The sequence below is a fragment of the Agrobacterium sp. O3.4 genome (genome assembly GCF_041414895.1).
Lineage (GTDB): Bacteria > Pseudomonadota > Alphaproteobacteria > Rhizobiales > Rhizobiaceae > Agrobacterium > Agrobacterium cucumeris.
The window spans coordinates 847884-904622 of sequence record NZ_JALPZP010000001.1; the positions used below are offsets into that span (position 1 = coordinate 847884).

Below are 56739 nucleotides of genomic sequence, written 5' to 3' on the forward strand. Positions count from 1 at the left end.
AAGCGGGGTGCTGGCTGGTTTTGGCGGCTTCCGCGAGGCGAATCTGCAGGCGGGCAGGGGCGTTGGCGCCGAGCCATTCACCGGCGGCTTCCAGTTTCAGGCTGTTGAGGAAGCGGGCATTGGCCTGCTGGTCGAGATATAGATTGAGGCCGGCCAGCAGGTTTTCATCCTGCAAGGCGTTTTCCATCAGCAACGACACCCATGCCTTGTCCTCGCTTGCAAGCGACGTCAGTTTCGAAGCGACCGTTTCGCGATCGGGAAAAGAGGATGCCTGCTGCATGGAGTGAGTCCCGTTGTCGTTATCCGTCGTCGTTAAAGCAGAGGTGTTGTGCTTTCAAGGCGCGGCGACCGCGGAATAAATTCGACTTTGCCGTGCCGGCGACCAAGGTTTTCAACAGGTGTTTGTACGAAAGCTTTAAATAACGGTTACACTTTAGCCTAAATTGAGGCGAAGGCCGAAATGCCGGTTTTGAAAGCCGCGCTCTAACACCTTGTTTTTTCATGCACCTATGCGCGGGGCGAATGGCAGCCCATCGAAAAAGCCTTCATTTAGCCGCTTTTTGCATTTGCGTTCGTCGCCGGATTTTAATAAATGCTTCTTCCAACGGGCCGGGTCTTGAAGATCCCCCGGAGAGTGAATAGCTGGAGTAATCATGGAAGAAACCGCTCAGAAATCTTGCTGGGGCGTTACCTTGCGCGCACTTGCAGGCTTTGCCGCTTTTCTCGCATTGACGTACATTTTTGGCAGCCCATAAGCACTTCTCCTGAATTGACGGGTTTTGAAAACGGCGCGGTTTCCTCTGGAAACCGTGCTGTTTTCGTTTCAGCGACCTGCATGTCGCAGCCGCAAAAGCCGGTGACGCTCTTCGTTCTTGCCGAAGCGCCGGATTTCTCCGAAAATCCCGACAGATTTTGCATCCGACGCTGTGGTGGCGATCCGTCGCGGCTTTGGATATGATGGTGGTGGAATCCATCAGTCAGGAAAAACTTCATGTTTCTTTCGGTCTTTGACGTCTTCAAGATCGGTATTGGTCCTTCAAGTTCCCACACGATGGGTCCGATGACGGCGGCCAACCGCTTTCTGGCGCTGATCCTCAGCGATGAGTGGCCGCGCCCGGCCGGTGCCAGCGTTTCGCGGCTGAAGGTCAGCCTGCATGGTTCGCTCGCCTTTACTGGCATTGGCCACGGCACCGGGCGTGCCGTCATTCTCGGCCTGACCGGCGAGCGGCCGGACCTTGTTGATCCCGACGCCATGGATGCGATCATCGAGACGGTGGAAAAGGCTGGCACGGTTACGCCGCCCGGACACCCGACCTACGAATTCCGGGCTGCCGAGGATTTGGTGTTCGACAAGAAGAACCCGCTGCCGGGCCATGCCAATGGCATGACCTTTTCCGCCTTCGACAATCAGGGCAGGCTGCTGGTCAAGCGCATCTATTATTCGGTCGGTGGCGGTTTCGTCGTGACCGATACCGAGTTGGAGGCAATCAAGCAGCGCGGCAAGACCATCGATAATGGTCCGCGCGTGCCCTATCCCTTCGCCTCGGCAAAAGAAATGCTGGAAATGGCGACCCGTTCCGGCCGCACCATCGCCCAGATGAAACGGGCGAATGAGGAGACGGTGGTTTCCCGCGACGAGTTGAACGACAGGCTCGACCAGATCTGGGAAGCGATGGACGGCTGTATCGAGCGCGGGCTGAAAGTCGACGGTATCATGCCAGGCGGCCTGAAGGTGCGCCGTCGTGCCCGTTCCATTTACGAAAAGCTGAATGCGGAATGGCGCAGCAACCGGTTCAATCCCGTCATGGCAAATGACTGGCTGAGCGTCTATGCCATGGCCGTCAACGAGGAAAATGCCGCCGGTGGCCGGGTGGTCACCGCGCCGACCAATGGTGCGGCGGGCGTCGTGCCGGCCACTGTCCGATATTTCCGGCATTTCCATGAGGATGCAACGGTTGACGACGTGCGTGACTTCCTGCTGACGGCGGCGGCAATTGGCGGCATCATCAAGCACAATGCCTCGATTTCCGGCGCGGAAGTGGGCTGTCAGGGCGAAGTTGGATCGGCGGCGGCCATGGCGGCGGCAGGTCTGGCGGCGGTCATGGGCGGCTCGCCCGAACAAATCGAAAATGCCGCTGAAATTGCGCTCGAACATCATCTCGGCATGACCTGTGACCCGATTGCCGGGCTGGTGCAGGTGCCCTGCATCGAGCGTAATGCGCTGGGGGCCGTGAAAGCTGTAACGGCGGCGTCGCTGGCGCTGAAGGGTGACGGCCAGCATTTCGTGCCGCTCGACGCCTGCATCGAAACCATGCGTCAGACCGGCAACGACATGAGCGAGAAATACAAGGAAACCTCCACCGGTGGCCTTGCCGTCAACGTTGTGGAGTGCTGAGCGGGCAGGGCGGCCGGCATCGTCCAGATGCTTGACGCCTGCCGTAAAAAGGCATTGATAGGGATATGCCTTTACATCTCATCAAACTTTGCGTTGGCGCGGATTCACTCCAGGATTTGAGGGACTGGGTCGCGCAGCGCTCGCTGACCGCGATGGCCGCAGGTCTGGAACCGCACAGCGTGCACACCACCCGCATGATCCCCAAAAGGGCCGAGGAATTGCTGGAAGGCGGCTCGCTCTACTGGGTCATCAAGGGGCAGGTGCAGGCGCGGCAGAAGCTTCTCGATCTCCGTTCCTTCAAGGGGGAAGACGGGATTACCCGCTGCGATCTCATTCTTGGCCCCGAAGTGATTGAGACGTCACCCGCGCCGAAGCGGCCGTTTCAGGGCTGGCGTTATCTCAAGGACGATGAAGCGCCCCGTGATCTCGGTGGCGGTGGTTTCGGCGGTGAGGACATGCCATCCGATCTGAGGCGCGAACTTGCCGAGCTTGGACTGCTCTGACACTTGTAGCTCTTTACGACAATGAAAAAGCCGGCCTCCTTGCGGAGCCGGCTTTTTCATTTGGGGAGACTTTAGTGGGGTAGCTGGTGTTAGCGGATGCCGCCAACCGCATTGGTGGCGCGGCCATCCTGAATTTTCACCCAGCGACCCGGATTGGCGGTGTCCTGACGCTTCAGGTAGGTATATTCGGTTTCCGACCAGTTCATGACCTTGTTGCGCATGTTGTCGAGTACGAAATCGCCGCGATCGGTACGAACGGTCAGAACGGCATGGCCTTCGCCATTCGGCTGCAGAACGACGGTGATAAGCAGGTTGGAAGCCGAGAAGCCCTTGTTCATCAGCATCTTGCGCTTCAGAAGCACGAAATCTTCGCAATCGCCAACCGTGGTGGGGTATGCCCAGCGCTCTTCAACGCCGTAGATTTCCATGTCGGTCATCGGCGTGATCGTGGTGTTGGCGGTGTAGTTGACGTCGAGCATCGCCTTCCAGCGCTCTTCGGTCAGCTTCATCGGGCCGGTGTCAACCGAGGTCGCCTGGCACTCGCTCTGATAGGTCTGGCAGAATTCATAGTGGCCGATCGGCGGATTGGCCTTGCCGATGACGCGCATGACGGCAGCCGGCGAAGCGCTGGCCTGCTGGGCGAAGGCGCTGACGATGAATGCGATCAGGACGAAAACGATACGGTTGTTGTTCATTGCTTGTCTCCCCGTGTTGAGGAGACATTCGCAGGTATATTTTGATCCGGCGGAAATTTGCGAGAGGCAATTTGAGTTTAAATTTCAGCAAATTAGCCGCTGTTTTGAACTGTATTTGAATCAAATTTTACGGGTATTCGAAGCAAATTTTATTACAATTTTACGGATCGCGGCCTTAGGTTTTTGGTAGCCATTTATGCCGCTGTATTGACAGCGATTTTCTGGGCGGGGCGATTTTCACAGCCGCGTGAAGTCTTCAGGAGAAGCCGGGCGGGGGAGCGGATTTCCCGTTTTGGGATGGATGTTTCAGGTTGGGACGCCATGAAAAAGCGGCGAAAAAAACTTCAAAAAAACTGCTTTTTTTGCGGAAAAATGTTTTGAGCGAGCGCTTTGCGTTTCGATCTGCGCCATTGCCGAGCCGGAATTGAAGAGTTTGGTGTGCCACCACCGCGCATCCAAAGGGATGGGAAGTAGGGCTGGGACGGCATCCCGCGCTGAAGTGTTTCAATTTTGCGGTGTCGTCCTTGCATCGGAAGCCCGTCAAAACGGATAGACGCGACGGGGCGACTTCTGAGATCAAGGGTTTGGCTGGCTGGATTCTGGCGGAAGGTCGCACGGCGGAAAAGAAAAGCTGCAACAGATGCCCGTCAATACCGGGCGTACAGCCGTCACACATTTCAGCGATACGGAAGTGAGTTTGCCAGGAATGTTGGGCATTCCTGACGTCATGGATTTTCGGCTGTTAATGGTTGCCCAGGTGCCGAGGCGGCGATTTAGAGAAATTCGATCAGCGCGTCGGGAGACTGGACGCGGTCGAATTCGACTGCGACGCCTTCCATGAAGTGGCGCACGATCTTGCCGCTCATGTTCTTGCCGAGCTGGACCCGGCTGCCGAGCGGCGGACGGTTTTCGACTTCGATGGCTGCACCGGACAGGGAAAGGTCGATCAGCCGGCAGGAGACGAGCACGCCATCTTCCAGAACCAGATGCGCCTTGGCATTGCGCGGCGTCAGTCGGTCGTGGCGGCGGTCTTCCGGCAGGCCGAGAAGCTGGCGCTTGGCGATCCATGCCAGCTGGGCGGCGAGCTTTTCCCGCTTGCGCTCCGGCGCATTGATGCTGATGACGAAGCCGGAGGCGGTGAGTGACGTTACCGAGCCTTCGATCCGGCCGATATGCTGGAGATAAGCGATGACGCGGTCACCATTGCGGGCCATGCCCGAGCAGGTGAACTGCGCTCTTTCAGCGGTCATCTCGGTTGCGGTGCAGTCATATTCTTCATGGTCGGGCAACATGAGGCGGCCGGAAAAGGACACGGCGACGGCGTCGTCAAGCGGAACCTCTTCAACCGGACGCAGGATTTGGGCAGTGTTGACCGAACGAGATGAAAACATGGACAGCGCAATTGTAACGGATGATGATGACAAATCTCTACTCTGCGCGGGTTAACAGACTGTATTACTTGATATCTACAATTCTTACGATCGGCGATATCGTTACAGCTTTGACCTATTTTCGGCAAAGATTCCGGGTTGCAGGGCGCCATCCGTCCTCACATTGAAGGTGGAACGGGGGCCGTCAACAGCTCCCCGCGAATGGTGTGAAAGCCGTATGCGCCTTTGCCGAATATTGCGTCTGCGCGATATCCATCTGCAGCAGGCGGCTGCTCTTCATCCAAAGGCAATTGATGGGGGTGGCGAATTCGTGACGCGGATGTGCCGGAAGCAAGGCGCCGAGCAGCCGTGGGGCGGTACCTTCGTCCGGACGCAGCGGCAGCAGCAGCATTTCGAATGCCAGCGGTGCTGCGCCATAGTCATCCTCCGCCTCGACATCGAAGACGACGGGTAATTGATGTTGCAGGATACCGCGCGCGACGCGGCAGGGGAAAACGGCCTTTGCCGCCGGCCATAGTTCCGAAAACGGGCGGTCGCGCAGTTCCCGGCCAAACAGGTCACAGATGCGCGTGCCGGCGAGGCGGAAGAAAGGCGCTTCCTCTCCCTTTTCCGTCAGGATGAAGAGATCACCGAGATGATGTTTCAACTTTGCGGGATCGATGTCTTCGCGACGGGGTGCGGGCCTGTTGCCGCGCAACTCGTCCCAATAGTTATATATGTCCAGTCCGGCCATGCTTTTCATAGCGCCGTTCTCCATGTTCGCTTTTGGGACATCATGTCCATTCGAACGCCTGTATGGGGAGGTGTAGCGATTTTCATGCCAGCCGGTTTTGTTAAGGTTAACAAAGAGTTGATATTGCGCGGCGACGAAGCCCGTGGCATCGGTGCGGCCATGTCGGGGACAAACTCCGGTCAGAGCACAATTGATGGCAGCGCCCGTGATTTTTCGGCGTGGCCGCAAGCCGGACTGCCTTTGGCGGCGGCGCTTGAACCGGCCCCGGTTTTGGCGTCAGCTGCGGGAAAGGCAGGACGGCTTTTTTTTCGTCCGGGCTTCCTATATTGCTCGGAAGATAGAAATTTCGACAAGACAGGGATGCGATCATGTCCTACGGGGACGGCGAACAGCAGCCGGTTTCGGAAACGCCGGAGCCGAAAGACGACACGAACAATCCCGTCTTCAACCTGCCGCCGCTTCTCGTCGGCATATTGGCGGCGCTCCTGGTTGCCTATGTGGTTCCTGCCTATCTCCTGTCGGAGGATGGCAACGGCTGGTTCATCTTCACCTTCGGCTTCATTCCGCTGCGTTATGCCGTGCCTTTCTCCCAGCAGGGGCTGGAATGGCTCTGGACGCCGGTCAGTTATTCTTTCCTGCATGGCGGCATCGAACATATTCTGTTTAATGGATTGTGGCTGATGGCCTTTGGCGCACCGGTTCTGCGCCGGATCGGAACATTGCGCTTCGTGCTGTTATGGTGCATTTCCGCCGCCGTTTCGGCCTTCGGCCATGCGGCGTTGAACTGGGGCGATGTCACGGTGCTGATTGGCGCGTCCGGCGTTGTTTCGGCATTGATGGGAGCAGCCTGCCGTTTCGTTTTCCCCGCCCGTGGTGGCTACAACGCCTCTTTCGGCCATCTGATGCCGCGGCAGGGCATTCTGGAGGCGCTTTCCAACCGCACCGTGCTGATCTTCACGCTGATGTGGCTGTTCGGCAATGTGCTGATCGCAGTCGGCATACCGCTGTTCGGCGATGTCGGTGGTGAAATCGCCTGGGACGCGCATGTTTTCGGCTTTCTGCTGGGCTTCCTGTTCTTCGGCCTGTTTGATCGCCCGCTGCGCTAAAGCGGGCCCGGCAGAGGCGCGCCGCGGTTTGTGGCGGCGCATCGAAGCGATCACGCTCCTTGTCGACCATGGCGCAAATTTGCTTGGGCGCGTCCCATCCGGGATTGCATTCACACGGGCCTCAGCGCACCATGCTTCATGATTTGCAACCGCCGGGGGAGACTGCGGCGTGCTGTGATCGCTGAAAAGAGGAGGAAGGCATGCCAACATTCGTAAAGGATCTTCTCGACCGCAAGGGCCGGGATGTCGTGACCGTGGGGCCGGAGGTCAGCATCGGCGAGGCAGCGGGAACGCTGCATGCGCACAAGATCGGTTCGGTCGTCGTGACGGATGCCGATGGTGTCGTTCTCGGCATTTTCACGGAACGTGATCTGGTGAAGGCCGTGGCGGGCCAGGGCGCCGCTTCCCTGCTGCAATCCGTCTCCGTGGCCATGACCAAAAACGTCATCCGCTGTCATCACAATTCTACCACCGACGAGCTGATGGAAATCATGACCGGTGGGCGTTTCCGCCATATTCCGGTCGAGGAAAACGGCCGCCTTGCCGGTATTATCTCCATCGGTGACGTGGTGAAGGCGCGGATCGGCGAGATCGAGGCCGAGGCGGAACACATCAAGGCCTATATTGCCGGCTGAAGCTTTGCGCAGGGGGCAGGGCATTTCCGGTAAAAGTGCGTATCGGTTTTATGTCGGGATAACGGCTAAAACGAAGAGATGGAGCACTCCGAACGATTCCGTTCAGACGGGGCGTGCCCTATGCCGGGTCAACAAAGTTCTGCTCCCAATGCGACTCGTGGCGTCAAGGGGAACACTGTGACGACACTTAGAATTTACGATCTCAAACAGCACGTCCTTGCTCTTGGTCTGAGGGACTTGCTGCGGCTTTTGGCACCTGGCTCGTTCGAAGCAAATTGGGTTGTTTCGACCGTCAAGTCGTCCAAATCCGGGCACGAATGGTTTGAGGCCACAGGTGAAGGTGGCGAGCAGTTGGAAGAATTAGCGCGGCACAATGCCCAGCTTTTGGGCTCTGAATTAGCAGCCTTGGCAGAGAATACGCGGCAGGTTATCTGGGGTGAGTTTGTCGGTTCGGAACCAACGCAGTCGGACAAGACTTGGGTTACAATCCGAGCCATCGACAGTACGTTTTACGAGATCGATACAGACGATGAAGCGGTGCTGAGTAAAATCAATTCAATTTACAAAGACGTACGAACCGGAGAGGCTCCGGGTACGTAGGACTTTCCTTAGCGCCGGAACGCCTGCTGCATGCGCTCCAGTTCGGGAATGCGCGCACGCGTTTCCTGATATCCCCTGTCGATGGCTTCGCTGGCGCGATGGAATTCCGACAGGCCGATATCGTTGATGCGCGGATGCAACATGAGGTCGGGCGGATCGCCGGCGAGGCGCGAGCGTGAAATCCGGTCCTGAATGATGTTGAAGGCCTGTACCATGACGCCCGGCAGGCCGGGACGCGGGGTGCTTTCCACGGCCGGAGCGGAACCTGCATGTGGCGAGGCTGCATGCTTGACCACGGCGGAACGGCCAAACAGATCGTAATTGAGATTGACGGCAACGACCAGCGCCTGCTCATAAGCCCGGCAAACCGAAACCGGCACGGGATTGACCAGCGCGCCATCGATCAAAGTGCGGCCGTTGCATTGCACCGGTTCGAAAATTCCCGGCAGCGCATAGGATGAGCGAAGCGCCGTGACGAGATCACCCTGATGGATCCAGACCTCATGGCCGGTGCGCAGTTCCGTGGCGACGGCGATGAAGGGATGTTCGAGGTTCTCGACGCGCAGGCCTTCCAGATGTTCCTGCATGCGTTTGGTCAGCCGCATGCCGCCAAACAGGCCGCCGCCGCCGATCGTCAGGTCCAGCAGGCCGGCAATGCGGCGCATGGTCAGCGAACGGGCGAATTCTTCCAGCTCATCGAGCTTGCCGGCCAGATAACACCCGCCGACCAGAGCGCCGATCGAGGTGCCGGCAATCATGCCGATCTTCACGCCTGCCTCGTCCAGCGCCCGCAGGACGCCGATATGGGCCCAGCCGCGTGCCGCCCCGCCACCGAGCGCCAGCGCGATGCGGCGCGTATCAACGCGCTCGCTGACGATGGGCGGCTCCATGTCTTCGGGGTTTCCAGCCGCGAGCTGATTGCGACGATTTCCCCATCCCAACATGATCGCACTCCCTGCCAGTTCCGTGAGGCTCCGTCCTATCCCCGGAACCTGCTATATTGGTAGCAAATTGGTGCGGCCGATGGAAGCCGGGCCGTTTAGGTGCCGGAATAGGTGGTCGCCGGATCAAAATGACGGGTATCGTCGGTGATTTTGGTCACGGCTTCGCCATCAGACATTTCCACGGTGCGATAAAAGCAGGAGCGGCGGCCGGTATGGCAGGTGGCATCATGGCCAGCGACGGAGACTTTCAGCCACACGGCGTCCTGATCACAATCGGTGCGGAATTCCTTCACCGTCTGCAGGTTGCCGGATGTTTCGCCCTTCTTCCAGATCTTGTCGCGAGAGCGGCTGTAATAGTGGGCGATGCCCGTTTCCAGCGTCAGCGACAGGGCTTCGGCATTCATATGGGCGACCATCAGCAATTCACCGTCGCGAGCGTCGGTGACCACGGCGGTAACGAGGCCGTTGGCATCGAATTTTGGCGAAAAAAGGCCTGCGTTTTCGAGCACTTCCTTATCCGCTGGCGCGGATGGAAAGGGAATGGACATGGTAACCCCGGAAACTGAACTGGCGGAACGATCAGAGCGGCGAAAGAACGGAATCGATTCCGCCACTCCAGGTCTTATCTGATCACCGGATTTCCCGAAAACCGCGCTGTGCGATTCGGTCCGATGCCTAGCGGTTCCGCACCATGGTCATGAAGCGGACCTGCTCGGCCGGGTCGTTCTTGAACGAGCCGGTGAAGCTGGTGGTCAGCGTTGTCGACCCCTGCTTGTTGACGCCGCGCATGGACATGCACATATGTTCGGCGTCGATCATGACGGCCACGCCACGCGGTTTCAGCGTTTCTTCGATGGATCTGGCGATCTGCGCGGTCATGTTTTCCTGCGTCTGCAGGCGGCGGCCGAAGATTTCGACAACGCGGGCAATCTTCGACAGGCCAAGCACGCGGCCAGCCGGAAGATAGGCGACATGCGCCTTGCCGACGATCGGCACCATATGGTGTTCGCAATGGGAGAAGAACGGGATGTCGCGCACCAGCACCACATCGTCATAACCGCCGACTTCCTCGAAGGTCGTGCCGAGCACGTCCTGAACATTCAGCTCATAACCGGCGAAGAGTTCGCGATAGGCCTTGGCGACACGCTTCGGCGTATCCAGAAGTCCTTCACGGGCAGGATTTTCTCCCGCCCAGCGCAGAAGAACGCGTACTGCTTCTTCAGCTTCCGCCTGGCTTGGGCGAGCCTCGGCCACGTCGGGTTTTGTGCCAGCGCCGGGGAAATTCTTCACGATCGCATCCATTTCGTCTCTCCCGATGCGGGTAAAGGCCGCACCTGAACTCGTTTTTCATCGCGAACTCATGTTCGCAGTTGCTGCTATCTGGTTGTTTTACAGCATTTTGGCAAGGCCGCTGCTGATAATTCGGTATCGAAGCCGTTAATTTCATCATGGCTTGATGTCCAGAAAGCTCGTTAGCATATAATGAGAATGAAGGGCAGGAAAGCTTCACTGCGACAAACGCTGTGTTTGAAAAATCTGACCTGTCCCGTTTTGGGCATTTTGAGCGCGCCGGACACCTGACGATGGATGACATCTACAATAACCGCATTCTGGACTTTGCCGGGAATATTCCGCTGATCGGTGTTCTTGAGGATGCCGATGCCAGCGCCGAAAAACACTCCCGGCTATGCGGCTCGAAGCTCAAGGTCTATCTGAAGGTGAAAGACGGCATCGTGACCGGATTTTCGCACGAGGTTCGTGCCTGCGCGCTTGGTCAGGCGTCTTCTTCCATCATGGCGCATCATGTCATCGGCGCTTCCAGCGGTGAAATCCGCCAGGCGCGGGAAGATATGCTGGCCATGCTGAAACAGGGCGGCGAGGGGCCGACGGGCCGTTTTGAGGATATGCGGGTGCTTTCCCCCGTCCGGGATTTCAAGGCGCGCCACGCCTCCACCATGCTGACTTTCGAAGCGGTGGTCGATGCGCTCGACCAGATCGAAGGCCGGCCGGTTCTGAACGCTGCGGGTTAGACGATGTGCGGCGAACCGGGCTGCCGGCACCAGCAGACAGCGGTGAAAGCGGGACGATCCCGCAACTGGGCTGGCGCTTTCGCCAAAACACCGGGACGGCTTTTCGGCGTCGGTTTTATCAGGCTTTATCAGCTCACACTTTCCGGTTTCATTGGCAATTCCTGCCGCCATATCCCCACCTGTTCCGAATATGGTTATGAGGCGATTGCCCGCCACGGGCTCTGGGCAGGCGGCTGGATGACGCTGTTTCGCGTGGCGCGCTGCGGCCCGGGCGGCACCAGCGGGCTCGACCCGGTGCCGGAAACGCTCGGTGAAAAGCGACGCTGGTGGGCACCCTGGCGTTACTGGAGCCTGCGCCGATGAGTGAGTATGTGGCGCTGCTGCACAGCATCGTTCTTGGCGCCGGCAAGCGGCTGGTGATGGCCGATCTGCGGGCGATGGCCGGGGAACTGGGATTTCAGGACTGCAGAACGCTGGTTGCCACCGGAAATCTGGTCTTTCGTGGTGAGGCAGCTCCCGTTTACGAGATCGAGGACAGGCTCGAGCGCGCTTTTGAGGCGCGGTTCGGCAAACATGTCGATATACTCGTTCGCGCGGGCGGCGACTGGCTGAGGCTGGCGTCAGACAATCCGTTTCCGCATGGCAATTCTCCTGACGTCTGCATTCGGGTGATGCGGGAGCCGCTTGGCGAGGACGTTCTTGGATCACTCGAGAAATATCGTCAGCAGGAAAAGATTGCCGTGGTCGGCGGCGACCTTTGGATCGATTTTCAAGGCAAGCCGAGCGAGAGCCGGTTGCTGTCAGTCCTGACCACGAAAAGGCTTGGCATAGGCACGACCCGTAATGCCAATACCGTCAACGGGCTGGCGAAAATGCTCGGCTGAAATGCCCTTCACCTTTGACTGGAATGGCAAAAGCCTTTATCAGCCTGCCTGTTCGCTTATCGCGGGCAAATCATTATTCCAACACCACCCGCATTCGTTGGCGGGACTGGACAGGAGCACTAGACGATGTCTGAAGCCATTTCCCTTACATTTCCCGATGGATCCGTGCGCAGCTACCCCGCCGGTACGACCGGCCGTGAGGTCGCCGAATCCATTTCCAAATCGCTTGCCAAGAAGGCTGTCGCCATTGCGCTTGATGGCACCGTGCGCGATTTGTCCGAGACCATCACCGATGGCAAAATCGAGATCGTCACGCGTGAAGACGGGCGTGCGCTGGAGCTCATCCGCCACGATGCCGCGCACGTGATGGCTGAGGCCGTGCAGGAGCTGTGGCCCGGCACGCAGGTGACGATCGGTCCGGTGATCGAAAACGGCTTTTATTACGACTTCGCCAAGAACGAACCTTTCACGCCGGAAGATCTGCCGAAGATCGAAAAGCGGATGAAGGAAATCATCCAGCGCAACAAGTCGTTTACCCGCGAAATCTGGTCGCGCGAAAAGGCCAAGGAAGTTTTTGCCGCCAAGGGCGAGAACTACAAGGTCGAGCTGGTTGATGCCATTCCAGAAGGCCAGGACCTGAAGATCTATTATCAGGGCGACTGGTTCGATCTTTGCCGTGGCCCGCATATGGCCTCCACGGGGCAGATCGGTACGGCCTTCAAGCTGATGAAGGTGGCCGGCGCCTATTGGCGCGGTGACAGCAACAATGCGATGCTGTCGCGTATCTATGGCACCGCCTGGGCGACGCAGGAAGAGCTGGACAATTATCTCCACATTCTGGCCGAAGCTGAAAAGCGTGATCACCGCCGCCTCGGCCGCGAAATGGACCTGTTCCATTTCCAGGAGGAGGGCCCGGGCGTCGTGTTCTGGCACGGCAAGGGCTGGCGCATGTTCCAGACGCTGACGGCCTATATGCGCCGCCGGCTCGCCAATACCTATCAGGAAGTCAACGCGCCACAGGTGCTGGACAAATCGCTGTGGGAAACCTCCGGTCACTGGGGCTGGTATCAGGAAAACATGTTCGCGGTGAAATCCGCCCATGCCTTTACCCATCCCGATGACGAGGAAGCCGATCAGCGCGTCTTCGCATTGAAGCCGATGAACTGCCCCGGTCACGTTCAGATCTTCAAGCATGGCTTGAAGTCTTACCGCGAAATGCCGGTTCGCCTTGCGGAATTCGGCAATGTCCATCGCTACGAGGCATCGGGCGCGCTGCATGGCCTGATGCGCGTGCGTGGCTTCACACAGGACGATGCGCATGTCTTCTGCACGGAAGAGCAGATGGCGGCGGAATGCCTGCGCATCAACGACCTGATCCTCTCGGTTTACGAGGATTTCGGTTTCAGCGAGATTGTCGTCAAGCTGTCTACGCGCCCGGAAAAGCGCGTCGGTTCCGACGATCTGTGGGACCGCGCCGAAAGCGTGATGACGGATGTTCTGCATACCATCGAGGAACAGTCCGGCGGTCGCATCAAAACCGGTATCCTGCCGGGCGAGGGCGCTTTCTACGGGCCGAAGTTCGAATATACGCTGAAGGACGCCATCGGCCGTGAATGGCAGTGCGGCACGACGCAGGTGGACTTCAACCTGCCGGAACGCTTCGGCGCCTTCTATATCGACCAGAATTCCGAAAAGACGCAGCCGGTGATGATCCATCGCGCCATCTGCGGTTCGATGGAGCGCTTCCTCGGTATCCTGATCGAGAATTTCGCCGGCCATATGCCGCTGTGGTTCGCACCGCTTCAGGTGGTTGTCGCCACCATCACCTCGGATGCCGACGATTACGGCCGCGAGGTTGCTGAGGCGCTGCGCGAGGCTGGCATGGTGGTGGAGACCGATTTCCGCAACGAGAAGATCAACTACAAGGTCCGTGAGCATTCGGTGACCAAGGTTCCGGTCATCATCGTCTGCGGCCGCAAGGAAGCGGAAGAGCGCACCGTCAACATCCGCCGCCTCGGTTCGCAGAACCAGACGCCGATGTCGCTGGAAGACGCGATTACCAGCCTCGTGGACGAGGCGACTCCGCCGGATGTGAAGCGCAAGCTTGCGGCGAAGAAGCAGGTTGCCTGATGAAGATGACGGCCCCTTCGGGGGCCGTTTTCGTTTGTGGGGGAGGGGCGCTAAAAGCTCTCTGCACGTCATCCTCGGGCTTGACCCGAGGATCCATTCTCACCGCCGAACTGTGGATCCTCGGGTCAAGCCCGAGGATGACGCGGAGTGTGATGGGATTTCAAGGCACTTCGTCTCTGAACAGGCAGCGAAACCTACTCAAAATCCCCGGTCATATCTTCCGGCGCCTGATCCTTCATCAGCACTTCCACATCGGAATCCCGACCGGACGTAACCTTGAAGTTGCGCTGGAAGACCTTGTCCTTGTTGCGGGCGATGGCGGTATATTCGCCTTCCGCCAGCACCATGGTTGAGAAAGCGCTCACACTTTCATTCACCACGTCGCCGCCGCCGTTCAGCACCGACCAGGCCGTATCGGCGATCGCTTCGCCGCCTTCTTCAGAGACGAGCTTGAGGGTAATCTGCGCTGCCTGATGCTGCAGGGTCGCTTCGGTGAGCTTGCCGGCTTCCACCTGGATATCGGCGCGCACCACTGCATTGACGTTGCCGTATTCGGAAACGACGTGATAGGTGCCGGCGTTGAGGCGAACGACGGTATTGGGCTTGATGTCGGCCATCACCAGGCCGCGCTCGCCATCCGGGCGGGCATCGGAGGAGTAGACCGAGAATTTCAGCTGGTTGCCGGAGATCTGCTTGTCGGACCCCGCAACTGCATTCAGCACGAAACCGCCGGCATCGAGAATCAGCACCTGCTTCTGGACGTTGCCTGATGTCGGAATATTGAGTTTCTTGGTGACGCCGGCGCGGCCGAAGGCGACGTTGACGAAATATTCGCCGGGCACCAGATGGAATTGCGCCGAGCCGCCCTCCGAGCTTGCCAACATCGGCAATTTGCCATCGGCACCTGGAATGGGGCTGAAGACGCGCCAGGACAGGCCTTCCTTCACCGCTTCACCGCCGCTCGTCAGCTTGGCTTCCATGGCGATATCGCGGGCGGTGCTTTCCGGGGCATTGGGTGCTGTTGGGGCAGTGAAAGCGTTGAGCTTCGGCATTTTCGGCGTGCCGCCGAGCTGCTTGAAGTCTTTAAAGGCGTCCTGCGAAAAAGCGGCTTGTGATAAAACGCCGAGCGCGGCGCACGCAATGGCCAGACGTGTCGCGAATTTCGCCGCGAATTTGATTGCCGACATTTTCGATACCGATTGACTTCTTGATTTTCCCGGATCACTTCAAAACCAATGCCATGGCTATTTCAAGGCCCATAATTTCGCGATGACAGCAGAATGGAAGATTTTTGATCATGACTAGCGATATCAAGCTCCTCGACTACCTCAAGGTTCGCCGCTCCACGCCCGCTATGCAGCTTGCCGAGCCGGGGCCTTCCAAGGGGCAAATCGAGGAAATCCTGCGCCTTGCCGTGCGCGTGCCCGACCATGGCAAACTCGCCCCCTGGCGTTTCGTGGTTTATCGCGGTGAAGATCGTGTGCGTCTCGGTGAGACCGCGCTCAGGATCGCGCTTGAGAAAAACCCGGAACTGGACCTGCAGCAGCAGGATGCCGAGCGCACCCGCTTTACCCGCGCGCCTGTCGTCATTGCTGTCATCAGCACCGCCAAGCCGCATTTCAAGATCCCGGAATGGGAACAGGTCATGTCGGCCGGCGCTGTCTGCCTCAATGTCATCTTCGCCGCCAATGCCAACGGTTTTGCCGCGAACTGGCTGACGGAATGGCTTGCCTTCGATCCGGCCTTTCTGGCGGAAATCGGTGTCAGCGCCGAAGAGAAGGTGGCGGGTTATATCCATATCGGCTCGACGACATTCCCGCCGGTGGAGCGGCCGCGTCCGGAGCTTGCCGATATCGTCACCTGGGTTGGGGACGTCTGATGTTCTACACCACCGACACCAACCGGCATGGCCTGCCGCATGACCCGTTCAAGGCCATCGTTGCGCCGCGGCCAATCGGCTGGATCGGCTCGAAGGGCAGGGAGGGCGTGCTGAACCTCTCGCCCTATTCCTTCTTCAACGCGATTTCGGATCGGCCGAAGCTTGTGATGTTTTCCTCCAGCGGCCGGAAGGACAGCCTGCGCAATGTTGAGGAGACCGGTGTTTTCACCGCCAACCTCGTCAGCCGCCATTTGATCGACCGGATGAATGCCTCTTCTGCAGCGGTTGCTTACGATGTCGATGAATTCGCCCTTGCCGGGTTGACTGCCGTTGATGGGAAGGTGGTGGATGCGCCCTTTGTGGGCGAGGCGCTGGCGGCACTGGAATGCCGCGTGACCCAGATTCAGCAATTGAATGATATCGATGGAAAGCCGTCGGAGTCGTGGATGGTGATCGGTCAGGTCATGGCGATCCATATTGATGATGCGATCATTCGCGATGGCCGCATCGACATGGGGCTTGCGCGCCCCGTGGCGCGCATGGGTTATATGGACTACTGCGATGGCGGCAGCGATGTATTCCAGCTGCAGCGTCCCTCTACTGCGCCGTAAATATATTCCTTCGCCGGCAAGGGTTAAATTTTATGGTGAACCAAACGTAAACCATTTGCGCCTAGAGTTTTATACATGGTGGCGGCGATGATGCCGTCATCCATTGTTGCGAATGTGTTTCGAGGCTCAGGTGATCGTACAGGCATTTCTTCGCTGGTCTGAAAAGGCTGGATCGACCGAGCGGGCGAAAGCCGCCAATGCTCTTGGCCGTGCCTATCTGCATTCCGACATGGCGCGGGAAAACCGCGACGCTGCCTATATGGCGATGACCTATCTGCTCGACGACCCGTCGCCGCGTGTGCGGCTGGCGCTTGCCGAGGCGCTGGCGGATGCCGATGACGCGCCGCGTGCCATTCTCGTTTCCCTTGCCGAAGACCAGCCGGAAATCGCCTGCACGGTGATTGCCCGTTCGCCCGTCCTCACCGAAGCCGATCTGGTTGATCTTGCCGGGCGCGGCGAAAGCCTGACGCGCGCCCTCATCGCCGCAAGGCCGGGCCTGCCGCGCGGGGTTTGCGCGGCGCTTGCCGAAGTCGGCGATCTCCCGGAAACCATCATTCTTCTCGAGAATAACGACGCCTTCATCACGCCGTTCTCGCTGCGGCGCATTGCCGAGCGTCATGGCTGCGACGCCGATATTCGCGATCTCTTGCTTTGCCGTGAGGCGCTGCCTGCTGATGCGCGGCATCTGTTGATGGCGCGTGTCAGCGAAGCTCTGGCGGGCTCGGCGCTGGTTCATGCGCTCATCGCACGCAACCGCGCCGACAGTATCTTCCGCGAGGCGGAGGATTCCGCCACCATCCTCATTGCGGCAGCCGTTTCGTCGCCCGAACTGCCGGCGCTGGTGGAGCATCTGCGCCAGAGGCTGGAATTGACCCCGGCGCTGCTCATCCACGCCGTCTGCTCGGGCCGGCTGGAATTCTTCACGGCGGCTATAGTCAACCTCTCCGGTCTCGAAGACCGCAAGGTACGCGCCATCCTGGCAACCGGGCGGCCGCATGCGTTGAAGGCCCTGTTCCAGTCGATCGGTCTTTTCGGTGACGCCGTCGATGTCTTCATCGAGGCGACGCTGATGTGGCGGCGCGCCGCCCGCTCGCAGCTTTCAGAGGCGGCCGCTTCCGTCTCTGCCGAGTTGCTGGCGCATTTCCGCAACGTCAACGGTTCCGAAACGTTGTTCGAACTGCTGCATGCCGTGCGCAAGCTGGCGATTGCGGAAGAACGGCAGAAGGCCCGGTATTATGCCGAGGCGCTGACGGTTGAGGCTGCGTAACGTCCGGTTTTCCGCGGGTGCATCCTCTCATCCTCATTCCTGTGCTTGTCACAGGAATCCAGCCAGCCCAAGTCCCTGGGCTGAAAAGACTCCTTCCGCCGCGCGGACGCGCGTCGACTGGATTCCTGTGACAAGCACAGGAATGAGGGCAGTGGGCGCTTTCCTCTCACAGGAAACCTCTACATTGCAGCTGGAAAGAAAGCGGACGGGACATTTCCCGCAATCACTTATCGAACCGCTTTGCGATCCATGAATAGCTGTTTTCAACCATCCTCACCGGTGTTCCCAGGAAATGTTTTATGCCTTCGGTGGAGGGCAGGATACGGCCGACGCGGCTGATTGCCTGTTTGGTGAGGCTTTCCTCTTCCTTCGGCGTAACCGCTGCCGTTGCCTGCGGTGTCGTATCAGTCGGTGCCGTCGCTGCAGGGGGCTGCGTGCCGGCCGTCTGCGGCGTCTGTTCGCCCGGTGTCTGGCAAACGGCCACCACGACCGGGTAGGAGGCATTGGCGTAGCGCTCCAGCTCCTTTTCCGAGACGGCGTCGCAAAGCTCGATGCTTGTCCAGCGCTGCTGCGAGGTGGCAAGGTAATGGCAGTCGGTGGCGCTGTCGTCGCAGCCAAGGAAGGTCATGAGAACGAGGGCTGTTTTCATGGGGTGTGTTGCCTCTGTCGGGAATAATGCTCTAGAAACTCATCTATCCGGATTGCAGTGACATTACGACGAAATACGCATTTTTTGAGAGAAAGCAGGCATCGCATTGGCCACCGAAATCAAACTTGAAACACCCCGGCAGGAAGCGGTTCTGCGCCTTATCGACCTTTCCAATGCCTATATGGCGTCACTTTATCCCGCCGAGAGCAATCATCTGGTCGATATCGGCCTGCTGGAGAAGGACAACGCCTCGTTTTTTGTGGCGCGCCATGAGGGGCGTGTTGTCGGATGTGGTGCGCTGGTGGAGGCGGGCGATGGTACGGCGGAAGTGAAGCGCATGTTCGTTGATCCCGACGCGCGCGGATTGCGGATTGGCAAGCTGATCATGGATACGCTTGTTGCGCGTGGCGTCGAACTTGGCCTTACCGCCATCCGGCTCGAAACCGGCATCAGCCAGCCGGAAGCGATCAGCCTATACCGCAAGGCGGGGTTTGTGGAAATCGAGGCCTTTGCGCCCTACAGGCCGGATCCGCTCAGCATGTTCATGGAAAAGGCGCTTTAGGGCGAAGGCATGGATTGGCCGGATGGACCGGCGACGGTGACGTTTAAGACGTCGCCATAACATCCGCCCACGTCACCCCGAATTAGAGCCGCGGTTCAGCGCGGACCAGTTCTTGATCGCGATAGACTCTTTTCACGGCGCAGACGCGCCGTGACTGGATGCCGGATCAGGTCCGGCATGGCGGAGGAGAGGTGAACGATCGTCGTCTGCCATCCGGCGTTTCAGGCAATCGCCCTTCGCCGCAGGTTTCAGCAATTAAAACGCCGCTTTTCGAAACGCCGTCGTTTCGTCGCTTTCGTCTTCACGCGAGATGGCATCGGCGACCGGGTCGTCCTGCGTGGGCGGTGGGGGCGGGGTCTCGGTGCTTACGGCGGCGGAGATTTCCACTTCACGCACCCATTCGCGCCAGATTGCCACCAGCAGCGCCATCAGCACCGGGCCGATGAACAGGCCGAGGAAACCCATGGTCTTGACGCCGCCGACGAGGCCGAAAAAGGTCGGCAGGAAAGGCAGCTTGATGGGCCCGCCCACCAGCTTCGGACGAATGGTCTTGTCGACGATGAAAAGTTCGACCGAACCCCAGACGAACAGCGCCAGACCGTAAGCCGGGGAGCCGCTGGCAACCAGATAGATTGACACGAGCGTAAATGAGAGCGGCGCGCCGCCCGGAATGAGCGCCATGACGCCTGTCAGTACGCCGAGCGTGACGGGCGAGGGCACGCCGGCGATCCAGTAGGCGATGCCGAGGATGATGCCTTCGCCGATGGCGATCAGCGTCATGCCCGTGACGGTGGAGCTGATCGTGGCGGGTACGACGCGGGAAATGCGCTCCCAGCGTGTCGGCAGGATGCGTTCACCGACGAGATCGACCTGGCGGGAGAAGCCGGCGCCGTTGCGATAAACGAAGAACAGCGCGATCAGCATGAAAAGCAGGGTAAGGACAAGGTGGAAGGCACCGTTGCCGGCGGCAAGGATCGCCCTATAGATATTGCCGATATTGGCGCCGCTGACGAGCTGTATGACTTCACCGATGGCGCCCGGGGTGCCGATATATTTCACCCATTGTTCGCTGAGCCACGGGCCTATGCCGGGCAGCGCGGCGATCCAGTCCGGTACGGGAGCGCCCGCCTTGTTGACGTGCACCGCCCAGCCGAACCATTCGCGGATTTCGCTTGCCGTATACGAGGCGGCGATAAAGATCGGCACCACGAGAAAGGTAAGGATGAGGACGATGGCGATGGATGCGCCGAGTGTGGTGTTGCCGCCCACCTGCCGCAGAAGCCGCGTATAGACCGGCCAGCTGGCAAAACCGATGACGAGGGCGGCGAGAACCGGAACCAGAAAGCCGTGGAAGAAATAGGTGCCCGCAAGGGCAACGAGAACGAGCAGCCAGCGCGCAGCCGAGATGGGCGGGATCAGGGCGATCCGCGTCGGACTGGCGGGACCAAGCCATCTCGGTTCGCCACTCTGCTTACGACTGTCATTGTTACTCACGGCAGGCTCTTTCTCGCATTCTCCCCCGAAGGGATGCATTCACTCTGTCACACCGATACATATAAGTGCAATATAACCCGATCACATTACCGTTGTGTGTTTATTGCCGAAGCTATTGAACGATTTTGGTAAAAATAGAACATCGGTCTTGGCGCGCGCATTGAAATATGACAATTGAACTCCCGTTTTCTGCGGCGCAAATTTTGCCGCACCCGCTCTCCAGGTCATGCCATGCTTCGCCGTTTCTTCGCCTATTATCGTCCCTATCGCGGTCTCTTCATCCTCGATTTTTCCTGCGCGGTCCTGTCGGGCGTGCTCGAACTCGGTTTTCCCATGGCGGTGAAGGCCTTTGTTGACGTGCTTTTGCCGGGCGGTGAATGGGCGATCATTCTTGCAGCCTCCGTGGGCCTGCTGGTCATTTACGTGCTGAATACCGGGCTGATGGCGACAGTCACCTATTGGGGACATATGCTCGGCATCAATATCGAGACCGACATGCGGCGTCTGGCCTTCGATCACCTGCAAAAGCTCTCCTTCCGTTATTTCGACAACCAGAAGACCGGCCATCTGGTCGGGCGGCTGACCAAGGATCTGGAAGAGATCGGCGAGGTGGCCCATCACGGGCCTGAGGATCTGTTCATCGCCATCATGACCTTCATCGGCGCGTTCCTGCTGATGATGTCGGTCAATGTGCAGCTGGCGCTCATCACCGCCGCCGTCGTGCCCGTCACCGCCTGGGTGACCAGCCGTTACGGTGGCCGCATGACGCAGAATTTTCGCGCGCTTTACGGCCGGGTGGGGGATTTCAACGCCCGCATCGAGGAAAATGTCGGCGGCATGCGGGTTGTGCAGGCCTTTGCCAATGAGGACCACGAACGCGCGCTGTTCGAGAAGGACAACCAGAAATACCGCCGCACGAAGCTCGACGCTTACAAGATCATGGCCGCCAGCACCTCGCTGAGCTATATGAGCATGCGCCTGACGCAGATGATCGTGATGATCTGCGGCGCGTGGTTCGTCATCAATGGCGACCTGACGGAAGGCGGCTTTGTAGGCTTCCTGCTGCTGGTCGGCGTGTTTTTCCGCCCGGTGGAAAAGATCAATTCGGTCATCGAGACCTATCCGAAGGGCATTGCCGGTTTCCGCCGGTTCACCGAGCTTCTCGACACGGCGCCGGATATTGTCGATGCGCCCGACGCAATCGAGGCGCCGGCACTTTCCGGCAGCATCGAATATCGCCATGTCGGTTTCGCCTATGCCGAGGGCAAACAGGTGCTCGCCAATATCGACCTGAAGATCAGCGCCGGCGAGACGGTTGCCTTCGTCGGGCCTTCGGGGGCGGGAAAGACGACGCTCTGCTCGCTTCTGCCGCGCTTTTACGACGTCTCCAGCGGTGCGATCACCATTGACGGCATTGATATCCGCAAGATGAAACTTGCCTCGCTGCGCAACCAGATCGGCATCGTGCAGCAGGATGTCTTCCTGTTCGGTGGCACGATCCGCGAGAATATCGAATATGGCCGGCTTGGCGCCTCTGACGAGGAGATCATGGATGCGGCGCGGCGTGCGCGGCTGGATGGCGTGATCGAGGCCATGCCGCTCGGGCTCGACACCGTCATCGGCGAACGCGGCGTCAAATTGTCCGGTGGGCAGAAGCAGCGCCTCGCCATTGCCCGCATGTTCCTCAAAAACCCGCCGATCCTCATTCTGGACGAAGCGACCTCTGCGCTCGATACGGAAACCGAGCGGGCCATCCAGCAATCGCTGACGGAGCTTGCCAAGGGGCGCACGACACTTGTCATCGCCCACCGGCTGGCAACGATCCGCGATGCCTCGCGCATTGTGGTGGTGGACCAGACCGGCATCGCCGAAACCGGCGCCCATGCCGAACTTCTGGCTGCCAAGGGCCATTACAGCCGGCTGCATGAGGCGCAGTTCAGCGGGCACCTTGCGGGCCTCAGCTGAGCTGATTGCGAGCGGCGCTTCCCTGCGCCGCCGACGCCTATCCGCCGTTTTCCGCTGCCTGCTCCTCGACGATGCCGGGATTGGGTTCCGGCTTGCCGGGATGGCTTGTGACGAGATAACCCATGGCGACCGCGGCGGCGACCACGAACAGCAGCACGATGCCGCTGATTGTCATCAGCCAGTCGCGCGGCCTTCTATGTGCCATGATATATCTGGGCCATCGCCTCGGATGGTTCACCAGGCTGAATTTGCTGCCGTCTCGCATGAACTTCCCCGGAATTGGATTGCTTCTCTGGAGATCAACGCAGGCGCGTGTGCCGCTGTTCCGTAACGGCAGGGGCAGGGGTGATGACAAGGCCGTGAGGGCCGTTACCTGAACGGCATACCTTCGTCATCGAAGGCCGGGCATCGAAGACGGAGTGATGCGCCGGCCATTCTTCAATCCACAATGCATGCTGCCGGATCAGGCGGATTGCACCGCGATGCGGTTTCCTTCGCTATCGGAAATTTCGGCGACGAAGAGATTGTCATCGACCGGCGTTTTGGGAAACAGGATTTCGCTGCCCTGCTGCACGGCTCTCTCAAGCACATCGTCAATGTTTTTCACGCCAAGATAGATGATCGCCCCGTCTTTCGTCGGAACGTAGGTCTCTCCCTCGGCAAGCGCGCCGCTTGCGCCATCCTTGCCTTCCTCGAAGGGGAAATAGGCCATCCTGTTGTCGTGGATCGTGACGATCTCCGCAAAGCTCACATCAAAAACGGCGCTGTAGAAACGCATCGCCCTTTCAATCTCAAGCACGGGAATTTCGACATGGGCAATCAGGTTCACGCGGTTGCTCCTTCTGGAATATCTCTGACCGGTATCGGCGATCCGTGTACACGCTACGACATCGATGCTGTCAATGGTCAGGTGCAATCCGGACGCCTGGCCGCCTGACGGCCGGCCCCTCAAGGCGCGGCTGATGCTGTCGGCTTTCATGCCGCGGCTTCCCGTCGATACAAGGGCATCCGGCGTGGCGATCCCGACGACGCAATACCCGGCAATCTTTCGCGATGGCGCAGGCGCCTAAAAGCCCGCTTGCCAGCCCATTCCGTTTATGCGAATGATTTGCAATTGCATAAACAGAATCTCCCAATTGAAAGTTCTTGGAATGGACAAGCCAGTCTTTGGATGGCGGCGGAATGGCGACGATCTGTCGTTGTCCGACGTACACGGTTCGATCAAGGTCAAGCCGAATGCCGGCACGTTTCGCCGGGCGATGGCCTTTTTCGGGCCGGGATATCTCGTTGCCGTCGGTTATATGGATCCCGGAAACTGGGCGACATCGCTCGCCGGCGGCTCCAAATTCGGCTATACGCTGCTCACCGTTGCACTGGTTTCCAACATCATGGCGATTGTCCTGCAATCGCTCTGCGCCCGTCTGGCGATTGCTTCCGGCCGCGATCTCGCCCAGGCCTGCCGTGATGCCTATCCGAAGCCGGTGGCGATGCTGCTGTGGGTGCTGGCCGAAATCGCCATTATCGCCACCGATATTGCCGAGGTCATCGGCACGGCCATCGGCCTCAACCTGATTTTCGGCATTCCGCTTGAACTCGGCGTTCTCATCACCGCGCTTGATGTGTTCCTGATCCTTTATCTGCAGAAGCTCGGTTTCCGCTGGGTGGAGGCGATGGTCATCACGCTGCTTGGCGTTATCGCCGTGTGTTTCGCCATTCAGGTGGCGCTTGCCGACCCCGACTGGGGGCAGGTGATCCTCGGTTTTGCACCGACGACCGAGATCGTCACCAATCCGGACATGCTGTATCTGGCGCTCGGCATTCTCGGCGCCACCGTCATGCCGCATAATCTCTATCTGCATTCGGGCATCGTGCAGACCCGTGAAATCGGTGAAACAATTGCCGAAAAACGCGAGGCCCTGAAATTCGCGACGCTCGATTCCACTATCGCGCTGATGTTCGCCCTCACCATCAACGCCTCGATCCTCATCCTTGCGGCAGCGACCTTTCACAAGACGGGGCAGACCAATGTCGCCGAACTCGGCGAAGCGCATAATCTGCTCGCGCCGCTTCTGGGTCTTGCCATTGCGCCAACGCTGTTCGGCGTGGCGCTTTTATGCTGCGGCATCAATTCCACCGTCACGGCAACACTTGCCGGCCAGATCGTGATGGAAGGGTTTCTGAAGATGCAGCTCGCCCCCTGGCTGCGCCGCCTCATCACCCGCGGCATCGCCATCATCCCGGCTGCGGGCGTCACCATCTTTTACGGCGACAGCGGTACGGCGGAACTCTTGATCCTGACGCAGGTGGTGCTTAGCCTGCAACTCTCCTTCGCCGTTTTCCCGCTGGTGATGTTCACCTCCGACAAGGCCAAGATGGGTGCACTTCGCGCGCCGCTCTGGCTCTCGGCGTTTGCGTGGCTGATTGCGGTGGTGATTGCGGCGCTGAATGTGAAGCTGCTGCTGGATTTTATGGGGTGAGGAAAAAAAGAGCTGTCGCGCTTTTTGAGGCTCGCCCCGCGCAAGCGTACGGGCGTCTGAGACGTCTCATGATGCTAATCTAAATTTGGATTTTAAAAGCTTAACTGAACAAGGTTTAGCTGCTCTGCAGCCAGCCGAAGATATATTCGAAGCCGGTTAGCAGAAATTCTAAATTATCGGTTTTCTATACATCGAAATCGGAAAATATTCAAGGAGTTGACCGATAACGCAATTTGTGGTTTTAAATATTTATTATCGAATAAATATAATTAGATATATTGTATGTCTGAATTTCAGTTTATTTTCTTCATGCGATTGTAATATTTGATTTTTTTATGATTTTTCTGCGAAATGTTAGTGGGTGCGATATGCGGTTTTGAGTTTTTCGACTCTGGAGTGTAACTATGACGAAGATCACTTACGAGCAGCTCCGTGCGATGGTCATGGATGTGACGGTTAGTGAAAAGACAATTGCAACATACCTGACTTCTGAAACAGGTGGGACTGCATTTCACCCGATTATTAGACCGGACCCATTGAAGGTGGAGATATCCGAGGGCGCGCAGTTTGAAATTGCTAGCGCTCTTGATTGGGCAAATGGGTTTTGCCGGGGACGGCGCGAACGGATATTCAAATCGCGGGTCGATACCGCTCGAAAGCCCATACTTGTTTCCGAGGGCGATAGTTGGTTTCAGTTTCCTTTCTTGCTGGAAGACGTGATCGACCAACTAGCCCCCGATTATGTGATTTCTAGCCTTGATGCCGCTGGAGACACAGCGAGAAACATGGTCTATGGCAGTAAGGAGTACATGCCCGAATTGCTGCGCCTGAAAGGCAAGAATGTGAAGGCATTCTTGTTTTCCGCAGCAGGTAACGACGTCATAGGCTCTGACGAATACGGGCGCTCTGTTCTGCTGCAACTGTTGAATGACTATTCGCAGGGAAAACCGGCGAGTTGGCACATCGATTGGAGTAAGTTGCGGAAAGTCTTACAGACCCTTGAAGAGGCCTATCGGGAAGTTGTCAGCACGATCAGACGAGATCGCGACTTTGCCAAACTTCCCATCATTATTCACGGGTACGACTACGCGATACCCGGTGGGTTTCCAGGCGACAAACGTAATCCCACGTGGGCCAAGAAAGATCAGTGGCTTGGCGCCCCTATGAAGGGCAAGAAGATTGTCGATCATGCTCTTCAATGCGAGATCATTGAGATATTGATAAATGAGCTTTACGAGATGCTCAAAAGGGTCGCAGGAGATTCCAGCAGTTCGTATGTTTTTCTCGCCGACATTCGAAAAAAAGTCCCCCCAAATGAATGGGCAGACGAAATTCATCCGACCGATCGCGGATTTGCGGAGGTTGCCAAGGTATTCCGACAGACGCTTAAGAAGGCTGGTGTGCGATGAGCGAAGCATTGGAAACTCTGTTCCATATGTCTGTTGCTGCAGATGCGAAGTGGACCCCTCTCTGTGAAATCAAGAAGGGACAAAAATACAAATTCTCAGCGCAGGGAACTTGGATCGATTGGTACATAAACACCGATGCGAATGGCTACGATCGGTTTTGGCTTCGACCGTTCGCTGCAAAGAAGCGAGCGCCCAAAGAAAAGTGGTTTGCCCTTATCGGTGCGTTGGATCAAGACGAGTCGACGGCTTTTCTCATTGGAAGTGAAAAAATATGGGTTGCTCCACGAAGTGGACAACTTTGGTGTTTCGCCAACGACATGCCTTCCAAGTATGGGAACAATAAAGGCGCGATCACGGTTATCGGGTCTCTCTCCAAGTAGGAGAACGCCCCTCGAAATCTTTTGAACCCTGCCTCTTGTCGTGCTGACTAGTCACGCGCGTATGGTGCCCGGCTTTATCTCGCCGGACTTCTAAGCTTGCCCCCGGCATTCCTTAAAACTCTGGCCCTTTGGTTTTCATAAATAGAACCAGGCGTCAAAACGCCTGATTCTATTGCTTCTTTCCTAAGGCTTAGTCGCCGAGTTCCCGCTTCGTTTTTTTCATCTGGGCAGAGGTTGTTCCTGGAATAATCCAACCAGACGGGCATCCGGAAAGCCTCTTCTTGAATGGTCTTATTAAGAGCACCCGCTCGTCGCACCGCAGGTATCGCACTTCTCGCAGGTGCCGTTCCGCACCATCGTGAAGTTCTGGCATTCCGAGCACATGTTGCCCGTATAGCCCTGCGCGATCGAGCGCATGCGGCGTTCGTTTTCCACCTTCTTGGCTTCCGCCTTGGCCGATGCAGCGTCTGCGGCGGCCTTGTCGGAGAAGAGGGCGGTGGCGGTCTGCTGGGATTCCTGAACCACTTCGTCGATCACTTCTTCGGCGATCTCTTCGGCCAGTTCCTTGGCGCGCTCTTCATAGTCCCGCTTGAAGGAGACGATTTCGGAGGTTGCGATGGCGACCGTCGGTTCCAGCTTGCGGGCAGCGGAGCCGGCAAAGGAGGTGACGTTGGCGGAGCCACGGGCGGGGGTGGCCGTTGCCGAGCCCTTCGGCTCGGAAGACGAACGTTCGCCGCCATTGCTGGAAACCAGCGTCGGCTTGTAACCGCGGGTCCAGCCGGTGGAAACGAGGTTGGTCTTGCCTTCCTGGATGCCCTTGCCCAGTGCCGTGTTGGAGAAATCCGACGTATCGACATGGGCCAGATCGTGGCGGCCGAGATAGGAGACGGCGAGTTCGCGGAACACGTAGTCGAGGATCGACGTGGCGTTCTTGATCGCGTCGTTGCCCTGCACCATGCCGGCCGGTTCGAACTTGGTGAAGGTGAAGGCCTCCACATATTCTTCCAGCGGCACGCCATATTGCAGGCCGAGCGAAATGGCGATGGCGAAGTTGTTCATCATTGCACGGAAGGCGGCACCTTCCTTGTGCATGTCGATGAAGATTTCGCCGATGCGGCCGTCACCGAATTCGCCGGTGCGCAGATAGACCTTGTGACCGCCAACGGTTGCCTTCTGGGTGTAACCCTGACGGCGGTTCGGCAGCTTTTCACGCTCGCGCGAGACACGCTCGATGACGCGTTCGACGATCTTTTCGGTGATCGTCACGGCCTGCTGGGCGAGCGGCTGCTGGATCAGTTCTTCGACGAAATCTTCTTCGTCGTCATCTTCCACCAGCGAGGCGTTGAGCGGCTGGGAAAGCTTGGAGCCATCGCGGTAAAGGGCGTTGGCCTTCAGCGCCAGCTTCCAGGAGAGCATGTAGGCCGCGCCGCAATCTTCCACCGTCGCATCATTCGGCATGTTGATCGTCTTGGAGATCGCACCCGAGATGAAGGGCTGTGCCGCCGCCATCATGCGGATGTGCGATTCGACCGAGAGATAACGCTTGCCGATCTTGCCGCAGGGGTTGGCGCAATCGAAGACCGGCAGGTGCTCGGCCTTCAGGAACGGTGCGCCTTCCAGCGTCATCGCGCCGCAGACGTGAACGTTCGCAGCTTCGATGTCCTTCCTGCCGAATCCGAGATGCTCGAGCAGGTTGAAGCTCATGTCGGAGAGCTGCTCGTCGGAAACCTTCAGCGTGCCCTTCAGGAAGTCTGCACCCAGCGTCCACTGGTTGAAGACGAACTTGATGTCGAAGGCGCTTTTCAGCGCGGCGTTGACGGCTTCGATCTTCTCATCGGTGAAGCCCTTGGCCTTCAGCGTCGAGGGGTTGATGGCCGGCGCCTGGTTGAGATTGCCATGGCCAACGGCATAGGCCTCGATCTCGGCGATCTGGCTTTCGGAATACCCAAGCGAACGCAGGGCATCCGGAACCGCGCGATTGATGATCTTGAAGTAACCGCCACCGGCGAGCTTCTTGAACTTCACCAGCGCGAAGTCGGGCTCGATGCCGGTCGTGTCGCAATCCATCACGAGGCCGATCGTGCCTGTTGGCGCGATGACGGTGGTCTGGGCGTTGCGGTAGCCGTGCTGTTCGCCAAGCGCCAGCGCCTTGTCCCAGGCGGCTGTTGCGTGGGCGATGAGGTCCTGATCCGTGCAATCGGCATGAATGAGCGCGACCGGGTTGACCGACAGGCCCTCATAACCATCCGACAGGCCATGGGCGGCGCGGCGGTGGTTGCGGATGACGCGCAACATGTTGTCGCGGTTCGGTGCAAAGCTCGGGAACGGGCCAAGCTCGCCGGCCATTTCAGCCGAGGTTGCATAGGAAACACCGGTCATGATGGCGGTGAGGCTACCTGCAATGGCGCGGCCCTCATCGCTGTCATAGGGAATGCCAGACGACATCAGGAGGCCGCCGATATTGGCGTAACCGAGGCCGAGCGTGCGGTATTCATAGGAGCGCTCGGCGATCTGGCGCGACGGGAACTGCGCCATCATCACGGAGACTTCGAGCACGACGGTCCACAGGCGCACGGCATGTTCGTAATCGGCGATATCGATGCGCTTCGTCTTGGCATCCTTGAACTGAAGCAGGTTCAGCGAGGCAAGGTTGCAGGCCGTGTCGTCAAGGAACATATATTCCGAGCACGGGTTGGAGGCGCGGATCGGGCCTTCGGCCGGCGAGGTGTGCCAGTCGTTCATGGTGGTGTTGAAGTGCAGGCCCGGGTCAGCCGATGCCCAGGCGGCATGGGAAATCTTTTCCCAGAGATCGCGGGCCTTCAGCGTCTTCATGACCTTGCCGTCCTTGCGGGCGGTGAGGTTCCAGTCGCCGTCATTTTCGACAGCGCGCAGGAAGTCATCCTTCAGCGAGACGGAGTTGTTGGAGTTCTGGCCCGAAACCGTGAGGTAGGCTTCCGAATCCCAATCCGTGTCGTAGGTCTTGAACTGGATGTCCTTGTAACCCTGTTCGGCGAACTGGATGACGCGCTTGACGTAGTTTTCCGGCACCATGTCCTTCTTGGCAGCGCGGATTTCGCGCTTCAGGGCAGGGTTCTTGGCCGGGTCGAAGCAGTCACCATTGTCAGCTTCGCAGTTGACGCAGGCCTTCATGATGGCCTTCAGGTGCTTGGCGACGATCTTGGAGCCGGTCACGAGGGCGGCAACCTTCTGCTCCTCGTTCACCTTCCAGTCGATATAGGCTTCGATATCAGGGTGATCGGCATCAACGACGACCATCTTCGCTGCGCGACGGGTCGTGCCGCCGGACTTGATGGCGCCGGCTGCGCGGTCGCCGATCTTGAGGAAGCTCATCAGGCCTGACGACTTGCCGCCGCCGGAAAGCTTTTCGCCTTCGCCACGCAGATAGGAGAAGTTGGAGCCGGTGCCGGAGCCGTATTTGAACAGGCGCGCTTCACGCACCCACAGGTCCATGATGCCGCCTTCATTGACCAGATCGTCTTCAACGGACTGGATGAAGCAGGCATGCGGCTGCGGATGTTCGTAAGCGGATTTGGACTTGGTCAGCTTGCCGGTGAAGGGGTCGACATAGAAATGGCCCTGGCCCGGACCATCAATGCCATAGGCCCAGTGCAGGCCGGTGTTGAACCATTGCGGGGAGTTAGGGGCGACGCGCTGGGTGGCGAGCATGTAGGCAAGCTCGTCGCGGAAGGCGAGCGCATCTTCTTCGGTGGAGAAATATTTGCCCTTCCAGCCCCAATAGGCCCAGGTGCCGGCCAGACGGTCGAAAACCTGGCGCGCATCGGTCTCGGAGCCGTAACGTTCGGCTTCGGGCACGTCTTTGAGTGCTTTCTCATCGGCAACCGAGCGCCAGAGGAAGGAAGGAACGTCGTTCTCCTCGACCTTCTTCAGCACCTTCGGCACACCGGCCTTGCGGAAATATTTCTGCGCCAGAACGTCGGTCGCCACCTGGCTGAACTGCGCGGGAACGTCGATATCCGCCAGACGGAACACGATGGAGCCGTCGGGGTTCTTGATTTCACTGACGGCCTTGCGGAAGTCGATCTCCGCATAAGGCGATTGGCCGGGCTTCGTGAAGCGACGTTCAATGCGCATGGTTTCCTGTCCTCGTCCATTGGGCGCCCGGCAAAGGGCGCAAAAATCCGGTCCAGCCGTGCGATGTCTTCGCGCAGCCGGTTGTTGCCGATCTGAAAGGGATGTTCATCCTTGGATGTGATCCCTGTATCTCGTGGCTTATTCGGCTGCAAGCATAGTGTGGAATACTAAATATAGTATCAACAGCTTCCTGCCGCCAGTCCCCGCGTCATGTTTTTGGCGGTTCCCGAAGGCGCGCAGAAACCCACCGGCAAACCGCCCCCTGATGGCCGGGACGCCGCGTCTGGATTAGCGAGCTGAGATTGAAAGGAACCGGCCTCGTTACTTTCCGGTCCGTTGCCGCCGCAACATAACTGTCACTTTCCTCTTGCGGCATAGATTCGTCAAGCCATAGATTGAAACGCATTTTTAACCACAAGATATTGTGTGAAGTGCCTGTGGAAAACGGGGAAAGCAAAAGCTTTCAAAAGAATCAGTCACTTGGCGGGGAAATCTCAAGCCTGTGCGGGGCTGGTTTCCGCAGCGGAAAGCCAAAAACCAGCATTTCCGGGGTGAGGCATAAAGGCGACACTGCGGTTTTTCCGTGTTTTTCCGCTGTCGGCAAAAAGGCCATTTCACACAAAAAAGCCGCCCCGGGTGGGACGGCGAAAGAGTGGATATTGCTGGGGGAAGTCTTGCGCGGTTGGTGCATCCGCACTCCGTCACCCCGGACCAGATCCGGGGTCCAGCGCGATCAAGTCCTTGATCGCGAGAGACTCTTCTCACGGCGCAGACGCGCCGTGGCTGGATTCCGGCTCAAGGCCGGAATGACGGATGAGAAATGGGTTCCCCTGTGGGCAATCAGCCGCGCGATCCCTTGGCGATCGGCTCCTGATAGGTGAAGCCCATGTCCCAGGGAAAATAGATCCAGGTGTCCTGGCTGACTTCAGTGACGAAGGTGTCAATGGTCGGCACGCCCTTCGGCTTGGCGTAAACGCAGGCAAAATGGGCTCTCGGCAGCATTTCGCGCACTTCCAGCGCTGTCTTGCCGGTATCGGTCAGATCGTCAAGCACGAGCACGCCTTCGCCGCCATCCGCGGCCAGTTTCGGGTCGACGCCCTTCAGCAGCACCGTATCGCCCTGATTGACATAGTCATGACGGGTGGCGATGCAGACCGTGTCGATCAGGCGGATGTTCAGTTCGCGGGAAATGATCGCCGCCGGCACAAGGCCACCGCGGGTGATACAGACGATTGCCCGGAACTCTTTATCGAGGCCGGCAAGACGCCAGGCAAGCGCACGGGCATCGCGGTGGAACTGGTCCCAGGAGACGGGAAAGGCTTTATCGGGAAGGGACATGTCGTCTACCATCTGGTCAAAATTGTCGATGGCTTTGGCTAATAGCCGCAAGACCGGCAAAAAGGCAAGCTTTCCGCGTGAGGCGTGTTGTTTGAGCTGGGAGATTGCCACCTGTTTCTTCTCCCCGCCGGGGAGAAGGTGGCCTGAAGGGTCGGATGAGGGGGCAACGTAGCCGAATATCTCTACCCTTGCCCCCTCATCCCGCTGCCGCGGACTTCTCCCCGGCGGGGAGAAGAAATATGCGGCACTCGCTCGATCCATGCGGAATGCTGAGGGGGGGCGGCGGCGCTGTTTGCACCGCATCCATATTTAGCGCGAGAGCAGCGTCATCGCCGTCATGGAATCGAGCAGGGTGCGCGTGACGCCGCCGAACAGCAGTTCCCACCAGCGGGAATGGCCATAGGCGCCCATGACCAGAAGGTCGACGCTGTTATCCGACAGACGGTTTTCGATGGCTGCCTGCGGTGAAATGCCGGCGATCTTTTCCTGCGAGGTCACTGTGACGTTGACACCGTGGCGGGCGAGCGTGGCGGCCAGTTCCGCGCCGGCGAGACCCGACGACTGCGTTTCGCTCTCGGCCTGATCGACGGAGAAAATCTCGACGCTTTCGGCGGCTTTCAGGAAGGGCAGGGCGTCGAAGGTGGCGCGTGTGGCCTCCCGCGAGCCATTCCAGGCGATGAGGACGCGCTTGATCGGCTTGGCGACGGTCAGCACATGCGGCACGAGGAGAACGGGACGGCCACTTTCATAAAGGAAACCGTCAATATCCGAGCGGCTGTCTGACAGTGCCGAGGAGCTGCTCTGGCGGGCGACGATCAAATCGGCGCAACGGGCGCTGTCGATGGCGGATGCGGAGGCGTAACCGACCGATGTGACGAAGCTGCGCCATTCATGCGAGACGCCGTTGGTAGACAGCGTGCGTTCGAAAAGGGTTCCGACATCGGTGGTTTCCTTGTGCGCCACATCCTGCAAAGCCTGCACGGTGGCGGGATCGGGAATTTCCATCGGTGCGACGAGCGGAACGGCGGCCAGCGTTTCCATGTGCAGGCCGATCACATGTGAGGAAAACTGGTCGGCAAGGCTTACCACGAATTCGCCGAGCTTCTGCGTGTTCGATACATTGTCGACCACTGCCAGTATCGTTTTGTAACCCATTTTTCTCTCCTCGGTGACATGTCGTTTTCAGATCGTTCTGGCTTTTCTTCGAATCGCCAGAGGGATCTCAGTCTCTGTTTTGCGTATTGTCCGGACGGAAAAGCTGTTCCGCTTTTCCTGGAAATGCTCAGGGGGGAGAGTGGCCGCCTTTACAGGCCGCCACCTTGATTTTGGTCAAACCTTTTCGTTTCAGGCCTTTTCCTTCTCAGGCGGTTGCATCGCCCTTGCTGGCGGCCAGTTGCTTCTCCTGGCCGATGGTTTCGATCATGGCTGCGACCGCCTCGGTTGCCGCCTTCAGCACGCCGGCGTCGCGGGCGCGCACGACGATCTCCGTCGAAAAACGCTGTCCGTCATATTTCGGGTAGGAGCCGATGCTGGTTTCGGGATGAGCCTTCTGGATGGCCGTCAGCGGCGTGCCGATATCGCCTTCGCCATAGGGGGAGCGCACCGCCTGCGACATGACCTTCGCACCGGTGCGCAAGGTCGGCATGACATTGTCGAGCATGGCCTGGAACACCTGCGGTACGCCGGCCATGACATAAACATTGCCGATGACGAAGCCGGGGGCGACGGAAACGGGATTGGCGATGTGTGCGGCACCTTTTGGCATGCGCGCCATGCGCTTGCGCGCTTCGGTGAATTCCATCTCGCGGACGCGGTACATGTCGCCCAGCAGGCGCAGCGCCTCGGCATCGTGCTCGCAGGGCAGGCCGAATGCCACTGACACCGCATCCGCGGTTATATCGTCATGGGTCGGGCCGATGCCGCCTGACGTAAAGACATAATCATAACGGCCGCGCAGCGCATTCAGCGCCTCGACGATCTGCTCCTCCTCGTCGGCGACGATGCGCACTTCCTTGAGGTCAATGCCGGACATGGTGAGAACATCTGCAAGATGGCCGATATTCTTGTCCTTGGTGCGGCCCGACAGCAATTCGTCGCCGATGGCGAGCATGGCGGCGGTGACAACGGAGGAGGTGGAGGAGGGATTGGACATGGTTGCACTCGTCATCTGTTTCCCCTGACGTTAGCCCTGCTCCCGATGAATGCAAAGCAGTTTTGAAAAAATGTCCTTTTGTAAATGGTTGACATTCCGGTTTTCCGTTCACTCATGGTGAACAGTGCGTATGCCAATCCCCGGCTGGCGGGAGGAGGGGCCGTGGGCTAGGTTTTCGTCACATACATTTGACGGGTCAACGCCGATGATCATCCAGTTTTTGAAAAAGCTTCTGGCCGGTACGCCGGAAACAATTCCAGCAAAGGAAACAAAGAGAATGACGAAGGTTTTGGTACTTTATTACTCCGCTTACGGCCATATCGAGACGATGGCCTATGCGGTCGCCGAAGGCGTCAAGTCCACCGGCGCGGAAGCCGTGGTGAAGCGCGTTCCCGAACTGGTGCCGGAAGAGGTCGCCAAGGCCTCCCATTTCAAGATGGACCAGTCGGCCCCGGTGGCGACGGTGGAAGAACTGGCTGAATACGACGCCATCATCGTCGGCGCCGGCACGCGCTTCGGTACGGTCGCCTCGCAGATGCGCAATTTCTGGGATCAGACCGGCGGTCTGTGGTTCAACGGCAAGCTGGTCGGCAAGGTTGGCTCGGCCTTTACCTCTTCCGCGACCCAGCATGGCGGTCAGGAATCGACCATTCTCGGTTTCATTCCCACCTTCCTGCATCACGGCATGGCCGTTGTCGGGCTGCCCTATGCTTTCCAGGGCCAGATGGGCGTCGATGAAATCAAGGGCGGTTCGCCCTATGGTGCTTCCACCATCACCGATGGCGACGGCTCGCGCCAGCCTTCCGAAATCGAACTCGAAGGCGCACGCTTCCAGGGCGCGCATGTGGCAAAAATCGCTGCCAAGCTCTCTGCCTGATTTTCACGGTTCTTTGAAAAAGAATGCGGCCCAAAAGGCCGCATTTTCTGTTCCGGCATTTTTAATCGCCGGCATCCTCAGGAAAGGATTTTTTAAGGCGGGTCAGATCGGCAGGTTGACCATGAAAAGGCAGCTTGCGACCACGAAGCCGAGCATCGATATTTCTAGAAAACCGTTCAATCCGTCACGCATTTCAATCCTCCTTGTGTCGGGCGAAAAGAGAACGGACAGAGCCTATTGCGGTTCCATAACAGAAGAATGAAATTTAGAGATTTTTAATGCCTTGCCATTCCGCGTGTGGCGAAGGCGATCTGGACGCTTCAGCCCGTGACGACGAAGGCGACGACGAGATGGCCGATGAGGCCGATTGCGAGGCAGGAGAGAAGAAAGATGAACAGGGCTTTTTTCATGTTTCCGGAAGCTTCCATCGGTTTTTATCCATCCAACCTGTTGTCTTGAAAATTCAGCGCCGCAGGGCACATCGCATCGTCCTGCGGCAGGCGAGCCAGTTCCCGTCAGGCCTTGAAATCGAGGCCCGCTTCGATGGCGGCGGCGAGGAAAGCCTTGCGCGCATCTTCCGGCTTTTTCCGACCGGCATCGACGGCGGCGCAGACGAGCAGCGCCTTGTCCAGCGCATCGCCATCTTCGATCGGCCAGTCTTCGATCAGCGCCCAGGAGGCTGCCTGCGTGGTTTCGATGCTCGTATATTCGCCCGGCGCTTCAAACGCGATCAGGACGGGTTTTTGCCAGCGCGTGTTCATCGCCTATCCGTATTGTTTGTCGTGCCCGGCTCTAACCGAAGCGGCCTGAATGCGCAATCCGTTTCGGCCCGGCTGTGGTGCGGTCAGTCGTCGCGTCCGAAAAGCCAGTCGCGAATGATGCGCCGGTCGATGAGTTCCAGCGAGCGGTCTGGCGCGATGCGGTAGGTTTCCACCGCCCTTGTGCTGCCATCGATACGGAATTCGTGGCTGAAGGTGCTGCCGATCGGCGATTTCGTCAGCTTGGTGCGCGGCTGGCCTCTATAGGTAATGCTGCCGGGGATCGGTGCGACATAGGGCGTCGGTCCAGTATAGGGGGGCGGTCCGACCGTGGTGCATCCCGCCAGCACCAGTGGGAGCGCGATAGTGGCCGATGATAGGAGCGTTTTCATCCTGTCCTCCGAAGTGCGTCTGCGAAAACGATATGGAGGCGCAGCGGTTCCCGGCGGGCAAGAAGATCAAGGATTATTCGTCCTGTCTATTTGCTTTTCGGATTCTGAATGTCGCGCGCGACCCAGCGGAAGAAAGCGTAGACGAGGAGGCCAAAGATGAAAAGCGGGATGAGGTTCGCAAAACCGGACATATGATTCTCGTTTCTCCCTCCCGGTCCGGGGTCTAGCCGGAGTGAAACCGGCAAGGCAAGAGAAGCGCCTGTCACCGCCAGTAAAATATCCGTGTGCCGCAAGGGGGGAGATTTGTTGCTGCCGGGGAGGGCGGGAGAGATCTGGCGCACTGCCAGTGATGCCAGATCTCTCTGTCTCCCGCCAGTTTCAGGGTACGGGGGACTTGTTATAGTATAACGAACAACCGCCAATGGACATAGGCCGAAAAATTACCACGAATAAATCGCTGCCATCGCCGGTCATCGAAGCCCCTGACGTTTGGCCTTGAGACCTGCGCCATTTCAATGCCTGCGGGCGAAGACGTTTATCCGGCAAATTATTTCAGCCAACGGAAGCAGACACGGGCTCATCGCAGATAGCGCTTTAACCCGTTGAAACGGCTACGATGCTTTTTGGGAAGCAGGCCGCAGCGCGGGAACTGAAGGGAACCTTTTTCATGCTGCGTCATTGAATCAGGCACAAGACATGCCAATAGCGGAGGGTTAAACATGCTCGGCACCATCCTCGTCATCCTGCTTATTCTGTTCCTGATCGGCGCGCTGCCCAGCTGGGGTTACCATAATTACGGTTATGGCCCGTCGGGCGGTCTCGGACTGGTTCTGGTTATCGTCCTGATCCTGGTTCTGCTTGGGCGGATTTGATCGACCACCCTTGGGACTGAGCCACCGCCCGCACTGCCGCAATTGCGGCGGATGCGGGCGTTGTTTCTTCTGGAATATGAGGAAGATACGAAAAAGCACGCAATCTTAACCCCTTAGACCGTGGGCGGCTGCATGGCGCCTATGAGGTCTGAAAAAACACCACATTCGGAACGAACCCTCTTGCGCCCAAAATGGATTCGTTCTAAATGCCCGCCATCGCTCGAATGAAGAGCGTGTGAGGCCTCGTGGCGGAGTGGTGACGCAGAGGACTGCAAATCCTTGTACCCCGGTTCAATTCCGGGCGAGGCCTCCAAAATTTCCACAAATAGCAAATGTTGTCTTGAGCATATCTCCCGCTTTACGGTGATTGACCGCCTTTGCTGTTTTAAAATATCTCCGTCATTTCGCTTTTTCCCGCACATCCCACTCACCACGCTTGAAAGCGCGCGCCTTGGCAATTATGAGATTATCCAAAGGTGAGGGGAAACCCGCGCCGTTTTGAGCTTTTGGAGCCGAGGCTTCCCGACCGGCATCCGTGAAATTGAGGCGATAAGGACATGATGGATTTCGAAACCGCGCGCGCCAATATGGTCGACAGCCAGCTGCGCACGACTGACGTGACTTCGCATTCGGTGCTGAAGGCGTTTTTGAGCGTGCCGCGCGAGGCTTTCGTGCCGGCGGGCGTGCGGCAGATTGCCTATGCGGATGAGGATATGCAGATCTGTCCGGCCCGTGACGGCCGCCCGGCGCGCTATGTCATGAAGGCTTCGCCGCTGGCGAAACTGCTGCAGCTTGCCGCCGTCTCCAAGGAAGATGTGGTGCTGGAAGTCGGCGGTGGTTCCGGTTACGCGGCAGCCATCCTTTCCCAGCTGGCCGGTTCGGTGGTGTCGCTTGAATGTGACGAAGCGCTGGCGGCGCAGGCAACCGAGACGCTGGCATCGCTCGGATATGACAATGTCGCTGTCGTGACCGGCGATCTTGAAAAGGGTTATGCAAGCGAAGCGCCCTATGATCTGGTTTTCGTCAACGGTTCCGTCGAGGAAGTGCCGGCGGCGCTGACCGACCAGCTGCGCGACGGCGGACGTCTGGTCGTTGTTGTCGGATATGGCAATGCCGCAAAGGCCACCGTCTATCGCCGTGATGGCAACAGCACATCGGCTGCAAGCTCTTTCAACGCCTCCATCAAGCCTCTGCCCGGTTTTGCCAAGGCGGCAGAATTCGTTTTCTGATCCATCGATATATTCGTTGCCGGTTACGCCGGGGTGGACCTTCCGCCCCGGCGTTTGTTTTTGCGGGGCCTGTATGCTGCGCCCCGCTTGTCCGCGGCGGTGCCTTGACAGCCTGTTCTCACAAAGCTGTGCATCACCGTGAAACTTGTCGAATCAGTGATTTAGTTCCTGACCATGCTGCCCTAGACTAAGGGTGATTCGGGGTGTGCGTATTTCTGCCCCGCATGACCCTGCGACAGGGACGGCAAAAACGCCCGGCGGTTTTGTCCGAACATGTTTCAGAACATCGGCGCGGCAGCCGGCTTCGGCTGTCACGGACGCGATGTAAGAATTGAACAGGTGCAAAGCGCCATGTCCGGTATCCGGAGGGATACGGCCTGCGCGCTCAAGAGTGGAAACCGGGGATTGATATGGCTCAGCCAAGCGTAGCGCGTGAACCGTCCATGGAAGAGATTCTGGCGTCGATACGCCGGATCATCGAGAGCAACGAGCCGGGACCTGCCGGTGCGTTTTCCGGACAGTTGCCGCCGGTCTATGACGATGAAGACGATGCTGCCGGTGAAGCGGCCTTCGTGACGGAGCCCGTCAGCCCGCCGGCCCGCGTTCCTCCCGCCGCAAACCAGGCCTATGGTGCGCGGCCTGCGCAGGATTATTCGCCGGCTTCCGAAAGGCCGATGCCGGAACAGCCGGAAATCTCCGCCGAGAAGACCATGTCGCTGGCCGACGTTGCAGCCCGTGTTCGCGCCGCCGCCGACCGTAACGCCGCGATGGGACCACAGGCATTTGCAGCGCAGGCGCAGCGTGGCGCTACAGAGCCCGCACCGGCTGCGCCCGCCGCATCTTCCCCGAGCGCAATACAGGCTGAACGTCCGGTGCCGCAGCGTCCGACGGATGTGCGGCCGCTGATGGCGGCAACCGCTGCCGCTGCCAGCGAACAGCCCGTGCCTTTTGCTACCGAGGATCGCGCCGCCGCCGCTGCCATCGAAAATGCGCCTTTTGCCGAGAACCCTTTTGAGCAGCTTGCGTTGCGTGGCGCGATCGAGACGCCGCTCCCCAAGGAGCATTTTGAAATCGAAGTGCACCAGCCGGCCGTCGAGATGCCGAAATTCGATCTGGCCGAGCCGGAGGTTGAAGCCGAGAGCGCTTTGTCGCTCAATCTCATTTCCGCTGCCGCCGGTGCCCAGATCGCCCGTTCCTTCAGCGAACTTGCTGATGTGTTCGATGGCGTCGAGCGCCGCTCGATCGAGGATCTGGCTGCCGAGATGCTGCGCCCGATGTTGCAGGACTGGCTGGAAGACAATCTGCCGACTTTGGTGGAGCGTCTCGTGCGCGAGGAAATCGAGCGCGTCGCACGCGGTTCGCGCCGTTAAGTTCTCTCTGGCCGCCTGTCTCAAATGCGCCAGGCCGTGACGAAACAGGGGCCGCTCCGCCATCGGGGCGGCTTTTTTGTTGAAGATGAAGGCGTTATCGGGGCATAGTCATATGCAGGGTCGCCCCATCGGCGGCTTAAGCAGGTCGGTTTCTGTTGACTCTCGACCATCCATCCTTATTTAAAAAAATCCACACAAGAACTCTAAAATTCAGGTCAGGAAATGCTCGAGAAGACCTACGATTCCGCAGCCGTCGAACCGAAGATCGCCAAAGCATGGGACGAGGCGAATGCTTTCCGTGCCGGCGCCAACGCCAAGCCGGGCGCGGAAACCTTCACCATCGTCATCCCGCCGCCGAATGTGACGGGCTCCCTGCATATGGGCCATGCGCTCAACAACACGCTGCAGGACATATTGGTCCGCTTCGAGCGCATGCGCGGCAAGGATGTGCTGTGGCAGCCGGGCATGGACCATGCCGGCATCGCCACCCAGATGGTTGTGGAGCGCAAGCTGATGGAACAGCAGCTTCCGGGCCGCCGCGACATGGGCCGTGAGGCCTTCGTGGAGAAGGTCTGGGAATGGAAGGCCGAATCCGGTGGCTTGATCTTCAACCAGCTGAAACGCCTCGGCGCATCCTGTGACTGGTCGCGCGAGCGCTTCACCATGGACGAGGGTCTCTCCGAGGCTGTCCTCGAAGTCTTCGTCACGCTCTACAAGCAGAACCTGATCTACAAGGACAAGCGTCTCGTCAACTGGGACCCCAAGCTGCAGACCGCGATTTCCGACATGGAAGTCGAGCAGATCGAGATGAAGGGCAATCTCTGGCACTTCCGTTATCCGCTGGAAAAGGGCGTGACCTACCAACATCCGGTCGCCTTCGACGAGGAGGGCAAGCCCACCGAGTTCGAAACCCGCGACTACATCGTCGTCGCCACGACCCGTCCCGAAACGATGCTCGGCGATACCGGTGTTGCGGTTAACCCGGAAGACGAGCGTTACAAGGGCATTGTCGGCAAGCATGTCATCCTGCCGATCGTCGGCCGCAAGATTCCGATCGTTGCCGATGACTATGCCGATCCGACGGCCGGCACCGGCGCAGTCAAGATCACGCCCGCGCATGATTTCAACGACTTCGAGGTCGGCAAGCGTTGTGGCCTGCGCGCCATCAACGTCATGAATATCGATGGCACCATCTCCATCAAGGAGAATGAGGATTTCCTCGAGGGCCTCAGCCATCCGGCCGCCCTGCATGGCGCATGGGATCGTCTGGAAGGACAGGACCGCTTCTTCGCGCGCAAGGTCATCGCCGAAATCTTCGAGGAAGCCGGTCTGCTCGACAAGATCGAGCCGCACAAGCACGTCGTGCCGCATGGCGACCGTGGCGGCGTGCCGATTGAGCCGCGTCTGACCGATCAATGGTGGGTGGACAACAAGACGCTGGCCCAGCCGGCGATTGCCTCGGTTCGTGAAGGCCGCACCAATTTCGTGCCGAAGAACTGGGAAAACACCTATTTCCAGTGGATGGAGAACATCCAGCCCTGGTGTATCTCGCGGCAATTGTGGTGGGGACACCAGATTCCCGCATGGTACGGCCCGGATGGGCAGGTCTTCGTCGAAAAGACCGAGGAAGAGGCGCTGCAGGCGGCCATCCAGCATTACATCGCCCATGAAGGCCCATGGAAGGCCTGGGTCGAGGAGAAGCTTGAGAACTTCAAGCCGGGCGAAATCCTGACCCGCGACGAAGACGTGCTCGACACCTGGTTCTCGTCGGCGCTCTGGCCGTTCTCGACGCTGGGCTGGCCGGAAGAGACGCCGGAACTGGCGCGTTATTACCCGACCAATGTGCTCGTCACCGGCTTTGACATCATCCCGTTCTGGGTGGTGCGCATGATGCAGATGGGCCTGCATTTCATGAAGGACGACGCCGGCAACCCGGTTGAGCCGTTCAGCACGGTCTATATTCACGCGCTGGTTCGCGACAAGAACGGCCAGAAGATGTCGAAGTCCAAGGGCAATGTCATCGATCCCTTGGAACTGATCGACGAATATGGCGCCGATGCGCTGCGTTTCACGCTCGCCATCATGGCGGCGCAGGGCCGCGACGTTAAGCTCGATCCCGCGCGTATCGCCGGTTATCGCAATTTCGGCACCAAGCTGTGGAACGCCACGCGTTTTGCCGAGATGAACGGTGTGAAGCGCGATCCGCACTTCCTGCCCGAAACCGCCTCGCTGACGATCAACCGCTGGATCCTGACCGAGCTTGCCAATACGGCGCGCGACGTGACGGCCTCGCTTGAGAATTTCCGTTTCAACGATGCCTCCGGCATTCTCTATCGTTTCGTCTGGAACCAGTTCTGCGACTGGTATCTGGAACTGCTGAAGCCGGTCTTCGGTGGTGAAGACGAAAAGGCGAAGACGGAATCGCAGGCCTGTGCGGCCTATGTTCTGGATGAGATCTACAAGCTGCTGCATCCCTTCATGCCGTTCATGACGGAAGAGCTGTGGGCGCATACGGCCGGCGAGGGCGAGGAGCGCGATGATCTGCTCTGCCTCACCGACTGGCCGGTGCCGGAATTCCGCGACGACGCTTCGGCTGCGGAAATCAACTGGCTGATCGATCTCGTATCGGGCATCCGCTCGACACGCGCCGAGATGAATGTGCCGCCGGGTGCGACTGCCTCGCTGGTGGTCGTCGGCGCCAACACTTCCACCGAAGCGCGGCTTGATCGCCACGCCGCCGCCATCCGGCGCTTAGCGCGGGCCGATGAAATCCGCGGCGGTGATGTTGCGCCGAAGGGTTCGGCCCAGATCATCATCGGTGAAGCCACGGTCTGCCTGCCGCTCGGCAACCTCGTCGATCTCTCAGCTGAGAAGGCTCGTCTTGAAAAGGCGATCGGCAAGGTGGATGCGGAAATGGAACGTATCGACAAGAAGCTCTCGAACGAAAAATTCGTGGCCAATGCCGATCCGGAGGTTGTGGCCACTGAACGCGAACGCAAGGCGGAACTCGAGGTGCAGCTGACAAGCCTGAAGACCGCCATGCAGCGGGTGAACGAGGCGGGATAACCCGCCCTTGCCGTTCCAACAGCAAAACGCCCCGTTAATGCGGGGCGTTTTTTTGCCTTTTGTCAGGTTTCATTTCTTTTCATTGCTGCGTTGCAGCGGCGAATCATTTCCGGGAAACAGTGCGATTATTTCATCGCGAAATTCGTCCGGACCATCCGGAAAAGCGGAAAAAAACCAATAAAAACGGTCTGATAAGCGGGTTTCTTCGGGAAAATGCGACTGTGGTTATTTGGCGACATTTCCTGTTGGCTTTGGCAATTTGTTTCGTTTCGTGTCAATTTTTCCGAACGGATTAGAAAAATAGCCTAAAATGATTATATAAGAGGGCAGACATAAAATTCTTACGTAAAAAAATCGCCGCATTTGTGCGACAGCCGGAAACTGCGACAGATTGTCATTTGCCCTTTGGCGTTTCACTCTATCCTCGATCACATTGCCTTGATTGGGGAGAGAGATGGCAAAAACTGCAATTTTTCGCGGCGCGGTATGTTTCGTAGCCAGCATCGCGGCGGTCACGCCTTCACTGGCCGGCGGCCTGGAGCGCGGCGGTTATAATATCGACCTGCTGTTCGATCCGTCCGATTATGTTCTCGATAGTTCGGCCACATTCGTTGCGCCGCAGCGCAAGGTCGAGAATGCACGGGACAATCCGCTGAAGAGCGGTCCCTTGCCTGCCTCGTGGTCTACCAGCGCGGACGACTCGGAGAACTTCTGGTCTACCCGTATCGGCGCCAAAGCAGCGATCGGCGATTTCGGCGACTGCATGTTCGATTATTCGCAGCCCTGGGGCGCGCATCTCAATCCCGGCATCTGGCAGGGATCGAGCTACAATATCGAAACCAAGGTCAAGTCGCACAATTATGCCACCACCTGCCGCGTGAAGTTCGATCTTGGCAAGGGTGACTTCTCGATCATCGGCGGTGGATTTTATCAGGAAATCAGCGGTTATAAATACCGTCAAGTGCTTGGACCGGCCGTTCTCGGCTTGAATCCCGCATGGTCCAGCTTCAGCGGTGTCGGCAAACTGGAGATGGAAGGTGATGGCTGGGGCTGGCGCGCTGGCGTGGCCTATGAAATTCCTGAAATCGCTTTCCGCACAAGCCTTGTTTACAACAGCTCTGTCGATCACGACCTGACTGGCTTTGCCGATGTGAGATCGATCCCGCAGACACCGCCGTCCATATCCCCAACGTTGGCGAAGTATGGCGGCAAGCTCGTGCCGGTCTATGGGTCTATTTCTATGCCCGACAGTATTGAGCTCAAATTCCAATCAGGCATTGCACCTGACTGGCTTGCCTTTGGTTCGGTAAAATGGACTGATTGGAGTCAGATTCAGGTCATTCCTTTCTGCGCTGCTGGCACGTCGCCGTGTGTTCCGAGCGGGACAGACACGTTGAACACGCTTGACCTGTATTATCGCGATGGCTGGACTATCTCTGGCGGCGTTGGCCATAAGTTTAACGAGCAATGGAGCGGCGCTGTCAGCGTGACTTGGGATCGCGGGACGTCCACGATTATCGGCACGCAGACCGACACCTGGACTCTCGGCACGCAGATCGTTTATTCGCCTAACAAGAATATCGAATTCAAGATTGCCGGTGCTCTTGGCCTTTTGACCTCGGGAAGCTCCTCGATCAACGGCGGACCCTGCGGGGCAGGCTTCACGTGCGGCAACGAGGCTGGCTATGACTTCGGCAACGATCTCGTGGCTGCCATTTCGACGGGCGTGAAGGTCAAGTTCTGACGCCATACTTCCATCGATGCTAAAATAAAGGTCCGGTTTACCAACCGGGCCTTTTTTCATGCCCGACTATGATTCCTTCTCGATAAAATCTTCCAGGCCGAAAGTTTTGTGACGATTTGGCAACACTTTTCTGCAAGCGTGGAGCCGCGTTGGAATGTGAGCATATCTGTCCATTTCCCGCCACAAACAGAGTGCTTGGCTTATGTTTATGGACGCGGAAATGAAAGAACATGCGGGCGTTTGATGTGGATCTCTGGAATTGCAGAAAGTGAAAACGGGTTTGGATTCAGGGTTTAAGCAAGTAATACGGGAATTTGGTCCGGCTTTCTTGTTTGGCGCTGACTGGCAGATGGTGAAACGCCGTTATATTGCCGGAAATTATGCCTATATCTGTTTCACTGAAAATTTGGAGCAATTACCGCAAGAGACCACCGGCGGTGCGCTGGGAAGTGCTGCCGGAAAGACGCAGTGTGTTCGAAAAATCGCGACCCGGCGGGGTTCGGCTTTGCAGTATTCCGCAAGTATTGGCTATATGCCGGGAAGAGTTATGAGAAGTTCGCCGAAATGCTGAAATGTGAAGCCAACGTTTTAAAGCCGCTCCTTATGGGCATGTTGCTTGCGTCGCTCGCAATGCCTGCCGCGGCTTTTGACATCAATGCGGGCGTGACCAAGGAATCCGGCCCCTTCGACCTGTTCAAGTTCGGCTTCAAGGCCTACAAGAACGGCAACAAGGGCGAAGCCGTCGAGGCCTATCGCTACGCGGCTGAAAAGGGCCATACCGGTTCGCGCTGGGCGCTTGCCAATATGTATGCCTTTGGCGATGGCGTCGCCAAGAACGATTTCGAAGCTTTCAAGATTTACAGCGAAATCGCCAGCCAGGGCGTCGAGCCGGGTTCCGAAGATACCGGCTTTTTCGTCAACGCGCTTCTTTCCCTTGCTGATTATTACCGGCACGGCATTCCCGGCAGCCCGGTGAAAATGGACCTTTCACAGGCCCGCCAGCTTTATTTCCAGGTGGCTTCCACCTTCGGTGTGGCTGAAGCGCAGTTCCGGCTGGCGGAAATGATCCTGGCCGGCGAGGGCGGCCGGGCGGATGTGCAGCAGGCCAAGAAGTGGCTCAACCAGGCGCGCAAGCACGGCCATGCCGGCGCCATGTCGATCTTCGGCAATCTGATCTTCCAGGAAGGCCAGACGGCGCAGGGGCTGGCTTTCATGACGGCGGCGCTGGACAAATGCACGGCGATAGACTGTACGTGGATCCAGAACCTGCAGGAGCAGGCTTTTTCGCTGGCTGGCGAAAATGATCGACGCGCGGCCATCGCGATGGCGCAGAACATGCAGATCGACGATTCCAATTGAGATGATACCAGTCGAGGCGATTTCGCCCGTCTGACGCGAGCCGGTCAGCCGACCGGCTGGAAATCGAAATAACCGCAGACCGGAACGTGGTCGGACGGTTTTTCCCAAGCCCGCACATGTTTTTCGATGTTGACGGATTGCAGCCTGTCGGCCGCCTCCGCCGAGAGCATCAGGTGATCGATGCGGATGCCGTTATTTTTCGGCCATGCACCGGCCTGATAATCCCAGAAGGAATATAGTCCTGCCTCATCGGTGGTTGCGCGGGCGGCATCGGTAAAGCCGAGATGCTCCAGCTTGCGGAATGCAACGCGTGTTTGCGGCAGGAACAAAGCATCGCCTTCCCACACGCGTGGGTCGTGGCAATCAAAGGGTTCGGGAATGACGTTGTAGTCACCCGCGAGAATGAGCGGTTCCTCGAGCGCAAGGCGATCTTCGGCAAAGCGCCGCAGCCGTTCCATCCAGGCGAGCTTGTAGGGATATTTGACCGGATCGTCAGGCGGATTGCCGTTTGGCAGGTAAAGCGAGCAGACGCGGATCGCGCCGCCATCGACAGAAAACACACCTTCGATGAAACGCGCCTGTTCATCGGCGTCATCGCCCGGCAGGCCGCGATTGATCTCGTCCGGTTTCATCTTCGACAGCAGGGCGACGCCGTTGAAACCCTTCTGGCCGTGGGTCTCGACGTGATAACCGAGCGCTTCCAGCTCAAGGCGGGGAAAGCCCTCGTCAACCGACTTTATTTCCTGAAGGCAGACGATATCAGGCGATGAATCCTTCAGCCACTGGCAGAGGTTTTCGATACGCGCCTTGACGCCATTGATGTTCCAGGTGGCAATCTTCATCGGAGTTTCCCTTTTGTGGGGGTACTTTTACCCGATGCAAAGGCGATTGCCACCGTTTTTGGAACGCGGTGGTGAGGATGTGGTGGATAGAATGGTGTCAGATCGAGAAGCTCGTCCCACAGCCGCAGCTTGCGACCGCATTGGGGTTCTTGATCTGGAAGGACTGGCCAAGCAGATTATCGACGAAGTCGATTTCGGAGCCGGCCATGTAGATGACCGACATGCTGTCGATCAGCACCTTGGCGTCGCCGCGGGCAATCACGATGTCGTCATCGGCGGGGTCTTCCGCGAGATCGAACTTGTAGGAGAAGCCCGAGCAGCCGCCGCCTTCCACCGAAACGCGCAATGCGTGCTTGCCCGCATCGGCTGCGACGATCTGGGCGATTCGCTTTGCTGCGGCTTCCGAAAGGGTAATGTCGCTGTTTTCCATGTCGTTCCTCCTGCCGGGGTCAAGAACCGGAGAGCAAAAATCTCGTTGTCACTATTATAAACCGGTCAAATTAACGGTCTATAGCCTGTGTGAAGGCGGTCTGCGCGGCGATGATGCTTTGCGCCGACCTCTGCGATAGGTATGAAGGGTGAATGAAAAGGTCAATGGCCGAGGCGAAAAGGACGTCATAGCCTAGGTCATGGCGGCGAAGACAACAGGTGGATGCATGATCATAGACCAGCGCGCATTGGGTTTCGGAAGCGGCGAGAGGGCGGTTTTCGCCTCGGATCCATGGACCACGCGCGGGCGTCTTTTCCCCGAAGAAGGCAGTCTGACGCGTTCCGAATTCCAGCGTGACCGGGACCGCATCGTCCACACCACAGCCTTTCGCCGCCTGAAGCACAAGACGCAGGTGTTCATCAGCCCGGACGGAGACCATTACCGCACCCGTCTTACCCATACGATCGAGGTGGCACAGATCGCCCGGGCGCTCGCCCGCGCGCTGAAGCTCGACGAGGATCTGGCGGAAGGCGTGGCGCTGGTGCATGATTTCGGCCACACGCCCTTCGGCCATACCGGCGAGGATGCGCTGGATGCGGTGCTGTTGCCCTATGGCGGTTTCGACCACAATGCCCAGTCGCTGCGCATCGTCACCAAGCTGGAGCGCCGTTACGCCGAATATGACGGCATCAACCTGACATGGGAAACGCTCGAAGGGCTGGTCAAGCACAATGGCCCGCTGGTGAATGCCAGCGGCGAGGGGGTCAAGGCGCCGGTTCCGCTGCCCATCCTCGAATATTGCGAGCTGCAGGATCTGGAGATTGGCAGCTATGCCAGCCTTGAGGCGCAGATGGCGGCGATTGCCGACGACATCGCCTATAATACCCATGATATAGATGACGGCCTGCGCGCCGGCTATCTCACTTTCGAGATGCTGGAGGAGGTGCCGTTCCTGAGCGACCTGATGGCCGAGGTACGCGGCAAATATCCCGTGCTCGACAAGGAGCGTTTTGCCAACGAGATCATGCGCCGGCAGATCACCCATATGGTGGAAGATGTGATCGGCGTGGCGCAGCAGAATCTTGCCCGCCTGAAACCGCAGAGTGCGGCCGATATCCGCGCCGCCGATTTCACCGTCGCGACATTTTCGCCCGAGATGGCCGAGACCGACCGGCAGATCAAGAAGCTGCTGTTCGGCCATATCTACCGTCATCCGGAAATCATGCGCATCCGGGCTGGCGCTACGCAGATCGTCACCGACCTTTTCCACCGTTATATGCAAACGCCGGCGGAGATGCAGAGCCACTACTGGGTGGACAGCATTTCCGGCATGAGCGAGACGGCGAAAGCCCGGCATGTGGGCGATTATCTGGCCGGCATGACCGACAGTTATGCACTGCGCGCTCACCAGCGGCTGTTTGACCGCACCCCCGATTTGCGATAGGGCAGCGGGCGATCGCGAAGCCGACCCGGTTATGATGGCCGGACTAAACAGAAGCCCTTCGCGCAGGTTGGAACGATGAACATTTTTGCCGATTTCGATACCAGGATCAAAAACGCGCTCGAGACTCTCGATCTCGTCAAAGAGAACCGCGAAAAGGTCGATTTCAGTCGAATTACCGTCGAATCCCCGCGTGATCTGAGCCATGGCGACGTTGCAACCAATGCGGCGATGGTGCTGGCGAAGCCGCTCGGCACCAATCCGCGCGCGCTCGCCGAACTCATCGTGCCCGCCCTTCAGGCGGATGGCGATGTCGACAGCGTCAATGTTGCCGGTCCCGGCTTCATCAATCTCAAGGTCTCCGTCGGTTACTGGCAGCGTCTGCTTGCCGACATGATCGGCCAGGGCATTGATTTTGGCCGTTCTACGATGGGCGCCGGCCAGAAGATCAATGTCGAATATGTCTCCGCCAATCCTACCGGCCCGATGCATGTCGGTCATTGCCGTGGTGCTGTTGTCGGCGACACGCTGGCGAACCTGCTCGCATTTGCAGGTTATGGCGTCACCAAGGAATATTACATCAACGATGCCGGCTCGCAGATCGATGTGCTGGCGCGTTCGGTCTTTCTGCGTTACCGCGAAGCTCTGGGTGAGGATATCGGCGCCATTCCGTCGGGCTTCTATCCCGGCGATTACCTCGTTCCCGTCGGCCAGGCGCTGGCGGACGAATATGGCATCAAGCTGCGGGCCATGCCCGAGGAAAAGTGGATGCCGATCGTGAAGGATAAGGCAATCGCTGCGATGATGGCGATGATCCGCGAAGATCTGGAGACGCTGAACGTCAAGCACGACGTGTTCTTCTCGGAGCGCACGCTGCATGAGGGCAATGGCGGACCGATCCTCTCGGCCATCAACGACCTGACGTTCAAGGGCCATGTCTACAAGGGTACGCTGCCGCCGCCGAAGGGCGAATTGCCTGACGACTGGGAAGATCGCGAGCAGACGCTGTTCCGTTCCACCGAAGTGGGCGATGACATGGACCGTGCGCTGATGAAATCCGACGGTTCCTACACCTATTTCGCCGCCGACGTTGCCTATTTCAAGAACAAGTTCGATCGCGGTTTCTCCGAGATGATCTATGTGCTCGGTGCTGACCATGGCGGTTACGTGAAGCGGCTGGAAGCGGTTGCGCGCGCCGTCTCCGAGGGCAAGTCGAAGCTGACGGTGCTTCTGTGCCAGCTCGTCAAACTGTTCCGTGATGGCGAGCCGGTGAAGATGTCGAAACGCTCCGGCGACTTCGTCACGCTGCGCGATGTTGTCGACGAAGTGGGTCGCGATCCCGTGCGATTCATGATGCTCTATCGGAAGAATTCCGAGCCGCTGGACTTCGATTTTGCGAAAGTGACCGAACAATCGAAGGATAATCCGGTCTTTTACGTGCAATATGCGCATGCCCGCTCACAGTCGATCTTCCGGCAGGCGCAGGAAGCGTTTCCGGGGCTTGCTCCCTCTGCGGAAGAGATGGCGGAATCTGTTGCTTTGATCAGCGATATCAACGAGTTGCAGCTGGTTGCAAAGCTCGCCGAATATCCGCGGCTGATTGAATCCGCGGCCCTTTCGCATGAGCCGCACCGGCTTGCTTTTTACCTCTATGATCTCGCCAGTTCCTTCCATGGACACTGGAACAAGGGCAAAGACCAACCGGAATTACGTTTTATTAACGATAAAAACCGAGAATTGAGCATTGCCAGACTTGGGCTGGTGAATGCTGTCGCGAATGTTTTGAAGTCTGGCCTTACGCTTTTGGGAGCGGACGCACCTGACGAAATGCGATAACATATCACCATTATTTGCTCACAATACGCTGGCAAGAGCTGCAATGCGTAGATGGTGGAACACGTAATGGTCGAAAAAAATGTCGCGTATAACCGGGACGCCCGGTCCGAAGGGTTCGCTGACAACGATCCTCTGGCAGAACTGGCGCGTATCGTCGGCTTCGAAGATCGTCCTTCGCATGCGGGTTCCGAGGCTCAGCCATCGGTGACCCGTCGCGAACCCGAATTTAACCTCGAAGATGAGCTTCTGAGGGAATTCGAGGTTTACGATGCGCCGCACGCCGATCCGGTCGTTCTTGATCCGGCGAACGATGTTCGTGCGGGCATCCACCCCAACGACTTTATGCAGCGTGTCGAATCGGTTTTCGCCCGCCGCGAGCCAGAGCTTGCACCTGCACCCGAGGTGAGGGAAGAGCCGCTTCCCGAGGTCGATCAGGCCTATATCCATAATTACGTGGAAACATCCGCTCGGCAGGATATCCGCGCGGATTTCCGTGACGATGCCGGCGCTGTCGCTGAAGTTTTCGATGTGCATTCCCGCCAGCCACGCGCCGCCGAGCCGGTGGTTTACCAGCCGCCCGCCCAGCAGGTCGCATGGGAAGAGCCGCAGGCCGTTGAAACGGCCGAGCCCGAATGGCACGCCATGCCGGAGCTTCCGGCCGATGTTTCGAGCAATGTTGCTTTTGCCGGTCAGGCCTATGCGCCGGAACCGCAGGCTTTCGATCTTGCCGATGAGGTAGAGATAGCGGTTGCCGAGGAAGCGCCCGCGCCGGTTTCCGTGCGCCCGCCTTCGCATGGCGGTCGTTCTTCACTCGAATTCTCCAGCCTGCGCCTGCCGCTTGCCAATTTTGGTGCGCGCCGTGACGTTTCTGCTGTCGATCCGAGAAGGGTCGAGCCGCGCTCCGAGCAGCCGCCTGTCGTGGCCCGGATGGAGCCGCAGATCGAGCCACAGATCGAGCTCGCGCCGGCACCTGCCGTCATTCAGGCGGAAGAGACAGCTCCTGCCTTTGCGCCCTCGGTTGCGGAGAGCTTCACGCCTGCTGAACAGCCTGTGACGCCTCCGGTCGCTCGTAGGCCGGTGGCGACCAATCTGTCGCCGATGGACGAGCTGATCTACGACGTTGCGAAATACTCCATTCCGGGTCGTGGCGAAGAACCCGTCGTACAGTCCGCGCCTGTCGTTCAGGCTGCAAAAATCGAGCCGCCGGTGGTTGCCGCAACGCCAGTTGCTGCGGCGCCAGTTGCTGCGGTGCCTGAGCGGGTGACGCCGGTTGCCCCTGCCGTATCGCAGGCTCCTCTTCAGGAGCCGGATTTCACCGATTTTGCCGGTTTCAACGATGATGATTTCGAGCTGGCGCTCGATGATCTCGATCTTGATCTCGATCTCTCGGAAATTGCCGAAGCGGAGGTTGCTCCTGCGCCCGCGCCGCAACCCGTTCGCCGCCAGCCGGTCGCTCCGGTGGTGGCGGCCGCGCCGCAGCCGGTGAGGGAACAGCCTGTTCCGCAACCACGCGCCGCAACCGTTGCCGCCCCCATCGCGGCAGCAGCTGCACCCGTCCAGCCGCGTCCGGCCGTCGCTGCGCCGCAGCCGGCAGCACCGCAGACGCTGGAAAGCCTGCCTTTCGATCCTTCGCAGATCGGTGAAACGGAAGAACACCCGGAAACCATTATCGAGATGGATGTTCCGGAACTGCCGGTCGGGGTTTTCGAACCCAAGCCCGCGCCGCGTCGTCACGAAGAAGATCTCGATATCGATACCGAGCTTGCGACGCTGTTTGCGCCTGCCGTTGCCGGCGGTCTCGACCGCCATAAACATGCGGAAAACCGCGCTGCCGCCCCGCAGGCGCGTGCCGCGCAGGCTCCGGATGACGCCGATGAATTCGAGCGGGCCCTGGAAGAGGACTTCCGCCGCTCCATGCAGGAGGCTGCGGCTTCCCGAGGCAATGCGTCGCGCGATGCCGAGAATACCTATGTCGATCATCAAGCGGCCTATCGCGAGGAAGATGAACGCGGCGGTCGCCGCTGGATCATGCCGGTGGCGGCTGCCATCGGTCTGGTGCTTGTCGGTGGCGGCGTCTACGCGCTGATATCGGGCGGTTCCTCCAGCACCGGCTCCAATGGCGCACCGGTCATCATCTCCGCCGATAACGACCCGATGAAGGTCGTGCCGGAAAATCCGGGTGGCCGCGTCGTGCCCAATCAGGACAAGGCGGTTTATGATCGCGTTGCCGGTGGCAGCGCTGCCGATCCGAAGCAGCCGGCGCTGATTTCCAGCAACGAACAGCCGGTGGATGTGGTTCAGCGTACGCTGATCCCGGAACAATTGCCGCTGGAAGGCGAAAACGACGGGGATATGGAAGCGACCGGCACACCGGTTGGCGAGACCGAAGATCCGCGCCTGCTTTCGCCGGAAGAAAAGGCCGCTCAGAACGAAGGTTCTGGCGCGACCGGTGTTTCGCCGCGCAAGGTTCGCACCATGATCGTCAAGCCTGACGGTACGCTGGTCGCCCAGGAAGTGGACGCACCGGCAGCCCAGCCGCCGAAGGCCGACAAGGTTGCCGAGCTTGCCGCACCGCAGACCGCCAAGCCGGGTGAGGGCGCTCCTGCCGTCATCGCCGCTTCGCGGGTTCCGGTAGCGCCCGAGCAGGCTGCAAAGCCGCAGGCCAACACGCCTGCTGCCGCTTCCACGCCGGCCGTGCAGTCTGCAGCACCGCTTCCTTCGGCGCGCCCGTCTGCCCAGCCCGCCAATGTGGTGGCGACCGTGACCAATCAGGGTAATGTCCGCCCGACGACGGCCGCTCCGGCCCAGCCGCCGGCCACGCAGCAACAGACGGCTGCCGCAACACCTGCTGCAACCAGCACGCCTTCTGCCGGTGGTTATTACATCCAGATCGCTTCGCTGCCGAGCCAGGCTGAGGCCCAGAAGTCCTACCAGAACATGTCGGCCAAGTTCGGCTCGGTCATCGGTGGACGCGGCGTCGACATCAAGGCGGCTGAAATTGCCGGCAAGGGCACCTTCTACCGCGTCCGCATCCCGGCTGGTGACAAGAACGAAGCCGTGGCGCTGTGCGAAAAGTTCCGCTCGGCCGGCGGCAGCTGCCTGGTGGCACGCTGATAGCGGCCGATCTGGCTTCGTAACGATTGGGGCTGCCGAGTTGGGGCAGCCCTTGGCATATTCGGACCTTCCGGCAAACTCTACGTCATCCTCGGGTCAAGCCCGAGGATGAAGCGGAGAAATTGACCGGACCTCTCCGCAGTCTCGATGGCTAAAGGCCATTCTTCCCTTACCCCTTTTGTTCTCAGACAGGCGTGACACCATGACCGATTGCAAAGCTATGATCCTCGGATGCAGCGGGCTTGCGCTGACCGCCGACGAGATCGCCCTATACCGCGACCAGCAGCCCTGGGGCTTCATCCTGTTCGGCCGCAATATCGGCGAGCCGCAGCAGATCACCGGTCTCGTCGCATCCATGCGCGATGCCGTCGGGCGGCCAGACGCGCCGGTGCTGATCGATCAGGAAGGCGGACGGGTTCAGCGTATCAAGCCACCGATCCTGCAAGCCTATCCGAATGCCCGCATTCTTGGCGAAATCTACGAGCGTGACCGCGAGGAAGGCCTGCGCGCCGCCTGGCTGATGTCGCGCCTGCATGCCTTTGACCTGATGAAATTCGGTATCAATGTCGATTGCCTGCCGGTGCTCGATGTGCCGGTGGAAGGCGCCAGCAATGTCATTGGCAACCGCGCTTATGGCTATTCGCCGACCATGGTGGCGCAGCTGGGTCAGGCGGCTGCCGATGGCCTGAAGGCGGGCGGCATGTTGCCCGTCATGAAACATATGCCGGGTCACGGTCGCGGCATGGTCGATTCGCACCATGAGCTGCCTGTTGTCGATGTGCCGCTTGATGAGCTGGACGCCCATGATTTCGTGCCGTTCCGGGCGCTTAACCGCGAATTGATGGCGATGAGCGCACATCTGGTGTTCAACGCCGTTGACCGCGAACGACCGGCGACCACCTCGGCAAAAGTGATCGAGGAGATCATTCGCGGCCGCATCGGCTTTGACGGGCTGCTGATGTCCGACGACAGTTCCATGAATGCGCTGAAGGGCACACTTGGCGAACGGGCTGCGAATATTGTTGCGGGTGGTTGCGATATAGTCTTGCATTGCAACGGCGTGATGGGTGAAATGCTTGAGGTTGTGAAGGAAGTTCCCGTTCTTTCCGGCCGTTCGCTGGAGCGGGTGCGGGCCGTGGAGGCGGGTTTCCCCGCTGCTGACGCCTCCGACGAAGCCGAACTGAGAGTTGAATTCAACGCCATGTGGGCCGTTTCCTGACGATCGGGCGGCGGTCGCCCACTCGGGATCACAGGCCGGATGCCCGGCGGATGGAACAATGGCCGCAGACAAGTCTCGCAATTCTACGCCGATGGACAAGCTCTGGCAGGATGTGACGCCGGAGCGGTTGACGGGCGAGGCCGGGCTGGTCATCGATGTCGCGGGTTTCGAAGGCCCGCTCGATCTCCTCCTGCATCTTGCCCGCACGCAGAAGGTCGATCTGTCGCGCATTTCGGTGCTGGCGCTTGCCGAGCAATATCTGCAATTCGTGGAAAGCGCGCGCCGCGTGCGCATTGAGCTAGCCGCCGATTATCTTGTCATGGCGGCCTGGCTCGCCTTCCTGAAATCCAAACTGCTTATCCCACAACAATCGAAGGATGACGGCCCTTCGGGTGAGGAAATGGCCGCGACGCTGGCCTTCCGGCTGAAACGCCTGGAAGCGATGCGCGAGGCGGCCGAAAGGCTCGTCAACCGCGCCCAGCTTGGCCGCGATGTTTTTGCCCGGGGTGCACCGGAGCATATTCCGCATATCAACCGTTCGGCTTACGAGGCGAACCTCTACGATCTCCTGAGCGCCTACGCCAATCTGCGGCAGAGGCAGGCCATCACCCAGGTCACTATCGAAAAGCGGCAGGTGTGGTCGCTGGTGGAGGCGCGGGAGCTTCTCAACAGTCTGCTCGGTGATGTCGGTGAATGGACGGTGCTAGATCAATATCTGCTGCAATATGTGCCGGATCCCGCCATGCGGGTGACGGCCATCGCCAGCGCCTTTGCCGCCTCGCTGGAGCTGGTGCGCGAGGGATCACTGCAAATCCGGCAGGAGGGGGCTTTTCAGCCCATCTATATGCGCCGTGGCACAAGGGACGAGCGTGCAGCCCAAGCCGGGGAGACCGATAATGACAAATGATGATGAGACCGGCGAGGCGATGATCGTGACAGACGGGATGGCCCCCGAATCCACTGTTTTTTCCGAACGTCAGCTGAAGGAGGCCGAGCGGATCACCGAAGCGCTGGTTTTCGCCTCTGCCGAGCCGGTTTCCATCGGTTTCATCGCCGAGCGTCTGCCGCGCGGCATGGATGTCGTTGCCATTTTGCACCGGCTGAAGGCCGCCTATGGCGACCGTGGTGTCAATCTCGTGCAGGTGGGCGGGCAATGGGCGTTCCGCACGGCCGGCGACCTTTCCTTCGTCATCCGCACGGAGGAGAAGGAGCCGAAGAAGCTGTCGCGCGCAGCGCTGGAGGTTTTGGCGATTATCGCGTATCATCAGCCGGTGACACGCGCCGAAATCGAGGAAATCCGCGGCGTGCAGACCTCACGTGGTACGCTCGACGTGCTGATGGAGGCGGGATGGGTGCGTTTCCGCGGTCGCAGGCGCACGCCGGGCCGGCCGGTGACGATCGGCACGACGGTGGAGTTTCTCGATCATTTCGGCCTTGAGGAATTACGGGATCTGCCGGGCCTTGAGGAATTGAAGGGGGCGGGGCTGCTTTCGGGCCGCATTCCGTCCAATTTTGGCGTGCCTCTGCCGATGATGAGCGACGAGTTGCGCGAGGATGAAGACCCGATCACGCAGCTCGATCTGGAGGAACTGGGCCTGCTTGCGCCGGGTGGTGGTGATGGTGACGATTGATATCGTCATGAGCCTGCGTGATACACGCGAAAAGTTTATGGGCACGGCCCGTCCCAGCGACGATTTGTCGTTTGAAAAAGCCTTTCAAACGTCTTACATCGTCTGAAAGCGAAATTCAGGAGTTGCAGTTATGGGTTCTTTTAGTGTGTGGCATTGGCTCATCGTGCTGGTGATCGTTCTCGTCCTTTTCGGACGCGGCAAGATCCCGGAATTGATG

Annotated in this window: 53 protein-coding genes and 1 tRNA gene (2 of these 54 running past the window's edge); 33 read left to right on the forward strand and 21 right to left on the reverse strand. The window is 58.8% G+C overall.

The window, feature by feature from the left end; genetic code table 11:
• Both M0412_RS04130 and M0412_RS04135 read right to left on the reverse strand, forming a co-directional pair.
• Positions 1–280: the 5' portion of a hypothetical protein gene (locus tag M0412_RS04130; protein ID WP_269699734.1), read on the reverse strand. The gene continues 71 nt to the left of window position 1, outside the view; the window shows 280 of its 351 coding nt (coding positions 1–280); its start codon is at positions 278–280; the stop codon falls past the left edge of the window.
• A 407-nt stretch (positions 281–687) separates the two neighbouring features.
• A complete protein-coding gene (locus tag M0412_RS04135; RefSeq protein WP_269699840.1) occupies positions 688–993 on the reverse strand; it encodes a hypothetical protein in 306 nt (101 codons plus the stop codon).
• On the opposite strand from M0412_RS04135, the gene M0412_RS04140 reads away from it, so the two are divergent.
• Both M0412_RS04140 and M0412_RS04145 read left to right on the forward strand, forming a co-directional pair.
• Positions 992–2395, forward strand: a complete 1404-nt coding sequence (locus M0412_RS04140) for an L-serine ammonia-lyase (protein ID WP_142840054.1) — start codon at positions 992–994, stop codon at positions 2393–2395. The genes M0412_RS04135 and M0412_RS04140 overlap by 2 nt on opposite strands.
• Before the next feature lie 65 nt (positions 2396–2460).
• The gene (locus M0412_RS04145) at positions 2461–2898 is read left to right on the forward strand and encodes a DUF1489 family protein (protein WP_142840053.1); all 438 of its coding nucleotides are present in this window, start codon (positions 2461–2463) and stop codon (positions 2896–2898) included.
• An 89-nt stretch (positions 2899–2987) separates the two neighbouring features.
• On the opposite strand, the gene M0412_RS04150 is transcribed toward M0412_RS04145, so the two are convergent.
• The 3 genes from M0412_RS04150 to M0412_RS04160 form a co-directional block, all read right to left on the reverse strand.
• Positions 2988–3593, reverse strand: coding sequence for a transglutaminase-like cysteine peptidase (locus M0412_RS04150; RefSeq protein WP_046798293.1), 606 nt, complete (start codon positions 3591–3593; stop codon positions 2988–2990).
• A 773-nt stretch (positions 3594–4366) separates the two neighbouring features.
• Positions 4367–4984: a PilZ domain-containing protein gene (locus M0412_RS04155; protein ID WP_269699733.1), complete on the reverse strand. Its 618-nt coding sequence runs from the start codon at positions 4982–4984 to the stop codon at positions 4367–4369.
• A gap of 184 nt (positions 4985–5168) precedes the next feature.
• Positions 5169–5726, reverse strand: a complete 558-nt coding sequence (locus M0412_RS04160) for a PAS domain-containing protein (protein WP_269699732.1) — start codon at positions 5724–5726, stop codon at positions 5169–5171.
• 359 nt (positions 5727–6085) lie between these two features.
• On the opposite strand from M0412_RS04160, the gene M0412_RS04165 reads away from it, so the two are divergent.
• The 3 genes from M0412_RS04165 (at position 6086) to M0412_RS04175 (ending at position 8058) form a co-directional block, all read left to right on the forward strand.
• Entirely contained in the window at positions 6086–6823 is a 738-nt protein-coding gene (locus M0412_RS04165; protein ID WP_269699731.1) for a rhomboid family intramembrane serine protease, read from the forward strand.
• Positions 6824–7023: 200 nt separating this feature from the next.
• Complete coding sequence (locus M0412_RS04170) at positions 7024–7458, forward strand: CBS domain-containing protein (protein WP_142840048.1); 435 nt, start codon at positions 7024–7026, stop codon at positions 7456–7458.
• Between the two features lie 177 nt (positions 7459–7635).
• Complete coding sequence (locus M0412_RS04175) at positions 7636–8058, forward strand: hypothetical protein (protein ID WP_269699730.1); 423 nt, start codon at positions 7636–7638, stop codon at positions 8056–8058.
• 8 nt (positions 8059–8066) lie between these two features.
• Here M0412_RS04175 and M0412_RS04180 read toward each other — a convergent pair whose 3' ends face one another.
• The 3 genes from M0412_RS04180 to folE all read right to left on the reverse strand — a co-directional run bounded on the left by M0412_RS04180 (position 8067) and on the right by folE (position 10304).
• Positions 8067–9002, reverse strand: coding sequence for a patatin-like phospholipase family protein (locus M0412_RS04180; RefSeq protein ID WP_269699729.1), 936 nt, complete (start codon positions 9000–9002; stop codon positions 8067–8069).
• A 95-nt stretch (positions 9003–9097) separates the two neighbouring features.
• Entirely contained in the window at positions 9098–9550 is a 453-nt protein-coding gene (gene hisI, locus M0412_RS04185; protein WP_269699728.1) for a phosphoribosyl-AMP cyclohydrolase, read from the reverse strand.
• Positions 9551–9677: 127 nt separating this feature from the next.
• Entirely contained in the window at positions 9678–10304 is a 627-nt protein-coding gene (gene folE / locus M0412_RS04190; RefSeq protein WP_142840045.1) for a GTP cyclohydrolase I FolE, read from the reverse strand.
• A 281-nt stretch (positions 10305–10585) separates the two neighbouring features.
• Between folE and M0412_RS04195 the strand changes: the two genes are divergently transcribed.
• The 4 genes from M0412_RS04195 to thrS all read left to right on the forward strand — a co-directional run bounded on the left by M0412_RS04195 (position 10586) and on the right by thrS (position 14046).
• Positions 10586–11032: an iron-sulfur cluster assembly scaffold protein gene (locus M0412_RS04195; RefSeq protein WP_142840044.1), complete on the forward strand. Its 447-nt coding sequence runs from the start codon at positions 10586–10588 to the stop codon at positions 11030–11032.
• A 3-nt stretch (positions 11033–11035) separates the two neighbouring features.
• On the forward strand, positions 11036–11395 hold the full coding sequence (gene yidD / locus M0412_RS04200; protein ID WP_142840043.1) for a membrane protein insertion efficiency factor YidD: 360 nt from the start codon (positions 11036–11038) through the stop codon (positions 11393–11395).
• Positions 11392–11916 carry a DUF1697 domain-containing protein gene (locus tag M0412_RS04205; protein ID WP_269699727.1) on the forward strand — a complete coding sequence of 175 codons (525 nt, stop codon included), beginning with the start codon at positions 11392–11394 and terminating at the stop codon, positions 11914–11916. Before yidD ends, M0412_RS04205 begins: the two co-directional genes overlap by 4 nt.
• Positions 11917–12042: 126 nt before the next feature.
• Positions 12043–14046: a threonine--tRNA ligase gene (gene thrS / locus M0412_RS04210; RefSeq protein WP_142840041.1), complete on the forward strand. Its 2004-nt coding sequence runs from the start codon at positions 12043–12045 to the stop codon at positions 14044–14046.
• Positions 14047–14240: 194 nt separating this feature from the next.
• Here the strand turns inward: thrS and M0412_RS04215 are convergent, their stop codons facing one another.
• Positions 14241–15233, reverse strand: a complete 993-nt coding sequence (locus M0412_RS04215; protein WP_269699726.1) for a hypothetical protein — start codon at positions 15231–15233, stop codon at positions 14241–14243.
• A 110-nt stretch (positions 15234–15343) separates the two neighbouring features.
• Here M0412_RS04215 and M0412_RS04220 point away from each other — a divergent pair, with 110 nt between their 5' ends.
• The 3 genes from M0412_RS04220 to M0412_RS04230 all read left to right on the forward strand — a co-directional run bounded on the left by M0412_RS04220 (position 15344) and on the right by M0412_RS04230 (position 17803).
• Complete coding sequence (locus M0412_RS04220) at positions 15344–15925, forward strand: nitroreductase (protein ID WP_269699725.1); 582 nt, start codon at positions 15344–15346, stop codon at positions 15923–15925.
• The gene (locus M0412_RS04225; RefSeq protein WP_269699724.1) at positions 15925–16536 is read left to right on the forward strand and encodes a flavin reductase family protein; all 612 of its coding nucleotides are present in this window, start codon (positions 15925–15927) and stop codon (positions 16534–16536) included. The genes M0412_RS04220 and M0412_RS04225 overlap by 1 nt, the downstream gene beginning before the upstream one ends.
• Before the next feature lie 112 nt (positions 16537–16648).
• Positions 16649–17803: a DUF2336 domain-containing protein gene (locus tag M0412_RS04230; RefSeq protein WP_269699723.1), complete on the forward strand. Its 1155-nt coding sequence runs from the start codon at positions 16649–16651 to the stop codon at positions 17801–17803.
• A 223-nt stretch (positions 17804–18026) separates the two neighbouring features.
• Here M0412_RS04230 and M0412_RS04235 read toward each other — a convergent pair whose 3' ends face one another.
• On the reverse strand, positions 18027–18452 hold the full coding sequence (locus M0412_RS04235; protein WP_269699722.1) for a hypothetical protein: 426 nt from the start codon (positions 18450–18452) through the stop codon (positions 18027–18029).
• Between the two features lie 106 nt (positions 18453–18558).
• On the opposite strand from M0412_RS04235, the gene M0412_RS04240 reads away from it, so the two are divergent.
• A complete protein-coding gene (locus M0412_RS04240; protein WP_269699721.1) occupies positions 18559–19014 on the forward strand; it encodes a GNAT family N-acetyltransferase in 456 nt (151 codons plus the stop codon).
• 255 nt (positions 19015–19269) lie between these two features.
• On the opposite strand, the gene M0412_RS04245 is transcribed toward M0412_RS04240, so the two are convergent.
• Positions 19270–20508: an AI-2E family transporter gene (locus tag M0412_RS04245; protein ID WP_142840034.1), complete on the reverse strand. Its 1239-nt coding sequence runs from the start codon at positions 20506–20508 to the stop codon at positions 19270–19272.
• A 231-nt stretch (positions 20509–20739) separates the two neighbouring features.
• Between M0412_RS04245 and M0412_RS04250 the strand changes: the two genes are divergently transcribed.
• A complete protein-coding gene (locus tag M0412_RS04250; RefSeq protein WP_269699720.1) occupies positions 20740–22473 on the forward strand; it encodes an ABC transporter ATP-binding protein in 1734 nt (577 codons plus the stop codon).
• A gap of 37 nt (positions 22474–22510) precedes the next feature.
• Here the strand turns inward: M0412_RS04250 and M0412_RS04255 are convergent, their stop codons facing one another.
• The gene (locus M0412_RS04255; RefSeq protein WP_142840032.1) at positions 22511–22738 is read right to left on the reverse strand and encodes a hypothetical protein; all 228 of its coding nucleotides are present in this window, start codon (positions 22736–22738) and stop codon (positions 22511–22513) included.
• A 198-nt stretch (positions 22739–22936) separates the two neighbouring features.
• Positions 22937–23452 (reverse strand): VOC family protein, encoded by a 516-nt coding sequence (locus M0412_RS04260; protein ID WP_269699719.1) that lies wholly within the window; start codon positions 23450–23452, stop codon positions 22937–22939.
• Between the two features lie 172 nt (positions 23453–23624).
• Here M0412_RS04260 and M0412_RS04265 point away from each other — a divergent pair, with 172 nt between their 5' ends.
• From M0412_RS04265 to M0412_RS04275, 3 genes are all read left to right on the forward strand, one after another.
• The gene (locus M0412_RS04265) at positions 23625–24950 is read left to right on the forward strand and encodes an Nramp family divalent metal transporter (protein ID WP_269699718.1); all 1326 of its coding nucleotides are present in this window, start codon (positions 23625–23627) and stop codon (positions 24948–24950) included.
• Between the two features lie 404 nt (positions 24951–25354).
• Positions 25355–26359 carry a hypothetical protein gene (locus M0412_RS04270; protein ID WP_269699717.1) on the forward strand — a complete coding sequence of 335 codons (1005 nt, stop codon included), beginning with the start codon at positions 25355–25357 and terminating at the stop codon, positions 26357–26359.
• Positions 26356–26739 (forward strand): hypothetical protein, encoded by a 384-nt coding sequence (locus M0412_RS04275; protein WP_269699716.1) that lies wholly within the window; start codon positions 26356–26358, stop codon positions 26737–26739. Before M0412_RS04270 ends, M0412_RS04275 begins: the two co-directional genes overlap by 4 nt.
• A 294-nt stretch (positions 26740–27033) precedes the next feature.
• Here the strand turns inward: M0412_RS04275 and M0412_RS04280 are convergent, their stop codons facing one another.
• The 4 genes from M0412_RS04280 to M0412_RS04295 all read right to left on the reverse strand — a co-directional run bounded on the left by M0412_RS04280 (position 27034) and on the right by M0412_RS04295 (position 34342).
• On the reverse strand, positions 27034–30852 hold the full coding sequence (locus M0412_RS04280; protein WP_269699715.1) for a vitamin B12-dependent ribonucleotide reductase: 3819 nt from the start codon (positions 30850–30852) through the stop codon (positions 27034–27036).
• Between the two features lie 840 nt (positions 30853–31692).
• Positions 31693–32190, reverse strand: coding sequence for a xanthine phosphoribosyltransferase (gene gpt / locus M0412_RS04285; protein ID WP_046798460.1), 498 nt, complete (start codon positions 32188–32190; stop codon positions 31693–31695).
• Positions 32191–32499: 309 nt separating this feature from the next.
• Positions 32500–33345: a universal stress protein gene (locus M0412_RS04290; protein WP_269699714.1), complete on the reverse strand. Its 846-nt coding sequence runs from the start codon at positions 33343–33345 to the stop codon at positions 32500–32502.
• A gap of 205 nt (positions 33346–33550) precedes the next feature.
• On the reverse strand, positions 33551–34342 hold the full coding sequence (locus M0412_RS04295; protein ID WP_269699835.1) for a competence/damage-inducible protein A: 792 nt from the start codon (positions 34340–34342) through the stop codon (positions 33551–33553).
• Between the two features lie 277 nt (positions 34343–34619).
• On the opposite strand from M0412_RS04295, the gene wrbA reads away from it, so the two are divergent.
• Positions 34620–35219 (forward strand): NAD(P)H:quinone oxidoreductase type IV, encoded by a 600-nt coding sequence (gene wrbA, locus M0412_RS04300; RefSeq protein WP_142840026.1) that lies wholly within the window; start codon positions 34620–34622, stop codon positions 35217–35219.
• 515 nt (positions 35220–35734) lie between these two features.
• Here wrbA and M0412_RS04305 read toward each other — a convergent pair.
• Complete coding sequence (locus M0412_RS04305) at positions 35735–35980, reverse strand: DUF982 domain-containing protein (protein WP_269699713.1); 246 nt, start codon at positions 35978–35980, stop codon at positions 35735–35737.
• An 83-nt stretch (positions 35981–36063) separates the two neighbouring features.
• Positions 36064–36369, reverse strand: a complete 306-nt coding sequence (locus M0412_RS04310; protein ID WP_269699712.1) for a hypothetical protein — start codon at positions 36367–36369, stop codon at positions 36064–36066.
• Between the two features lie 719 nt (positions 36370–37088).
• On the opposite strand from M0412_RS04310, the gene M0412_RS04315 reads away from it, so the two are divergent.
• The 8 genes from M0412_RS04315 to exoR all read left to right on the forward strand — a co-directional run bounded on the left by M0412_RS04315 (position 37089) and on the right by exoR (position 46009).
• Positions 37089–37241, forward strand: a complete 153-nt coding sequence (locus M0412_RS04315; protein WP_003495626.1) for a DUF3309 family protein — start codon at positions 37089–37091, stop codon at positions 37239–37241.
• 239 nt (positions 37242–37480) lie between these two features.
• Positions 37481–37554, forward strand: a tRNA-Cys gene (locus M0412_RS04320).
• 244 nt (positions 37555–37798) lie between these two features.
• Complete coding sequence (locus M0412_RS04325; protein WP_269699711.1) at positions 37799–38470, forward strand: protein-L-isoaspartate O-methyltransferase; 672 nt, start codon at positions 37799–37801, stop codon at positions 38468–38470.
• 410 nt (positions 38471–38880) lie between these two features.
• Positions 38881–39840 (forward strand): cell division protein PopZ, encoded by a 960-nt coding sequence (popZ, locus tag M0412_RS04330; RefSeq protein WP_269699710.1) that lies wholly within the window; start codon positions 38881–38883, stop codon positions 39838–39840.
• Between the two features lie 222 nt (positions 39841–40062).
• Positions 40063–42906, forward strand: coding sequence for a valine--tRNA ligase (locus tag M0412_RS04335; RefSeq protein ID WP_269699709.1), 2844 nt, complete (start codon positions 40063–40065; stop codon positions 42904–42906).
• Between the two features lie 454 nt (positions 42907–43360).
• Positions 43361–44650 carry an OmpP1/FadL family transporter gene (locus M0412_RS04340; protein WP_269699708.1) on the forward strand — a complete coding sequence of 430 codons (1290 nt, stop codon included), beginning with the start codon at positions 43361–43363 and terminating at the stop codon, positions 44648–44650.
• 259 nt (positions 44651–44909) lie between these two features.
• Positions 44910–45221, forward strand: coding sequence for a hypothetical protein (locus M0412_RS04345; RefSeq protein ID WP_237681367.1), 312 nt, complete (start codon positions 44910–44912; stop codon positions 45219–45221).
• Positions 45215–46009 carry an exopolysaccharide production regulator ExoR gene (gene exoR / locus M0412_RS04350; protein ID WP_046798325.1) on the forward strand — a complete coding sequence of 265 codons (795 nt, stop codon included), beginning with the start codon at positions 45215–45217 and terminating at the stop codon, positions 46007–46009. The genes M0412_RS04345 and exoR overlap by 7 nt, the downstream gene beginning before the upstream one ends.
• 44 nt (positions 46010–46053) lie before the next feature.
• Here the strand turns inward: exoR and xth are convergent, their stop codons facing one another.
• Together xth and erpA are read right to left on the reverse strand one after the other, a co-directional pair.
• Positions 46054–46851, reverse strand: a complete 798-nt coding sequence (gene xth / locus M0412_RS04355; protein ID WP_142840020.1) for an exodeoxyribonuclease III — start codon at positions 46849–46851, stop codon at positions 46054–46056.
• 97 nt (positions 46852–46948) lie between these two features.
• The gene (gene erpA / locus M0412_RS04360; RefSeq protein ID WP_046798327.1) at positions 46949–47281 is read right to left on the reverse strand and encodes an iron-sulfur cluster insertion protein ErpA; all 333 of its coding nucleotides are present in this window, start codon (positions 47279–47281) and stop codon (positions 46949–46951) included.
• Between the two features lie 226 nt (positions 47282–47507).
• Between erpA and M0412_RS04365 the strand changes: the two genes are divergently transcribed.
• The 7 genes from M0412_RS04365 to M0412_RS04395 all read left to right on the forward strand — a co-directional run.
• Entirely contained in the window at positions 47508–48725 is a 1218-nt protein-coding gene (locus M0412_RS04365; protein WP_269699707.1) for a deoxyguanosinetriphosphate triphosphohydrolase, read from the forward strand.
• Positions 48726–48800: 75 nt separating this feature from the next.
• Positions 48801–50558 (forward strand): arginine--tRNA ligase, encoded by a 1758-nt coding sequence (gene argS, locus M0412_RS04370; RefSeq protein ID WP_269699706.1) that lies wholly within the window; start codon positions 48801–48803, stop codon positions 50556–50558.
• A gap of 66 nt (positions 50559–50624) precedes the next feature.
• On the forward strand, positions 50625–53672 hold the full coding sequence (locus M0412_RS04375; protein WP_269699705.1) for an SPOR domain-containing protein: 3048 nt from the start codon (positions 50625–50627) through the stop codon (positions 53670–53672).
• 202 nt (positions 53673–53874) lie between these two features.
• Positions 53875–54891, forward strand: a complete 1017-nt coding sequence (nagZ, locus tag M0412_RS04380; RefSeq protein WP_269699704.1) for a beta-N-acetylhexosaminidase — start codon at positions 53875–53877, stop codon at positions 54889–54891.
• A gap of 58 nt (positions 54892–54949) precedes the next feature.
• Positions 54950–55798 carry a ScpA family protein gene (locus tag M0412_RS04385; protein ID WP_142840015.1) on the forward strand — a complete coding sequence of 283 codons (849 nt, stop codon included), beginning with the start codon at positions 54950–54952 and terminating at the stop codon, positions 55796–55798.
• Positions 55788–56522, forward strand: coding sequence for an SMC-Scp complex subunit ScpB (scpB, locus tag M0412_RS04390; RefSeq protein WP_269699703.1), 735 nt, complete (start codon positions 55788–55790; stop codon positions 56520–56522). The genes M0412_RS04385 and scpB overlap by 11 nt, the downstream gene beginning before the upstream one ends.
• Positions 56523–56652: 130 nt before the next feature.
• Positions 56653–56739, forward strand: partial view of a twin-arginine translocase TatA/TatE family subunit gene (locus M0412_RS04395; RefSeq protein ID WP_046798332.1) — the beginning only. The gene runs 120 nt beyond the window's last position; the window shows 87 of its 207 coding nt (coding positions 1–87); it begins with the start codon at positions 56653–56655; the stop codon falls past the right edge of the window.

Bases quoted from the DNA above. Each gene is read 5' to 3' on its own strand.
- folE (WP_142840045.1), bottom strand. From the start codon at position 10,304: ATGGATGCGATCGTGAAGAATTTCCCCGGCGCTGGCACAAAACCCGAC.
- M0412_RS04315 (WP_003495626.1), top strand. From the start codon at position 37,089: ATGCTCGGCACCATCCTCGTCATCCTGCTTATTCTGTTCCTGATCGGC.
- M0412_RS04310 (WP_269699712.1), bottom strand. From the start codon at position 36,369: ATGAAAACGCTCCTATCATCGGCCACTATCGCGCTCCCACTGGTGCTG.
- wrbA (WP_142840026.1), top strand. From the start codon at position 34,620: ATGACGAAGGTTTTGGTACTTTATTACTCCGCTTACGGCCATATCGAG.
- M0412_RS04220 (WP_269699725.1), top strand. From the start codon at position 15,344: ATGACTAGCGATATCAAGCTCCTCGACTACCTCAAGGTTCGCCGCTCC.
- xth (WP_142840020.1), bottom strand. From the start codon at position 46,851: ATGAAGATTGCCACCTGGAACATCAATGGCGTCAAGGCGCGTATCGAA.
- popZ (WP_269699710.1), top strand. From the start codon at position 38,881: ATGGCTCAGCCAAGCGTAGCGCGTGAACCGTCCATGGAAGAGATTCTG.
- yidD (WP_142840043.1), top strand. From the start codon at position 11,036: ATGTGCGGCGAACCGGGCTGCCGGCACCAGCAGACAGCGGTGAAAGCG.
- M0412_RS04230 (WP_269699723.1), top strand. From the start codon at position 16,649: ATGTGTTTCGAGGCTCAGGTGATCGTACAGGCATTTCTTCGCTGGTCT.
- M0412_RS04270 (WP_269699717.1), top strand. From the start codon at position 25,355: ATGACGAAGATCACTTACGAGCAGCTCCGTGCGATGGTCATGGATGTG.
- exoR (WP_046798325.1), top strand. From the start codon at position 45,215: ATGCTGAAATGTGAAGCCAACGTTTTAAAGCCGCTCCTTATGGGCATG.
- M0412_RS04335 (WP_269699709.1), top strand. From the start codon at position 40,063: ATGCTCGAGAAGACCTACGATTCCGCAGCCGTCGAACCGAAGATCGCC.
- M0412_RS04305 (WP_269699713.1), bottom strand. From the start codon at position 35,980: ATGAACACGCGCTGGCAAAAACCCGTCCTGATCGCGTTTGAAGCGCCG.
- M0412_RS04205 (WP_269699727.1), top strand. From the start codon at position 11,392: ATGAGTGAGTATGTGGCGCTGCTGCACAGCATCGTTCTTGGCGCCGGC.
- M0412_RS04255 (WP_142840032.1), bottom strand. From the start codon at position 22,738: ATGCGAGACGGCAGCAAATTCAGCCTGGTGAACCATCCGAGGCGATGG.
- thrS (WP_142840041.1), top strand. From the start codon at position 12,043: ATGTCTGAAGCCATTTCCCTTACATTTCCCGATGGATCCGTGCGCAGC.
- M0412_RS04340 (WP_269699708.1), top strand. From the start codon at position 43,361: ATGGCAAAAACTGCAATTTTTCGCGGCGCGGTATGTTTCGTAGCCAGC.
- M0412_RS04135 (WP_269699840.1), bottom strand. From the start codon at position 993: ATGAAGTTTTTCCTGACTGATGGATTCCACCACCATCATATCCAAAGC.
- M0412_RS04385 (WP_142840015.1), top strand. From the start codon at position 54,950: ATGGCCGCAGACAAGTCTCGCAATTCTACGCCGATGGACAAGCTCTGG.
- M0412_RS04140 (WP_142840054.1), top strand. From the start codon at position 992: ATGTTTCTTTCGGTCTTTGACGTCTTCAAGATCGGTATTGGTCCTTCA.
- nagZ (WP_269699704.1), top strand. From the start codon at position 53,875: ATGACCGATTGCAAAGCTATGATCCTCGGATGCAGCGGGCTTGCGCTG.
- M0412_RS04160 (WP_269699732.1), bottom strand. From the start codon at position 5,726: ATGAAAAGCATGGCCGGACTGGACATATATAACTATTGGGACGAGTTG.
- scpB (WP_269699703.1), top strand. From the start codon at position 55,788: ATGACAAATGATGATGAGACCGGCGAGGCGATGATCGTGACAGACGGG.
- M0412_RS04280 (WP_269699715.1), bottom strand. From the start codon at position 30,852: ATGCGCATTGAACGTCGCTTCACGAAGCCCGGCCAATCGCCTTATGCG.
- M0412_RS04275 (WP_269699716.1), top strand. From the start codon at position 26,356: ATGAGCGAAGCATTGGAAACTCTGTTCCATATGTCTGTTGCTGCAGAT.
- M0412_RS04165 (WP_269699731.1), top strand. From the start codon at position 6,086: ATGTCCTACGGGGACGGCGAACAGCAGCCGGTTTCGGAAACGCCGGAG.
- M0412_RS04260 (WP_269699719.1), bottom strand. From the start codon at position 23,452: ATGAAAGCCGACAGCATCAGCCGCGCCTTGAGGGGCCGGCCGTCAGGC.
- M0412_RS04195 (WP_142840044.1), top strand. From the start codon at position 10,586: ATGGATGACATCTACAATAACCGCATTCTGGACTTTGCCGGGAATATT.
- M0412_RS04250 (WP_269699720.1), top strand. From the start codon at position 20,740: ATGCTTCGCCGTTTCTTCGCCTATTATCGTCCCTATCGCGGTCTCTTC.
- M0412_RS04155 (WP_269699733.1), bottom strand. From the start codon at position 4,984: ATGTTTTCATCTCGTTCGGTCAACACTGCCCAAATCCTGCGTCCGGTT.
- hisI (WP_269699728.1), bottom strand. From the start codon at position 9,550: ATGTCCATTCCCTTTCCATCCGCGCCAGCGGATAAGGAAGTGCTCGAA.
- M0412_RS04365 (WP_269699707.1), top strand. From the start codon at position 47,508: ATGATCATAGACCAGCGCGCATTGGGTTTCGGAAGCGGCGAGAGGGCG.
- argS (WP_269699706.1), top strand. From the start codon at position 48,801: ATGAACATTTTTGCCGATTTCGATACCAGGATCAAAAACGCGCTCGAG.
- M0412_RS04150 (WP_046798293.1), bottom strand. From the start codon at position 3,593: ATGAACAACAACCGTATCGTTTTCGTCCTGATCGCATTCATCGTCAGC.
- M0412_RS04180 (WP_269699729.1), bottom strand. From the start codon at position 9,002: ATGTTGGGATGGGGAAATCGTCGCAATCAGCTCGCGGCTGGAAACCCC.
- M0412_RS04325 (WP_269699711.1), top strand. From the start codon at position 37,799: ATGATGGATTTCGAAACCGCGCGCGCCAATATGGTCGACAGCCAGCTG.
- gpt (WP_046798460.1), bottom strand. From the start codon at position 32,190: ATGTCCCTTCCCGATAAAGCCTTTCCCGTCTCCTGGGACCAGTTCCAC.
- M0412_RS04215 (WP_269699726.1), bottom strand. From the start codon at position 15,233: ATGTCGGCAATCAAATTCGCGGCGAAATTCGCGACACGTCTGGCCATT.
- M0412_RS04265 (WP_269699718.1), top strand. From the start codon at position 23,625: ATGGACAAGCCAGTCTTTGGATGGCGGCGGAATGGCGACGATCTGTCG.
- M0412_RS04375 (WP_269699705.1), top strand. From the start codon at position 50,625: ATGGTCGAAAAAAATGTCGCGTATAACCGGGACGCCCGGTCCGAAGGG.
- M0412_RS04225 (WP_269699724.1), top strand. From the start codon at position 15,925: ATGTTCTACACCACCGACACCAACCGGCATGGCCTGCCGCATGACCCG.
- M0412_RS04295 (WP_269699835.1), bottom strand. From the start codon at position 34,342: ATGTCCAATCCCTCCTCCACCTCCTCCGTTGTCACCGCCGCCATGCTC.
- M0412_RS04145 (WP_142840053.1), top strand. From the start codon at position 2,461: ATGCCTTTACATCTCATCAAACTTTGCGTTGGCGCGGATTCACTCCAG.
- M0412_RS04170 (WP_142840048.1), top strand. From the start codon at position 7,024: ATGCCAACATTCGTAAAGGATCTTCTCGACCGCAAGGGCCGGGATGTC.
- M0412_RS04235 (WP_269699722.1), bottom strand. From the start codon at position 18,452: ATGAAAACAGCCCTCGTTCTCATGACCTTCCTTGGCTGCGACGACAGC.
- erpA (WP_046798327.1), bottom strand. From the start codon at position 47,281: ATGGAAAACAGCGACATTACCCTTTCGGAAGCCGCAGCAAAGCGAATC.
- M0412_RS04290 (WP_269699714.1), bottom strand. From the start codon at position 33,345: ATGGGTTACAAAACGATACTGGCAGTGGTCGACAATGTATCGAACACG.